At 38.8% G+C, this 57,671-nt stretch carries 55 protein-coding genes (2 of these 55 running past the window's edge); 41 read left to right on the top strand and 14 right to left on the bottom strand.

Annotated elements, in window-relative coordinates; all coding sequences use genetic code 11:
- The 7 genes from SAY88_RS00750 to SAY88_RS00720 form a co-directional block, all read left to right on the top strand.
- Positions 1 to 1,123: the 3' portion of an ATP-binding protein gene (locus SAY88_RS00750; protein ID WP_332628564.1), read on the top strand. The gene continues 137 nt to the left of window position 1, outside the view; 1,123 of the gene's 1,260 nt are visible here — the last part of the coding sequence; its start codon lies beyond the left edge, outside the window; the stop codon is at positions 1,121 to 1,123.
- A gap of 99 nt (positions 1,124 to 1,222) precedes the next feature.
- The gene (locus SAY88_RS00745; RefSeq protein WP_332628563.1) at positions 1,223 to 1,912 is read left to right on the top strand and encodes a peptidylprolyl isomerase; all 690 of its coding nucleotides are present in this window, start codon (positions 1,223 to 1,225) and stop codon (positions 1,910 to 1,912) included.
- Positions 1,913 to 1,955: 43 nt separating this feature from the next.
- Entirely contained in the window at positions 1,956 to 3,107 is a 1,152-nt protein-coding gene (locus SAY88_RS00740) for a sugar diacid recognition domain-containing protein (RefSeq protein WP_332628562.1), read from the top strand.
- 124 nt (positions 3,108 to 3,231) lie between these two features.
- Complete coding sequence (locus SAY88_RS00735) at positions 3,232 to 4,500, top strand: GntP family permease (protein WP_250096859.1); 1,269 nt, start codon at positions 3,232 to 3,234, stop codon at positions 4,498 to 4,500.
- Between the two features lie 18 nt (positions 4,501 to 4,518).
- Positions 4,519 to 5,676, top strand: coding sequence for a glycerate kinase (locus SAY88_RS00730; RefSeq protein ID WP_332628560.1), 1,158 nt, complete (start codon positions 4,519 to 4,521; stop codon positions 5,674 to 5,676).
- A 346-nt stretch (positions 5,677 to 6,022) separates the two neighbouring features.
- Positions 6,023 to 6,457 carry a VOC family protein gene (locus SAY88_RS00725; protein WP_332628558.1) on the top strand — a complete coding sequence of 145 codons (435 nt, stop codon included), beginning with the start codon at positions 6,023 to 6,025 and terminating at the stop codon, positions 6,455 to 6,457.
- Between the two features lie 308 nt (positions 6,458 to 6,765).
- A complete protein-coding gene (locus SAY88_RS00720; protein ID WP_332628556.1) occupies positions 6,766 to 8,601 on the top strand; it encodes a diguanylate cyclase in 1,836 nt (611 codons plus the stop codon).
- A gap of 298 nt (positions 8,602 to 8,899) precedes the next feature.
- On the opposite strand, the gene SAY88_RS00715 is transcribed toward SAY88_RS00720, so the two are convergent.
- Positions 8,900 to 9,898 (bottom strand): LacI family DNA-binding transcriptional regulator, encoded by a 999-nt coding sequence (locus tag SAY88_RS00715; RefSeq protein ID WP_332628555.1) that lies wholly within the window; start codon positions 9,896 to 9,898, stop codon positions 8,900 to 8,902.
- 493 nt (positions 9,899 to 10,391) lie between these two features.
- On the opposite strand from SAY88_RS00715, the gene SAY88_RS00710 reads away from it, so the two are divergent.
- From SAY88_RS00710 to SAY88_RS00660, 11 genes are all read left to right on the top strand, one after another.
- On the top strand, positions 10,392 to 11,702 hold the full coding sequence (locus SAY88_RS00710; protein ID WP_332628554.1) for a sugar ABC transporter substrate-binding protein: 1,311 nt from the start codon (positions 10,392 to 10,394) through the stop codon (positions 11,700 to 11,702).
- 84 nt (positions 11,703 to 11,786) lie between these two features.
- Positions 11,787 to 12,722, top strand: a complete 936-nt coding sequence (locus SAY88_RS00705) for a carbohydrate ABC transporter permease (protein WP_332628551.1) — start codon at positions 11,787 to 11,789, stop codon at positions 12,720 to 12,722.
- Positions 12,723 to 12,727: 5 nt separating this feature from the next.
- Positions 12,728 to 13,576, top strand: a complete 849-nt coding sequence (locus SAY88_RS00700; RefSeq protein ID WP_332628549.1) for a carbohydrate ABC transporter permease — start codon at positions 12,728 to 12,730, stop codon at positions 13,574 to 13,576.
- Between the two features lie 34 nt (positions 13,577 to 13,610).
- Positions 13,611 to 14,573 carry a PfkB family carbohydrate kinase gene (locus SAY88_RS00695; RefSeq protein ID WP_332628547.1) on the top strand — a complete coding sequence of 321 codons (963 nt, stop codon included), beginning with the start codon at positions 13,611 to 13,613 and terminating at the stop codon, positions 14,571 to 14,573.
- Between the two features lie 18 nt (positions 14,574 to 14,591).
- Positions 14,592 to 15,248: a YesL family protein gene (locus SAY88_RS00690; protein ID WP_332628545.1), complete on the top strand. Its 657-nt coding sequence runs from the start codon at positions 14,592 to 14,594 to the stop codon at positions 15,246 to 15,248.
- 21 nt (positions 15,249 to 15,269) lie between these two features.
- A complete protein-coding gene (locus SAY88_RS00685; protein ID WP_332628543.1) occupies positions 15,270 to 16,787 on the top strand; it encodes a glycoside hydrolase family 32 protein in 1,518 nt (505 codons plus the stop codon).
- A 919-nt stretch (positions 16,788 to 17,706) separates the two neighbouring features.
- Complete coding sequence (locus tag SAY88_RS00680; RefSeq protein WP_332628542.1) at positions 17,707 to 18,312, top strand: GGDEF domain-containing protein; 606 nt, start codon at positions 17,707 to 17,709, stop codon at positions 18,310 to 18,312.
- A complete protein-coding gene (locus SAY88_RS00675) occupies positions 18,306 to 18,743 on the top strand; it encodes an HD-GYP domain-containing protein (protein ID WP_332628541.1) in 438 nt (145 codons plus the stop codon). Before SAY88_RS00680 ends, SAY88_RS00675 begins: the two co-directional genes overlap by 7 nt.
- A gap of 527 nt (positions 18,744 to 19,270) precedes the next feature.
- Positions 19,271 to 20,455 carry a ParM/StbA family protein gene (locus SAY88_RS00670; RefSeq protein ID WP_332628540.1) on the top strand — a complete coding sequence of 395 codons (1,185 nt, stop codon included), beginning with the start codon at positions 19,271 to 19,273 and terminating at the stop codon, positions 20,453 to 20,455.
- 12 nt (positions 20,456 to 20,467) lie between these two features.
- The gene (locus tag SAY88_RS00665) at positions 20,468 to 21,085 is read left to right on the top strand and encodes a hypothetical protein (RefSeq protein WP_332628538.1); all 618 of its coding nucleotides are present in this window, start codon (positions 20,468 to 20,470) and stop codon (positions 21,083 to 21,085) included.
- Positions 21,086 to 21,709: 624 nt separating this feature from the next.
- Positions 21,710 to 22,714, top strand: coding sequence for a DUF3231 family protein (locus SAY88_RS00660; protein ID WP_332628536.1), 1,005 nt, complete (start codon positions 21,710 to 21,712; stop codon positions 22,712 to 22,714).
- 177 nt (positions 22,715 to 22,891) lie between these two features.
- Here SAY88_RS00660 and SAY88_RS00655 read toward each other — a convergent pair whose 3' ends face one another.
- Positions 22,892 to 23,515 carry a cell wall hydrolase gene (locus SAY88_RS00655; RefSeq protein WP_332628534.1) on the bottom strand — a complete coding sequence of 208 codons (624 nt, stop codon included), beginning with the start codon at positions 23,513 to 23,515 and terminating at the stop codon, positions 22,892 to 22,894.
- Positions 23,516 to 23,665: 150 nt separating this feature from the next.
- Between SAY88_RS00655 and SAY88_RS00650 the strand changes: the two genes are divergently transcribed.
- Positions 23,666 to 24,517: an oxidoreductase gene (locus SAY88_RS00650; protein WP_332628532.1), complete on the top strand. Its 852-nt coding sequence runs from the start codon at positions 23,666 to 23,668 to the stop codon at positions 24,515 to 24,517.
- A gap of 225 nt (positions 24,518 to 24,742) precedes the next feature.
- Here SAY88_RS00650 and SAY88_RS00645 read toward each other — a convergent pair whose 3' ends face one another.
- Positions 24,743 to 25,468, bottom strand: a complete 726-nt coding sequence (locus SAY88_RS00645; RefSeq protein ID WP_332628530.1) for an N-acetylmuramoyl-L-alanine amidase family protein — start codon at positions 25,466 to 25,468, stop codon at positions 24,743 to 24,745.
- An 895-nt stretch (positions 25,469 to 26,363) separates the two neighbouring features.
- Entirely contained in the window at positions 26,364 to 27,674 is a 1,311-nt protein-coding gene (locus SAY88_RS00640; RefSeq protein WP_332628528.1) for a hypothetical protein, read from the bottom strand.
- Positions 27,675 to 28,130: 456 nt separating this feature from the next.
- Between SAY88_RS00640 and SAY88_RS00635 the strand changes: the two genes are divergently transcribed.
- From SAY88_RS00635 to SAY88_RS00570, 14 genes are all read left to right on the top strand, one after another.
- The gene (locus SAY88_RS00635) at positions 28,131 to 29,141 is read left to right on the top strand and encodes a LacI family DNA-binding transcriptional regulator (RefSeq protein ID WP_332628527.1); all 1,011 of its coding nucleotides are present in this window, start codon (positions 28,131 to 28,133) and stop codon (positions 29,139 to 29,141) included.
- Between the two features lie 412 nt (positions 29,142 to 29,553).
- Positions 29,554 to 30,855 (top strand): ABC transporter substrate-binding protein, encoded by a 1,302-nt coding sequence (locus tag SAY88_RS00630; RefSeq protein ID WP_332628526.1) that lies wholly within the window; start codon positions 29,554 to 29,556, stop codon positions 30,853 to 30,855.
- A 152-nt stretch (positions 30,856 to 31,007) separates the two neighbouring features.
- Positions 31,008 to 31,859, top strand: coding sequence for a carbohydrate ABC transporter permease (locus SAY88_RS00625; protein WP_332628651.1), 852 nt, complete (start codon positions 31,008 to 31,010; stop codon positions 31,857 to 31,859).
- Positions 31,859 to 32,680 carry a carbohydrate ABC transporter permease gene (locus SAY88_RS00620; protein WP_332628525.1) on the top strand — a complete coding sequence of 274 codons (822 nt, stop codon included), beginning with the start codon at positions 31,859 to 31,861 and terminating at the stop codon, positions 32,678 to 32,680. The genes SAY88_RS00625 and SAY88_RS00620 overlap by 1 nt, the downstream gene beginning before the upstream one ends.
- Positions 32,681 to 32,715: 35 nt before the next feature.
- A complete protein-coding gene (locus SAY88_RS00615; RefSeq protein ID WP_332628524.1) occupies positions 32,716 to 34,710 on the top strand; it encodes a beta-galactosidase in 1,995 nt (664 codons plus the stop codon).
- A 218-nt stretch (positions 34,711 to 34,928) separates the two neighbouring features.
- Positions 34,929 to 35,171 carry a hypothetical protein gene (locus SAY88_RS00610; RefSeq protein ID WP_332628523.1) on the top strand — a complete coding sequence of 81 codons (243 nt, stop codon included), beginning with the start codon at positions 34,929 to 34,931 and terminating at the stop codon, positions 35,169 to 35,171.
- A gap of 352 nt (positions 35,172 to 35,523) precedes the next feature.
- Complete coding sequence (locus SAY88_RS00605) at positions 35,524 to 36,207, top strand: ABC transporter substrate-binding protein (protein ID WP_332628522.1); 684 nt, start codon at positions 35,524 to 35,526, stop codon at positions 36,205 to 36,207.
- Positions 36,204 to 36,431, top strand: coding sequence for a PTS sugar transporter subunit IIA (locus SAY88_RS00600; protein WP_332628521.1), 228 nt, complete (start codon positions 36,204 to 36,206; stop codon positions 36,429 to 36,431). Before SAY88_RS00605 ends, SAY88_RS00600 begins: the two co-directional genes overlap by 4 nt.
- The gene (locus tag SAY88_RS00595; RefSeq protein ID WP_332628520.1) at positions 36,424 to 36,690 is read left to right on the top strand and encodes an HPr family phosphocarrier protein; all 267 of its coding nucleotides are present in this window, start codon (positions 36,424 to 36,426) and stop codon (positions 36,688 to 36,690) included. Before SAY88_RS00600 ends, SAY88_RS00595 begins: the two co-directional genes overlap by 8 nt.
- A gap of 331 nt (positions 36,691 to 37,021) precedes the next feature.
- Positions 37,022 to 37,501 (top strand): hypothetical protein, encoded by a 480-nt coding sequence (locus SAY88_RS00590; protein WP_332628519.1) that lies wholly within the window; start codon positions 37,022 to 37,024, stop codon positions 37,499 to 37,501.
- The gene (locus SAY88_RS00585) at positions 37,494 to 38,744 is read left to right on the top strand and encodes a glutathionylspermidine synthase family protein (protein WP_332628518.1); all 1,251 of its coding nucleotides are present in this window, start codon (positions 37,494 to 37,496) and stop codon (positions 38,742 to 38,744) included. Before SAY88_RS00590 ends, SAY88_RS00585 begins: the two co-directional genes overlap by 8 nt.
- Positions 38,735 to 39,151 carry a DUF350 domain-containing protein gene (locus SAY88_RS00580; protein WP_332628517.1) on the top strand — a complete coding sequence of 139 codons (417 nt, stop codon included), beginning with the start codon at positions 38,735 to 38,737 and terminating at the stop codon, positions 39,149 to 39,151. Before SAY88_RS00585 ends, SAY88_RS00580 begins: the two co-directional genes overlap by 10 nt.
- Positions 39,152 to 39,522: 371 nt before the next feature.
- A complete protein-coding gene (locus SAY88_RS00575) occupies positions 39,523 to 40,764 on the top strand; it encodes a glutathionylspermidine synthase family protein (RefSeq protein WP_332628516.1) in 1,242 nt (413 codons plus the stop codon).
- A 259-nt stretch (positions 40,765 to 41,023) separates the two neighbouring features.
- Positions 41,024 to 42,052 carry a potassium channel family protein gene (locus tag SAY88_RS00570; RefSeq protein WP_332628515.1) on the top strand — a complete coding sequence of 343 codons (1,029 nt, stop codon included), beginning with the start codon at positions 41,024 to 41,026 and terminating at the stop codon, positions 42,050 to 42,052.
- Positions 42,053 to 42,107: 55 nt separating this feature from the next.
- On the opposite strand, the gene SAY88_RS00565 is transcribed toward SAY88_RS00570, so the two are convergent.
- Positions 42,108 to 42,833 (bottom strand): DUF421 domain-containing protein, encoded by a 726-nt coding sequence (locus SAY88_RS00565; RefSeq protein ID WP_332628514.1) that lies wholly within the window; start codon positions 42,831 to 42,833, stop codon positions 42,108 to 42,110.
- 270 nt (positions 42,834 to 43,103) lie between these two features.
- Here SAY88_RS00565 and SAY88_RS00560 point away from each other — a divergent pair, with 270 nt between their 5' ends.
- The 3 genes from SAY88_RS00560 to SAY88_RS00550 all read left to right on the top strand — a co-directional run bounded on the left by SAY88_RS00560 (position 43,104) and on the right by SAY88_RS00550 (position 44,863).
- Positions 43,104 to 43,901, top strand: a complete 798-nt coding sequence (locus tag SAY88_RS00560; protein ID WP_332628650.1) for an SDR family oxidoreductase — start codon at positions 43,104 to 43,106, stop codon at positions 43,899 to 43,901.
- Between the two features lie 318 nt (positions 43,902 to 44,219).
- Positions 44,220 to 44,477, top strand: a complete 258-nt coding sequence (locus tag SAY88_RS00555) for a hypothetical protein (protein ID WP_332628513.1) — start codon at positions 44,220 to 44,222, stop codon at positions 44,475 to 44,477.
- Entirely contained in the window at positions 44,477 to 44,863 is a 387-nt protein-coding gene (locus SAY88_RS00550) for a retropepsin-like aspartic protease (RefSeq protein WP_332628512.1), read from the top strand. The genes SAY88_RS00555 and SAY88_RS00550 overlap by 1 nt, the downstream gene beginning before the upstream one ends.
- Positions 44,864 to 45,063: 200 nt before the next feature.
- On the opposite strand, the gene SAY88_RS00545 is transcribed toward SAY88_RS00550, so the two are convergent.
- Both SAY88_RS00545 and SAY88_RS00540 read right to left on the bottom strand, forming a co-directional pair.
- On the bottom strand, positions 45,064 to 45,717 hold the full coding sequence (locus SAY88_RS00545) for a DUF5667 domain-containing protein (protein ID WP_332628511.1): 654 nt from the start codon (positions 45,715 to 45,717) through the stop codon (positions 45,064 to 45,066).
- 18 nt (positions 45,718 to 45,735) lie between these two features.
- Positions 45,736 to 46,269, bottom strand: a complete 534-nt coding sequence (locus SAY88_RS00540; RefSeq protein ID WP_332628510.1) for a hypothetical protein — start codon at positions 46,267 to 46,269, stop codon at positions 45,736 to 45,738.
- A 317-nt stretch (positions 46,270 to 46,586) separates the two neighbouring features.
- On the opposite strand from SAY88_RS00540, the gene SAY88_RS00535 reads away from it, so the two are divergent.
- Positions 46,587 to 48,179, top strand: coding sequence for a S8 family serine peptidase (locus SAY88_RS00535; protein ID WP_332628649.1), 1,593 nt, complete (start codon positions 46,587 to 46,589; stop codon positions 48,177 to 48,179).
- 226 nt (positions 48,180 to 48,405) lie between these two features.
- Here SAY88_RS00535 and SAY88_RS00530 read toward each other — a convergent pair whose 3' ends face one another.
- From SAY88_RS00530 to SAY88_RS00520, 3 genes are all read right to left on the bottom strand, one after another.
- Positions 48,406 to 48,903, bottom strand: coding sequence for a cupredoxin domain-containing protein (locus SAY88_RS00530; RefSeq protein WP_332628509.1), 498 nt, complete (start codon positions 48,901 to 48,903; stop codon positions 48,406 to 48,408).
- A gap of 547 nt (positions 48,904 to 49,450) precedes the next feature.
- Positions 49,451 to 49,915 carry a hypothetical protein gene (locus tag SAY88_RS00525; protein WP_332628508.1) on the bottom strand — a complete coding sequence of 155 codons (465 nt, stop codon included), beginning with the start codon at positions 49,913 to 49,915 and terminating at the stop codon, positions 49,451 to 49,453.
- On the bottom strand, positions 49,899 to 50,069 hold the full coding sequence (locus SAY88_RS00520) for a hypothetical protein (protein WP_332628507.1): 171 nt from the start codon (positions 50,067 to 50,069) through the stop codon (positions 49,899 to 49,901). Before SAY88_RS00520 ends, SAY88_RS00525 begins: the two co-directional genes overlap by 17 nt.
- Positions 50,070 to 50,351: 282 nt before the next feature.
- Here SAY88_RS00520 and SAY88_RS00515 point away from each other — a divergent pair, with 282 nt between their 5' ends.
- Positions 50,352 to 51,362: a DUF3231 family protein gene (locus SAY88_RS00515; protein ID WP_332628506.1), complete on the top strand. Its 1,011-nt coding sequence runs from the start codon at positions 50,352 to 50,354 to the stop codon at positions 51,360 to 51,362.
- Between the two features lie 232 nt (positions 51,363 to 51,594).
- On the opposite strand, the gene SAY88_RS00510 is transcribed toward SAY88_RS00515, so the two are convergent.
- The 3 genes from SAY88_RS00510 to SAY88_RS00500 all read right to left on the bottom strand — a co-directional run bounded on the left by SAY88_RS00510 (position 51,595) and on the right by SAY88_RS00500 (position 53,768).
- Entirely contained in the window at positions 51,595 to 52,227 is a 633-nt protein-coding gene (locus SAY88_RS00510; protein ID WP_332628505.1) for a class D sortase, read from the bottom strand.
- A gap of 5 nt (positions 52,228 to 52,232) precedes the next feature.
- A complete protein-coding gene (locus SAY88_RS00505; RefSeq protein ID WP_332628504.1) occupies positions 52,233 to 53,414 on the bottom strand; it encodes a processed acidic surface protein in 1,182 nt (393 codons plus the stop codon).
- A gap of 231 nt (positions 53,415 to 53,645) precedes the next feature.
- Positions 53,646 to 53,768 (bottom strand): hypothetical protein, encoded by a 123-nt coding sequence (locus tag SAY88_RS00500; protein ID WP_332628503.1) that lies wholly within the window; start codon positions 53,766 to 53,768, stop codon positions 53,646 to 53,648.
- 302 nt (positions 53,769 to 54,070) lie between these two features.
- Between SAY88_RS00500 and SAY88_RS00495 the strand changes: the two genes are divergently transcribed.
- A complete protein-coding gene (locus tag SAY88_RS00495) occupies positions 54,071 to 55,408 on the top strand; it encodes a C40 family peptidase (protein WP_332628502.1) in 1,338 nt (445 codons plus the stop codon).
- Between the two features lie 634 nt (positions 55,409 to 56,042).
- Here the strand turns inward: SAY88_RS00495 and SAY88_RS00490 are convergent.
- On the bottom strand, positions 56,043 to 56,624 hold the full coding sequence (locus SAY88_RS00490; RefSeq protein WP_332628501.1) for a hypothetical protein: 582 nt from the start codon (positions 56,622 to 56,624) through the stop codon (positions 56,043 to 56,045).
- A 321-nt stretch (positions 56,625 to 56,945) separates the two neighbouring features.
- Here SAY88_RS00490 and SAY88_RS00485 point away from each other — a divergent pair, with 321 nt between their 5' ends.
- Positions 56,946 to 57,542 (top strand): 5' nucleotidase, NT5C type, encoded by a 597-nt coding sequence (locus tag SAY88_RS00485; RefSeq protein WP_332628500.1) that lies wholly within the window; start codon positions 56,946 to 56,948, stop codon positions 57,540 to 57,542.
- Positions 57,543 to 57,578: 36 nt separating this feature from the next.
- Positions 57,579 to 57,671, top strand: partial view of a bifunctional 4-hydroxy-2-oxoglutarate aldolase/2-dehydro-3-deoxy-phosphogluconate aldolase gene (locus SAY88_RS00480; RefSeq protein WP_332628499.1) — the 5' end (the start) only. It continues 549 nt past the right edge of the window; only the first 93 of its 642 coding nucleotides appear in the window; it begins with the start codon at positions 57,579 to 57,581; its stop codon lies beyond the right edge, outside the window.

Below are 57,671 nucleotides of genomic sequence, written 5' to 3'. Positions count from 1 at the left end.
ACTTGCAATTATTTCCTGTATGTCTTTTCCGATCCCTTTGATGGAGGGGTATATTTTCGATTTGAGATTAGTTGCTTTAACGATTGGTGGCTTATATGGAGGGATCTCAGTGTCCATTCTGTTAGCTGCGGTTACTGTTTTCTTCCGGTTCTTAATTGGGGGAGCAGGGGCTATCGGCACAGCTATGGTCGTGTCGATTCTCCTAATCTTTTTAATTTATATAAATCAACCTTTCCAAAAGGCTTCACGGAAAAGGAAAGTTGTGCTTGCTAGCTCTCTTTCTGCATTTGGAACAGTAATCATTATGTTAAATTCTACGTTTCTATTCGGTGCGACGTTTTCTACTATATTTCTAATCCTATATATGCTTACTTCTGTATGTGCGACAGCTTCAATCGTGTATGTATACGAAGTGTTTCATGATCATATTTTGGTGCACAAACGAGTCATGAAAGCGGAAAAAATGGAGGTCGTCAGCCATCTAGCCTCATCGATTTCACATGAGGTGCGCAACCCGTTAACAACGGTTAGAGGATTTATGCAAATGATGCTTCAAAGTGAGATCCCTGAAGAAAAGCGCAAGGAATATCTAAAAATATCAATTGGTGAAATTGATCGGGCCAATGACATTATTCGTGACTATTTGACGTTTGCCAAGCCCTCACCAGAAAATGTGAAGACTCTTAATATTAAAGAAGAGCTGAATCGAACGTTTCAAATTGTGACTCCTTTTGCGAACATGAATGGGGTAGAAATTAGAAAAAAAATTGATGATTACTTGTTCAAAGGTGAGGAGCAGCTTTTTCAACAATGCTTAATTAACCTTACAAAAAATTGCATTGAGGCTATGCCGAACAAAGGACTGCTTACGATCGAGACGAAGGAGGAGAATGGGAATCTTCTCCTTATCATATCTGATAATGGGCAAGGGATGACAAAGGAGCAGCTCGCCCGAATTGGGGAGCCGTATTTTACGACGAAGGGGAGAGAAGGTACCGGCCTTGGGATGCTTGTTTCGATTCGTATTATTGAATCGATGAGTGGGAAATTGAGTGTAGAAAGTCAAGTGAATGAGGGCACAAGCTTTTATATTCGGTTGCCGCGTGTTGAAGAAGGAGCATAATTTAGCGCCTCGTTTCGTACCAGTTATAAAGTTTTCACAATCAATGCATGCTATAATAAATACGCATTTTGCACATACATACAGGAGGTAGGTTCATACATGAAAATTAGGACAATACTACTTGCTAGCTTTTTAGCGTTCATCCTGCTACTAACAGGCTGTGGAACGGGACAGGAAGAGGAGCAAGCAGGTGAGATTCAAACGAATGATGAGACAAAGCAAGAAGAGGGAGCAAACGAAGGGCCATATCCATATACGCTTGACGTCGAAGAAAATCCAATTGTGACAATTACAATGGAAGATGGAGAAGAGATTGTTGTTGAATTGTATCCGGACATTTCACCAAATACGGTAGTAAACTTTGTTTCTTTAGTAGAAGAGGGATTTTTTGATGGACTGACTTTCCATCGTGTTATTCCCGGATTTATGATTCAAGGTGGAGACCCTGCTGGTGATGGTTCAGGTGGCCCTGATTATACCATTCCGGGCGAATTTTTGGACAATGGGTTTGAGAATCCGCTCGAACATGAGCGCGGAGTGATATCGATGGCAAGAACGAGTGATCCGAACTCTGCAGGTTCTCAATTTTTTATTATGGTCGATGACTCAGCACAATTAGACGGACAGTATGCGTCTTTTGGAAAGGTACTTGAAGGAATGGATACAGTCGATGCAATCGTTCTCACAGAACGTGACTTTAGAGATAAGCCATTTGAGGAGCAGCGGATACATACAGTAACGATTGATACAAAAGGATATGAATATCCTGAACCTGTAGTGCTGAATTAACGGGTGTGAGAAAAATAGTAGCAAAAGAGGAAGGGTGCCAACGATGACAATCTATTTAACGGAACAACTTGCCCAGGAAATTGTTGATCGAACGATGGCTATCCTTCCTTACAATATTAATGTGATGGACCAAGAAGGAAGAATCATCGGTTCAGGCGATAAGCAGCGCATTTCGACGAAACATGAAGTGGCTAGTGAAGTTTTAAGAAAGAAAGAGACAGTGGAAATTGGAAAGGGAGACACGGAATATTGGAAGGGAGTCAAAGAGGGAATTAATTTACCGATTCTGTTTCAAGGAGAGGTTCTAGGTGTTGTTGGAATAACGGGCGACCTTGAGATAATAAGAGGGTACGGTGAATTAGTTAAAATGACAACTGAAATGATTATTGAACAGGCTTTTCTTCAGAGTCAGTTACAACTCGATGAACGAATCAAAGAAGAGCTTGTTCATCAATGGCTTAACGGCAATCATCTTGATGAGAGTTTATTTTATGAAAAGGCTAAGTCCTTGCAGGTTGATTTACTGATTTCAAGAGTGGTCATCGTTGTGAAAAGTGATGATCATGATTTGGAGCGGAAACGAAAAGTTGAACTGATGATCAATGAACTTATTGAACAGGATGATCTCACTGTTACTACGTATACAGGAGAGATCGTGATTGTAAAAAAGGTGAATGTGAAAGATGACCGGTGGGAAAAGGAACGGACACTAAATACAATTCGAATTTGGATGACACAGCTAACGAAAATCGATTCGACGATAAAAGTAGCAATTGGCAGTTATCATCCAACCTTTAAAAAGCTGTATCAATCTTTTATAGAAGCAAAAGAGACAATGGAGGTTGGCGAAAAGTTAGCTCCTGAGCAAAAGGTGTTAGTGTATGATGATCTTTCTATTTATGTGTTTATGAGTAAATTAGCAAATGAAATCGAAAACAACCCTTTTTTTGATTTGATCAATAGATTAAAAGAAGAAGATGAGTTGGGAGAGCTTCAAAAGACGCTCCAAGTGTATATTAATCACAGTGGAAAAGCGATTAACACGTCAAATGAGTTATTTATCCATCGAAACTCTCTCCAATATCGATTAGAAAAAATAAAAGAAGTTACAGGCAAAGATCCTAGAAACTACAAGGATTTATTTGAATTGTATCTCTCGCTTATCATAGATACATTTGCTGAGGACAAAAAATGAATTGTTCAAATGAACAGAAAAAGGGTAAGTGGATACGGTTTATTCTGTTCATCTGAACAATGAATTGAAAATATAAAACGCTTACAATGGATACTAGATTGTGATTCAACTAGGAGGGACAACAATGGATATTCAAGTAAGCGCTTTAGGCGCAATAGTCGGTTTAGTATTAGCAATTGTTCTTATATTTAGAAAAGTACCGCCGGTCTACGCATTAGTAGGAGGAGCGATGGTCGGTGGTTTAGTCGGTGGAGCATCAGTTACAGAAACGGTTGACTTAATGATGGGGGGAGCGCAAGGGATTATCCCTGCCGTCTTACGAATTTTAGCAGCTGGTGTGCTCGCAGGTGTGTTAATTGAGTCGGGTGCAGCTGCTTCCATCGCAGAAAGCATTGTAAAGAAAATCGGGGAAAGAAAAGCGTTATTTGCCCTAGCAATTGCGACAATGATTTTAACAGCTGTCGGTGTGTTTGTAGACGTAGCTGTCATTACTGTGGCACCAATTGCTTTAGCGATTGCTAGTCGAGCAAATCTATCAAAAACCGCGATATTACTAGCTATGATTGGTGGAGGTAAGGCGGGAAATATTATGTCACCAAACCCAAATACGATTGCGGTTGCTGAGGCATTTGAAGTACCGCTAACATCTGTGATGGCTGCAGGTATTATTCCGGGGTTATGTGGATTATTTGTTACGTATGTCATCGCGAAAAGGTTAGTGAACAAAGGGACGATGGTTTCACTTGATGAAATCACTCAAACAAATGATCAAAAGCTTCCAACTTTTGGTCTTGCCATTATAGCTCCACTAGTAACGATTGTATTACTAGCCCTACGTCCATTATTTGATATTGTGATCGATCCGATGCTAGCGCTTCCTGCTGGTGGACTTGTCGGTGCACTAGTAATGGGAAAGATTACGTCTGTTAATAAGTATATTGTTTCTGGTTTAAATAAGATGTCAGGTGTGGCTGTTTTGCTTCTTGGAACAGGTACATTAGCTGGAATTATTTCGAACTCTGGTCTTCGAACTGTTTTAATTGACGGCATTGATGTGCTTGGACTGCCGTCTTACGTTTTAGCACCTGTATCAGGTATTTTCATGTCAGCAGCAACAGCGTCAACGACTGCTGGTGCGGCTGTAGCAAGTAGTGTCTTTAGTACGACATTAATTGAATTAGGTGTAGCGGGTCTTGCCGGGGCAGCAATGATTCATGCTGGTTCCACTGTTTTAGATCATCTCCCGCACGGAAGCTTCTTCCACGCAACTGCAGGAAGTGTGCTGATGAACTTCCAAGAGCGATTAAAGCTGATTCCGTATGAGTCACTCGTTGGTTTGACGATTGCGATCATTTCAACATTAATCTTTGGCGTATTTAAACTATTTTTATAAAATTAGGGAGGAACCATCATGAAGAAAATTGTCATTGCACCAGACTCGTTTAAAGAGAGTTTAACGGCGTTAGAAGCAGCGAATGCCATTGAAGAGGGCTTAAAAGAAGTTTTGCCAGGCAGCCAATTTGTTAAAGTTCCGATGGCCGATGGCGGAGAAGGCACCGTTCAATCGTTAGTAGATGCAACAGGAGGACAGATTGAGCATGCAACCGTTACGGGTCCATTAGGAGACAAAGTAAAAGGATTTTATGGACTGCTTGGTGATGGAAAGACAGCTGTTATTGAAATGGCTGCAGCATCAGGGCTTGAGTTAGTACCAAGAAAGAAACGTGATCCAATGATTGCCACGACGTTTGGGACGGGTGAATTAATTTCCATTGCTCTAGATAAAGGGGTAGAGCGATTTATTATTGGAATTGGTGGAAGCGCAACAAATGACGGAGGCGCTGGAATGGTTCAAGCACTGGGAGGAAAATTAGTAGATCAAGACGGTTTGGACATTCCATTCGGAGGAGCTGGTCTAGCAAAACTTGAACGAATTGACCTTTCGACGTTCGATATACGCCTTGCTAATGTGAAAGTCGATGTGGCGTGTGATGTTGATAATCCGTTAATAGGTCCAAAAGGGGCATCTGCCATATACGGTCCTCAAAAAGGAGCAACTCCAGAACAAATTGAGCTATTGGACGCGAATCTAGCTCATTATGCAAGCGTGATTAAGCGCGACGTTGGCAAGGACATTCAAGATGTCCCCGGAGCTGGGGCTGCTGGTGGCTTAGGAGCTGGGCTACTTGCGTTTCTACCTGCAGAACTGAAGCGCGGCGGAGATCTAGTTATTGAAGCTACGAAGCTAGAAGAAGCTGTACGCGATGCAGATTTAGTTATTACGGGGGAAGGTGGGGTCAACCATCAAACGATTCATGGAAAAACACCCATTTGCGTGGCAAATACAGCCAAGAAATATGATGTCCCCGTTATAGCGCTTGCAGGCAGTTTAACAAATGATTACACAAATCTATATGATCACGGCATTGATGCTCTCTTTAGTATTGTTCCAGGAGCGGTAACGCTAGAGGAAGCTCTAGAAACGGGTTATGAAAATATGAAAAATACGGCTCGGAATCTCGCAGCAGTGATCCATGTAATGAAAAAACGAAGCGATGTTGTCTCATAATAAATAAAGCATTTAAAATAGTAGTCCAATTCGCACATGAATTGGACTACTATTTATGTTGTTTACTAAAGATTTTTAGGTGTTAAACAGCCTGCTAGTTGAGAGGTGGTTACTGCAAAAATTTAAATAGAGAATGACTTTTTCTTGTTTAACTACCTGGTATTTAACTTAACAAGAAATTGGAAAACGATACCCAAAAGTGATGTGTTTAATGTTAAGTTAGAGGAACAGCTTAATCGGTTAGAGTTAGTTACCGTGCTAGTAAAATTGAATTTGGTATACTTTTACTGATGAACTGGTGAGGTAAAGAATTTTTATTAACTTTTGTATAAGGAGTGTGTTCAATATGGTTGGAGTAGAAATTAATATGGTTTTAAAAGATAGCTTAAAGGCACTGGAATTATACGAAAATATATTTGATATCGAGCGTGTGGAAGTTTCAAACTTTCCTCGTGGTGAAAATGAGGTAGTTTTTACCTTATATGACGTTCGCTTTCATATGTTAGATGAAAACCCAGAATTCCATTTGATCGCACCAAAACCTGACGACCCTAAAACTAGTTGGGTTAATGTTACTGTTCCAGACATTAAGGAGGCCTATGCAAAGGCGATGGATTTAGGTTGTACAGAGGTACAACCGGTTACTGAGATTTCTGATTACGGAGTATCAAACGCCATATTCATGGACCTATTTGGTTATATATGGATGCTTCATCAAGTACATAAGGAGGTTAGTCATGAAGAGCGTATACAGCTTTGGGAGGAAAAAAGGAAGAATTAACTATAGGTGTATGATAGGTTTTAAAGGAAATAGCGGAATGAGGATCCGTCAAAATCAGCAAAGCGGTACTGTAATAACCGCTTGTGATATAAGTCAAAAAGAACCCTGTTTTCAGAATGCCTAGCAAGGAAAATTCAATTAAGTGCTACATTGCAGTCTATCAGAAATATTGCTAAACTATTATTAATTAATTGTTTAACTTTTGAAGAGGTGATTATTTCATCTCTGGTTGTTGCTTTAGTATAAATTATTAGAGGAGAAGCGTATTAGCCTTCTCCTTTTACTATGTATTAGAGAGTTGAAGACGAATGAATAATAAAGGTTTATTTAAGCAAAAAGCAAATATATACGTCATCTTCCTATCTATTCTTGGGATTGCTCTCTTTTCTTTGTATGGGAATATGACGTTTGATGCCTATACGCCTATATTGTGGACCTTGATGGCTTGTTTAGTAACCGTATTAGTTCTATGCAGACATTTTACGATTCTACTACCACCAAAGGGAAATGCACTTTCAATGGATTCAGCTATTTATTTAGCATGTATTTTTGCCTTTAGTCTTGAGTTTACGTTACTGATTCTTTTTGTAAGCAGTATCATCGGTGCGCTTTATCAAGTGAAAATCCTATGGTGGAAGCATATTTTTAACTTTGCGACTTTTTCGATAATGATCGTTTCTGCCTATTCGGTTTTTGTCTTAATGGGTGGTCAAGCTGGGGTCATTAGTCCTGAATTAATCCATAGTTATATTTTCGCATTAGTTGTTTACATGCTATTAAATGTTTTTTGTATTGGGATGTATTTCTATTTGCTTGATGCCGCTAGTTTGTTAGCAAACGTTCTTGGAGTCATCAAAGAATCAATCTCAAGCTATATTAGTATTCTCATTTTGTCTCTGTTACTTGGAATTTTGCTTTTACACCAGCCATTTTATGGACTGTTTCTTTTTTCTTGTTTACTATTAGTCCTATCATATGCATTTAAAATGCACTTTAAATTGTATGAAGAAGCATCACTGAGGGCTAACGTGGACCAGCTTACTGGCCTTTATAATCATGGTTATTTTAAAGAGCTGTTAGAAGGGCTTGTGAAAGAGCAAAAGGCTGAGAAAATGAGTTTGGCAATGATCGATATTGACGACTTTAACAAATACAATGGTTATTTTGGCCATCTACAAGGCGATGAATTGCTTAAGTGCTTTGGCCTTGTATTAAAAGAGGGCTGTAGTGGCACCAATTACACTCTGGCACGGTATGGTGGAGAAGAGTTTACGATTTTGATGCCTAATACAACAGAAAGTGATGCTTTTCAATATCTAGATGAACTACGTAAGAAGATGAATGATACGTATTTCAAAGGAGTGGAAATCCTGCCGCATGGGTGCTTATCGTTTTCTGCAGGGATTATTTATCAGGAAGGAATGATCGATAGTTCTTCTGAGTTATTAGGTCAAGCAGATCGGGCCCTGTATTATGCAAAGGCACAAGGAAAGAATAAAGTTCATTTATATGATGAAAAAGATGTCGTTCAAAAAAATCTCGATGAAGAAAAAGAAATTGAGTTGCTTGAGCAGCAAGTTCGGATTTTTCTCTCAAAAGATATTAATACGTACAAGCACAGTAAACGTGTATTTACCTATGCCATCCATTTTGCTAAAAAATTAGAGTTGAGTGATTATGAGAAAAAAACATTGATTATGGGTGCGCTCATTCATGATATTGGGAAGCTAGAAATTCCAAGGGATATTATGAATAAAGAAGGGAAATTAAATCCGCATGAATGGGAAATGATCAAGAAGCACGTTACTTGGGGCAAGGAGATCATTTCTACAAATAAAGATTTATTACACTTGGTGCCGTTGGTGGAACTCCATCATGAACGCTATGATGGGAAAGGGTATCCACATGGGTTAAAAGGCGATAGCATCCCCAAATTGGCGAGAATTCTCTGTATCATTGATGCGTTTGATGCGATGACAACCGAGCGTCCGTACCAGAAAACAAAAACATTTGAAGAGGCGATTGTTGAACTTGAGCATTGTTCTGGTAAACAATTTGACCCGAAGTATGTACCGTTGTTTATTGAGATGTTACGTGAGGGCGAGATGAGGGTTGATAGGGAGATAGAGGCTGTGAACGTGTAATAATTAAAGGCTGTTTTCGCATACATTGTTGTTTTTTGCTGTACGTGTTCTCCACATGTTCGGTCCATTGCGCTCCAGCCACTCGCACCCGCAAGGAGGTGCCGAGTCTCCTCGGCTGCGCCTGTGGGGTCTCGCCCCTACCTCTTCATCCCGCAGGAGTCGAGTGACTTCCGCACCATTTCACTACGAGAAAAACGTTTCTTCACAGCATCAATCTTTACGTAAACAGCTTAATTAAAAGATAAGAAGCCTAACAGTTGAATTCAACTTTGTTAGGCTTCTTTTAGTTACGCTTATTCTAAGTTGTTTCTCCTCTTATCAGCTCAATATCAACAATGGTGTTGTTTCGCTTTTCTCCATCTTTGTCCTCAATCATGTTTATTAACGTAGAGCATAACTCACGACCGATGCGGTCAACCGGTTGCTTAACTGTGGTGAGCTTTGGTTTTTGTAGCATTCGGGTAAAAGAGTTAAAGTCATATCCGACAATCTTTAGTTGTTCTGGTACTTTAATGCCTCTTTTTTGTGCATGGATATATAAAGCGTAAGCCAATATATCATTACTACAAAAAACACCATCATAGGTAAGAAGTTCTTTGGATACTTTCTCTTCGATAAACTCTTCATGCTGTCCGAAAAATGAAAATGTGTCTCTGCTATATTCTTCTTCAATAATTTTATATGGTATGTCATGCTCCATGCATACAAGTTTAAAAGCATCGGAACGCCTATTTGGTAACATATCTAAATCAAGGGGACCGGACAGGTGCAATAGTTTTTTGCAACCACTTTCTATTAAGTGTTTCGTTGCGACGCGGCCTCCATTAAAGTTATCTGATCCCACATATGGAATATCGTTAGACATGATTCGGTCAAATGAAACAATTGGCAGATCTACTTTTCTATATTCTTCTACATCTAATGTTTGGCTGCACATGATAATGCCATCCACTCGATTTTCACGGAGCATTCCAATATAATTTGTTTCTTTTTCCGCCTCGTCTAGTGAGTTGCATAATAAGAGCTTGTAATTATTCTTATATGCGTATAATTCAATGTTCTTAATAAGTTCAGCGAAGAAAGGGTGTTCGGAGTCAGGAACAATCACACCTAAGAGATAGGATTGACTTTTCTGAAGTGCTCTAGCGATTTGATTAGGAGAATAATTAATGTCAGCCATCGCTTTTTCGACTTTTTTACGGGTTTCTTTGCCGATATATCCTCTGTTATTAATCACTCTTGAAACCGTTGTCACGGAAACTCCAGCTTTTTTTGCAACATCTTTAATATTAACCATTGATTTCTCCTTGTATAGAATTCATAAGAATTATGAAAACGTTCTAATTAAAACATACCAGAAACGAACCGAATGAGGAAGGGAGTTCTTCTGGGAAGTTTCGAATTTTAAATGTATAAAGAGTGTACCATAAATGTGGTAACGTATGTCATATAAATTTTGAGCGGTTTCATTAGATTAAAAGTAAATAAATTATAGTTTTCTATTTATTCACCTCATAAAAAAGAGATTTTAGTCACAAAAACATGTTATCGTTACCTTAAAAATGGGTTTCATAAAGAGATAATCAGTCATTTTGATATATTAAATGTTAAAAACCTAAGAGGGAATTGTGGTTTATTAAAGGTTTTCTCAAAAAATCCGTAAAAAATAAATGTGGTTTATTTTATGAAAACGTTTGACATATTTTTAAACCTTGGCTATGATATGTGTAAGCTCTTACAAAGAGAGCACTAGTTTACTAAAGTTCAAAAAATAAGAGTTTGGGGGATTGATGATGAGTAGAGCAAAGTTATTTTGTGTTTTTATGCTCATGGTAGTGTTGTTAGCTGCATGCGGCAATAACAATCAAGAAACGTCTACTGATGAAGGATCGAGTGTTGATGAGAGTCAAGCGGGTGCAGGAGTCACTGAATTAAGCATGTGGATCCACCAATCAGGCGAAGAAGAGACTGAATTTTACAAAAAGAGAATTGAAGAGTTCAATGAAGCTCATGACGGCGAAATTAAAATCAATGTCGAAGTGGTTATGGATGATGGCGGCAGCTCCTATAATGACAGCTTAAATGCTGCATTAGTTGCTGGGAATCTACCAGATGTGTTAGCGCTTGATGGCCCTTTCGTTGCGAGTTATGCAGATGCAGAAATTATTGCTCCTATTGATGAGTATATCTCGGATGAAGACAAAGAGGATTTTGTAGATTCCATTCTTCAACAAGGTACGTATAACGAGCAGTTGTATTCTTTAGGCGCAATGGAGTCATCAGTCGTTCTTTACTACAATAAAGAAATCTTTGAAGAAGAAGGAATAGAAGCACCAACAACAATTGAAGATGCGTGGACATGGGATGAGTTTATGGCTGTTGCTAAACAACTAACAACGGATGATCGTTATGGCCTCAACTTATTTATGGATTATGGTGTTGGTGAGTGGTATACGTATATGGGCGCACCGTTCATTTGGTCAAACGGAGGAGAGTTGATTTCTGAAGATGGCACAACGGTTGATGGGTATTTAAACGGCCCGGAAAGTGTTAAAGCGTTTGAGTACGTAAAGAGTTTATTTGAAGAAGGTGTCGTTAGTTTAACTCCTTCTGAAACGCAATTTGAGTCAGGGAATGCGGCAATGGCTCTTGGAGGACCTTGGATTGCCGTATCTGCAGAGAATGCTGGATTGGACTATGGAATGATGCCTTATCCATATAGCGAAGTTCCTAAATCACCATCTGGAAGTATGGCTTACGCAATTTCTACACAGGCTGAGCACCCAGAAGCTGCATACAAAGTAATGCAATGGATGACAAATGAAGAATCAGTAATAGGCTTATCTGAAGTTACTGGCATGCCTCCTGCTCGTAAGTCAGCGTTTGAAAGTATGGAAGAGTATAATGAGTTACCGAAAAAGATCATGCGTGATCAAGTTGTGCAAACAGCACATGCACGTCCTACTACACCAGCATATCCGGTATTAACAGATGCGTTTGCTCAAGCATTTCATGCAATGGCACTAGGTGAAGATGCGCAGTCAACGTTAGATCAACAAGTTACACGAGTAGAACGAGAACTACGTCGCTTTAACCAGTAAGAAGGTTGATGCCTTTTTCATGACAGTCAAGGGGCTTTCTGTAAGCCTCTTGTTCTGTTAAATGTCAGATGTGGAGTGATGGTTATGGAAACCAATAAAAAAATCAATTTGAAGCCTATCAGAGCACAGAAACGCTTTAATATGAAAACGCAAAAAACACAAGAATTTATAAATGGTTATCTATTTTTACTACCAGCTTTACTTTTGCTAGGTGTGTTTTTGTTATATCCAATGGGGATGGCTTTTTACTATAGTTTCACTGATTTTTATATATTAAGACCAGATCAAAAGCAATTCATAGGATTAGAAAATTTCACTTATATCTTTCAAGATGCCGAATTTAAACAAGCTTTTAAAAATACAGCATATTTTGCGTTACTAGTTGTCCCAATTCAAATGGCTGTTGCTTTGGGATTAGCATTATTAATCAATCAAAAGCTAAAATGTAAGGTTTTTTTCCGAACTGCCTATTTCAGTCCAGTCGTTATGTCGTTAGTTGTTGTATCGATTCTTTGGACGTTTTTATATAACCCGAATGAGGGCTTAATTAACGAGATGTTAGGTATATTTGGTATTTCTCCACAACCATTTTTGACAAGTCCTAATCAAGCGATGAATTCCATTATTGTTATGTCCGTTTGGCAAGGGGCAGGGTTTCAAATGTTGATTTTCCTTGCAGGCTTACAAAACATTCCTAAGCATCTGTATGAGGCGGCTTCCATAGATGGTGCCAACCCGCTACAACAGTTTTGGAATGTTACTCTTCCGGGGCTAAGAAATGTATCCATCTTTATTTTTGTAACGATTACGATTGCTGCTGTGAAATTATTAGTACAACCAATGATTATGACTCAAGGCGGACCATTAGGGTCGACAAAAACTCTTGTTTATCATATTTATGAGGTTGGCTTTAACTATCGAGATGTTGGTTATGCTTCTGCAATGGCAGTAGTGTTTACGATATTAGTGCTTATCATTACGATCATACAGCGTAAGTTTACGGGCGAGGAGAGGGGTTGAGCGTGATGAAGAAAAGGTTGTTAGTTAAAAATATTATATTGTATATTTTTATGACGTTATTAGCGTTCATCTTCCTATTTCCTCTAATATGGATGCTAGTTTCTTCGTTAAAAAATGAATTTCAAATCTTTGAAGATATTAGTTCGTTTAAGGCGTTTTTGCCACCTGCACCGAATGAAGGTGGGTACTTTGCAAATTATGTTGCTGCGTTTGAGCGTGTTGATTTGTTCCGTTATATGTTAAATAGTTTGATTTATACGTTTGGGATTTTAATATGCGGATTAGTCGTGAACTCAATGGCTGGTTATGCGTTGGCACGCTTTAATTTTCCATTAAGACACTTTTGGTTAGCGGTTATTATTGCAACATTAATTATTCCGCCAGAAAGTATTTTCCTGCCGCTTTATGTTCTTGTCTATAATTTTGGCTGGGTGAACACGTACACTGGGTTAATTGTTCCATTTATTGCAAATGCCTTTAGTATTTTTCTTTTTAGACAGTTCTTTTTAGACTTTCCAAAAGAGATTGAAGAAGCTGCGAAGATTGATGGTTGCTCGCAAATCGGAATCTTTTTTAGAATCATTGTGCCACTTTCAAAGCCGATCTTTGCAACGGTTGCTATCTTTACTTTTATCAATCATTGGAATGACTTCTTATGGCCGTTAGTAGTGGCAACGGAAGACCAGATGAGAACGATTCAAATTGGGTTACAGTACTTTATGAATCAACCTCCTGTTCAATGGGGCCAAGTGATGGCAGCACTGACGGTCACAACGATTCCTATGCTATTAATCTTTATTTTCTTACAAAGATATTACGTTCAAGGGTTAGCGCATACAGGTTCGAAAAACTAAATCGATAATGGATGAGAAAGGAAGGGAAGGGAACATGGGAAAGGTCATAAGCTTAGGTGAATTGCTAATAGATTTTGTACCAAAAGAAAAAGGGAAATCACTAAAGGACATCCTGGAATTTGAAAAAGCTGCTGGTGGTGCCCCTGCTAATGTAGCGGCTGCAATCGCAAAACTTGGTGGAAAAGCTGCTTTTATTGGAAAGGTTGGAAACGATGGGTTCGGTCACTTTCTTGAAGAAACCCTGCAAAAAACGGGTGTAAGTACAAACTTTGTCGTTAAGAGCGACGAGTTTAAGACGGCACTTGCTTTTGTAACGAATCAAGATAATGGCGAAAGAGAGTTTATGTTTTACCGTGATCCATCTGCAGATATGATGTTAACTGCTGAAGAAGTCGATGAACAGTGGTTTGAAGAAGGGGATATCTACCACTTTGGGTCCGTTTCCTTGATTGGGCATCCGGTAAGGGAAGCGACGGTAGAAGCACTGCGAATCGCTCAAGAAAAGGGGCTCACTATAAGTTTTGACCCAAATGTCCGCTTAGCCCTTTGGGATGATGCAGAAACGGCAAAGGAATACATTCTCCGCTATTTCAAGCAAGCTCATATTGTAAAAATTAGCGATGAGGAACTCTACTTTTTAACAGGGATTGAAAATGAAAGGGAAGCTGTTTATCAGCTATTTGGAGGGATGAATGAGCTTGTTGTCGTCACGAAAGGAGCTTTAGGTTCCGTTATTTATACAAGAGATTATTGTCAATCTGTTGGTGCGTTGAAGGTTGAGGCAATTGATACAACAGGGGCTGGTGACGCCTTTGTCGGTGGATTGTTATTCTTTTTGCAAAAAGAAATGAAGAGTAGTAGCCTCATAGATTTTCTTAAGAATGATGAAAAGGCTCGTGAAATGGTTTCATTTGCAGGAAAGTGTGGAGCCATCGCTACAACTCGTCGAGGGGCAATTCCCGCTTTACCAGCTTTAGAGGGTGTAGTGAAATCATAATAATAGGGAGTGTCGGTTATGCAAGTAGGTGGAGTTGCTGGTGGAATATATAAAGTTTGTGACTGGTTAATGAAACTAGCAATTGTCAATTTGCTATGGATCGCTTTCACAGTCCTGGGCCTTGGAATCTTTGGGATGTTCCCAGCAACGGTTGCTTTGTTAACCGTCCTTACTCGCTGGATAAAAAAAGAGGAATGTAAAGTTGTTTCAAGCTTCTTCCTTGCTTATAAAAAAAGTTTTATAAAAGCGAACATGTTGATGGTTTTAACGCTTGTAGTAGGATCTGTTTTAGCAATGAATGTGATCGTTGTTCAGTCTATGAGTGGAATTCTTCATGTATTTTTGAAGTACGGATTGCTTTGTTTGTTCGTTATGTATACTATAGTTGCTCTTTATGTGATTCCAATGGTTACGTACCAATCACATGGAGTGTGGATGACAATTAAAATGGCATTTATAACAGGAGCGTTACACCCAGTTCGAACAGGGATGTTATTAGGTGGATTTGTTCTGTTGTATTTCGTTTTACGATCAATTCCAGGGATGATTCCTTTCTATGGTGTAAGTCTAATGGGGATGTGGACGGTTGTTGTACTAGCTCCTATCTTATCAGGAGAGCAAAATGAGTCAAACAAAGAAAAAATAATAAAGAGTAGAACGGTAGCAAGAGCATAGAAGAAAATTAGGAGGTACGAAATGACACAACATAAACAGGCAGTTGAAAAGGCAATTCAATCTATTAATCAAGCTAAAGAAGAAGTGAGCAAGAATCACTGGAGATTAAACTATCATGTAGCCTCTCCAGCTTATTGGATTAATGATCCAAATGGTTTTAGCTATTATAAAGGGGAATATCATTTATTTTACCAATACCATCCATACACGGCGCAGTGGGGACCGATGCATTGGGGGCATGTGAAAAGCAAAGATTTAACCCATTGGGAACACCTCCCTGTTGCCATTGCTCCAAGTGAAGAATATGACAAAGATGGTTGCTTTTCCGGTAGCGCAATTGAAAAGGATGGAAAGCTCTATCTTATGTATACGGGGAATAAATGGACAGGGGATAATCACGACACAGATTTAGAACAAGTTCAGTGTCTTGCTATTAGTGAGGATGGTATAAATTTTGAAAAACTAGCGAACAATCCAGTCATTGGAGCGGCACCTGAAGGGGATATCCACCCGAATCATATTAGAGATCCGAAAGTGTGGAAGCATGGGGATGAGTATTACTGTGTCATTGGTAATAAAACAAAGAATGAAGTAGGGCAGGTTCTGCTTTATCGCTCAGCTGATTTACTAGATTGGGAATTTTTAAATGTTGCAGCTAAAGGAGAAGGGAACTTTGGCTATATGTGGGAATGCCCTGACATTTTTCATTTAGATGGTCAAGATGTACTGATGATGTCACCTCAAGGAATGAAGCCAGAAGGCTATCTGTATCATAATTTACACCAATCAGGCTATGTAGTAGGGGAGTTAGATTATGAAAGTGGGAAGCTCGACCATGGGGCTTTTCAGCTGCTTGATTATGGGTTTGATTTTTACGCACCTCAAACAACGGTAGATGAAAAAGGAAGAAGAGTCATGGTTGCGTGGATGGCGATGTGGGAAAGTGACATGCCTGAACAAAAGTTTGATTGGGCTGGGGCGATGACATTGCCTCGACAATTATTTATAAAAAATGGCGAAATCATTAGTAAGCCAATGCCAGAAGTTGAAACTTTACGAGAAGGTCTTACGGAATATGAGCATGTATCCTTTGAAGGGAACCACGTGTTCGAAGGTGTTTCTGGAGATTCACTTGAGCTTGATGTCATTATTGAAGCAAAAGACGCTACTAGGTTTGGTTTGAAAATGCGTATGAATGAGGAGCTAGGGGAGGAAACCGTCCTTAGCTATGATTGCAATGAAGAATTCTTAACATTAGATCGTAACAAATCTGGAAAAGGATTAGATGGCATTCGTAAAGCACCTGTTACCCTTTGCGACAACGAGCTTCATTTGCGAATTTTCATAGATTTATCGTCTATTGAAGTCTTTGTTAATGATGGAGAAAAAGTAATGACATCAAGAATTTACCCGGATTCATCTTCAACTGGGATTGAGTTCTTTGCAGATGGGCTCATTTCGATTAAAAAGTTAAAAAAGTGGGCGTTAGGGAAGAGTGTAGGAGTTAGCCCTATTGCTGCTAGTGATTTAACTGAATAATTGGTGGAGGAGTCAGTATTAGAGGGTACTGAAAAGGTATAAATCAACCTTTTCAGTACCTAGATTAAGTAGCAATGGCTCCACATGCTGCGCGCCTTCTATGAGAAACCCGCTCATAGAAGGCTTTTTAAAAAAAGGCAGCGCACATTGCTTAGAGGGCACTGAAAAAGGTAAAAACCGACCTTTTTCAGTGCCCTCTATCCTTCCTTATTTGTATGAAAAACGTGTGTCTGCCCATTGTATGAGACATAAAGAAGGGGAGGGGTTATGTTTTTGGAGTGGAAACAGGTATTAGAGTTCTGGGGAAAAGCTATGGGAGTTTCATGGTGAGATTTTAGAGGGGAGATAGGTGGAATCTTGCTATTCATAAGCTTTAAATTAAGATGTGATTATTGTAGATTGGTGTCTATATTTCTATTTTTTAGTCGTGAATAGTCGAATAATGAAAATCAAGGGTGATGGTAAAAGAGGGGAGGGGAGAGGATTCGGTTATCCATATAATTGGTAGTTTAGCCCTTGTATACAAATACGTGTACAAGTATACAAAAACGTATACGTGTTTACAAAATGTATACTTGATTGTTTACAATAACGTGTACTTGTGTACAAAAGTGTATACATGGCGTACTTTAGGGGTGTGTACGAGATTGTATACATGTAAACGAAAATGTGTACAAGTATACAAAAACGAATACAACTTAAGTATCATTGACGAATCTAGCACTCTACTATACTCTTATATATGTTGGAAAAAGTTATAAAATCCTGAAATGAAAGGAAATTGTCTCTATTACTTGGAATTTTGCTTTTACACCATCCATTTTATGGACTGTTTCTTTTTTTCTTGTTTGCTATTAGTCCTATCATATGCATTTAAAATGCACTTCAAATTATATGAAGAAGCACGCTCGGGGCGAACGTGGACCAGCTTACTGGTCTTTATAATCATGGTTATTTTAAAGAGCTGTTAGAAGGGCTTGTGAAAGAGCAAAAGGGTGAGAAAATGAGTTTGGCAATGATCGATATTGACGACTTTAACAAATACAATGGTTATTTCGGCCATCTACAAGGCGATGAATTGCTTAAGTGCTTTGGCCTTGTATTAAAAGAGGGCTGTAGTGGCTCGAAGTACACTCTTGCACAGTATGGTGGAGAAGAGTTTACGATTTTAATGCCTAATACAACAGAAAATGATGCCTTTCAATTTGTAGATGGACTGCGTAAGAAGATGAATGATACGTATTTCAAAGGAGTCGAAATCTTGCCGCATGGGCGCTTATCGTTTTCTGCAGGAATTATTTATAAGGAAGGAATGATTGATAGTTCTTCTGAGTTATTAGGGCAAGCGGATCGGGCACTGTATTATGCAAAAGCGCAAGGGAAGAATAAAATTCATTTATATGATGAAAAAGATGTCGTTCAAAAAAACTCGATGAAGAAAAAGAAATCGAGTTGCTTGAGCAGCAAGTTAGGATTTTTCTCTCAAAGGATATTAATAATTACAAGAACAGCAAACTTGTGTTAACCTATGCTGTTCATTTTGCTAATAAATTACAGTTGAGTGATTATGGGAAAAAATTAGATCCGCATGAATGGGAAATGATCAAGAAGTACATTACTTGGGGCAAGGAGACCAGTTCTATAAATAAAGATTTATTACATTTGGTGCCGTTGGTGGAACTTCACCATGAACGTTATGATGGGAAAGGGTATCCACATGGGTTAAAAGGCGAGAGCATCCCCAAATTAGCAAGAATTCTTTGTATCATTGATGCATTTGATGTGATGACAACCGAGCGTCCGTACAAGAAAACCCAAACATTTGAAGAGGTGATTGTTGAACTAGAGCAATGTTCTGGTAAACAATTTGACCCGAAGTATGTACCGTTGTTTATTGAGATGATACGAGAGGGAGAGGTAGGGGTGTTTGGGAAGATGGAGACTGTAGAAGTGTAAAGATTAGCTTAATGTGAGTGTATGGAAAAGCTGCTCTATTAATATAGAGTGGCTATTTTTTTTATTGCTTTAATAGGGGAGGGGAGGAGTGAATGTATAGATTGCTAGGAATACATATATGTCTATGCCGTTTATTGTAAAACGTTGTCTATATGTCTGTTTTTATGTCTGAAAGTGATGTTGATCTAAGGGGGGGTGGTAGAAGAGGGGAGGGGAGTTGAATCATTATTATCCAATTAATTACAAAAAAGTCCATGTGTGCAATTATGTGTACAAGTATACAAAAACGTATACACGTTTACAAAATGTATACTAAGGTGTTTACAATAACGTGTACTTGTATACAAACGTGTATACAAGGCGTAATTTAGGGATGTGTACGGAATTGTATACATGTAAACGAAAATGTGTACAAGTATACAAAAACGAATACAACTTAAGTATTATTGACGAATCTAGCTCTCTACTATACTCTTATATATGTTGGAAAAAGTTATAAAATCCTGAAACGAAAGGAAATGATTTGAATGAGTAAAACAAGAATTGCTGCAGTTGATGTAGGTAACGATTCCCTTAAAGCGTTATTTGGAAAAGCAGATTTTGAATTAAATGTCCCGAATGTCATCGCAAGAGATACAGAAGATAGACCAGTTATTGGAATAGAAGATTTAAATGAAAAGGATCCTCTAGATGGAATACATATTCGCGTTCACTCCCCTGCCCTTCTAGAGAACAATGCTATTTACCGTGTTGGTAACTTAGCGACAAAGAGCAACAATCCAAATGAGCTTGATCCTGGCAGCAGCAAGTCGGAAGAAGATCAAACGTTAGTTATGCTTTTGGCTTCATTAGCGTTAGATGCTGTAAGAGAAGAAAATTCTAACCTATTTAAAAAGACAAACAATGTCATAGATGCAAACTATACATTAGGAACAGGTTTGCCGCTACGTGAAGTAAAAGAAGGAAAAGATGTTGGTTATCGTTCGCAGCTATTAAGCTCGGTTCACCAAGTAGAATTCCTTGTTACACCAAAATATCAAGGAATCAAAGTGAATATTAAATTTGATGAAGTGAAAGTATATCCGGAAGGGTTTGCTGCATACATCAACTTAGTTATGGATAATAATTTAAACATTATTAATAGAGACTTAGTAGATAAGAGCATTCTCATTCAAGATATTGGTGGATTATCTACGGATATTGCGGTTATTAAAAATCGTAATGTTGATGATGATAAGGCGCAGGGCTTTAACCTTGGGGTAGCTGAATCACTCGAGCAAATTCGTGAAGAAATTCGCTCGAAGCATGGCGTAGAGCTAGATAGTCGTCGTGATGTTGTTGATATTATTACGAAGAAACACGATCGCAATCATATTATGGTGCGCGGAAGTCGGACAAGCGTTCACGATATTACAGATCGTATTTTAATGGAGCTTGCGAAGAAGCAATATCGTCACTTACGCAATGTATGGTCAAAGAACTCTCAAACAGAGATTTGCTACTTTGTCGGCGGCGGTGCGATGGTATTAAAAGACTACTTAAAAACATTAAATAACAGCTTAGATGGCTTTAATATCGGTTTCTTTGAAGATGAAAAAGAAAGCATCTGGATGATGGCAAATGCGTACTATAAGTTGATTTCAGCTTTTACAAAGGCAAACAACCCAGATCCAAAAGACAAAGAAAAAGATAAAAAAGCTGTGAAAAACTAATAAGGTGATTCTATGAGTACAAAGGGGACGACTGGAATCCAGAGGGGTCAGGCAATTACATTCCGTCTCCCCTCTGATACACCAGATCACTTACTTAAACAGCTACAAAGATTAAAAGAGACAGAGAGACGAAACTTCTCAAGTAAAATTGCCGAATTTGCCTTAGACGGTGTTAGCAACTCGATGGCAAAAGAACGCGAAACGGTCACGATTCCTCTACCAAAAGCATTAAGCAAAGAACAGCGAAACTGGCTGCGCCACTCGCATTCGGAAGCTCTTCTTGGAGCGATTGTGTTTCAGCTTTTAGCTGATCCAGTACGAGCGACTTCTGTTTTGGCTTCTCTTAATAGCAATGCTTTTGATATTGATGAGGCGCTTTATTTACAGGAGAGTGAAGCATTTGCCGAAGTAGATCAAAGAGAGCCTAGTATTCCGTCAGAAACGGTAGCGGAGCCAGAAGTAGACTCACTGCATGATGACGCAGGGTATGACCTTGAAGATGACTTAGGTGACTTTGATTGGAATAAGGCACTGCAAGAGCATGCAGCAGCCAAAGAGGCAGAGGAGCCTGAGAAAGAAGAAACGGTAGAGGATTTGCTAGGCGGGTTTCTTGCAAAGATGAATAAATAAAAGGATTCGGTTGAGAGGGAGAAAAGTTAAATTCACAACTCAATTAACAGTTAATTCGCGGCATAATATCAATTATATTGGTAAAGAAAAAGCAATGGGTTTTATTAAAAACCATTGCTTTTTTTTCTGGTTAAATCGTCTTCTTACGCTAAAAGCCTCGTTCGTTGATAAGCAGCTTCTCTTTTATTGATTACAGACTTCCGAGTTAACAGTAAATCCTTCTTGAAAATAAATTCACTGGATAAATTTTTTTACAAGTTAGATACTAACTCTAGTGTTATTATTTAACACTAAACTCAATGTGGAGGGATATACTTTGAATACTCTTTTTAGTTTATTCTCAGGCTTAATTACTGCGGGAGTTAGAGTAGCATTCTTCTTTAGCAATATCATATTCAGATTAAATACGATGTTAAGGATGCACCCTCTAAATTAAATTATTGGATATTCATCAAGTATTACCTGTTTACATTGTTTACGAAAGAGGTAAGCAAAATACTTTGCTTGCCTTTTTTAATTAATACACCATTCATAATAATTTTTGATTGCTCTAAAGAGATTCAAACTTGACGTTTTTAAAGAAATTTACATTTCTATTCACAATATATTTTATGAGGTGATTTTATGGAAAAAGAGGATTTAAAGCTCACATCTGCTGAGATAGGGACGTTGTGGGAGGAATATGTTAATGGTACAGCTGTTCATATGATAAACAAGTATATGTTATCCATTATTGAAGATGAAAAGATAAAAGCAATTTTTGAAGATGCAGTACATACATTTGAAAAACAAAAGAAACAGATAGCCATGTTTATTGAAAACGAAGGATTTCCTGTTCCTATTGGATTTACTGATTCAGATCTTACTAAAGGGACGAAGAGATTATTTTCCGATATATTCTGTCTGCACTATTTACATATTATGACGCTTCATGGATTACTTGGACACATGACATCACTGAGTTCCTCTGTCAGAAAGGATTTAAGGTATTTTTATGATTCTTGTGATAATGATGGAAAAAGAATGTACCATCAAACCATTGAATTACTACTTGAAAAAGGGCATTTTCAAAAAGACCCTTACTTCTATCCAGAAGCAACTCCTGAGTTTGTTTCAGGTCAACAATTTTTAGATGGTTTTTTTGGGGATAAACGACCTCTAGCCGCAACTGAAATTGTCAGTCTTTCATTTAATTTGAAAAAGAAAATACTGGAGAAAACTCTTTCAATTGCATTTAGCCAAGTTGCTCAATCAAAAGAAGTGAGAAAATTTCTAAAATCATTACAAAGTACTTCAAATAACCAAATTCAATCATTAAGTAATATATTAAAAAAAGATAATTTGCCTGTACCAATGTCTTGGGAATCAGAAGTCACAACATCAACGGATTCACCTTTTTCAGATAAGTTAATGTTGTATCATATTGGATTCCTAATACAAACCGCACAAGCCTATCATGGAACAGGGCTTGCTACTGCCATGCGAACAGACCTTGCAGTAACTTATGAAAAGATTATATTAAAAAACTTGATGGTGACAAAAGAATGGTTCAATATTATGACTAAATATAAATGGTTAGAGGAGCCCCCTCTTGCCCCGAATAGAAAACAACTTGCAAAAGATAAATAATTAACTATATGGCACCTCTCGTTACTAGGAGGTGTTTTATATTTGACGATAAGTTCTTACAAGAAAAATAAAGAGATGAAAATCAGTGTGATTTTCATCCCTATGCTCTGATACTTTTCATTTTCTCTCTGTTTCCGAACGAGTTATTTGAAGAGCTCGCTTTTTTATGTAAAAAACTTATTCAGCAAAAAGGTGTTTTCCAATCGTAAACTTTGGCGTCGTCCAGTTGAAAATCCACTCAGACGTTGCAATTGCAGGGTTGTAATAATAAGTAGCTCCTTCAGATGGATCCCAGCCACTCCAAGCATCTCTTACCGCTTTGTATGAGGCAGGTGTTGGTGTTAGGTTGTATTGACCATCCATAACGGCTGTAAATGCGTTCCTTTGGTAGATAACTCCTTCAACAGAAGATGGAAAGTCAGGGGATTTCAGACGATTTTTTACGACTGCTGCCACTGCGACTTGACCTTTATAAGGTTCCCCGCGAGCTTCCCCATGTACGATTCTAGCGATTTTTTCAACCTCTTTTAGTTGAGTGAGAGTTTGTGGTCCTGCAACGCCATCAGAAAGTAAGTTGAAATCATGTTGAAATTGACGGACGGCAGCTTCTGTTAACTCCCCGTAATACCCAGTTGCATTGCTATGTAAATATTCCAATGCAATTAATTTTTCTTGCAATTCGACGACAGCTTCTCCACGATCTTCTTTTTTCAAAAGGAGCTCATTTGCTTTTAATTCTTTAGGTATGAGAGCGATGAAAACGAAGAATAGTGGAAGAAGTAGCATGATTTTTTTGCTCATGTAAATCCCTCCCTACTTAACAATTTAAACAAAAGTTTAAATTTTTCCTCCCTTTTTTAAGATTTGAGAAAATAGTATGAGTTGAATGAGGTACAAAGGGTAGAGACTTTTTCTGATAGAATAAAAGAAAAAGATAGTAGGTGGAGTGAGTTGAGGCGAACAGCAATCATAACAGGCGCATCTAGCGGCTTTGGATTATTAACTACATTAGAGCTCGCTAAGCGTGGGTTTACCGTACTAGCGACGATGCGGAATGTAGAAAAAGCAGTCGCGTTTAACTCGTTAACAGATGATGGGGACATACTTGAGCGAATTGAGCCGTTTCCACTTGATGTGACAGAGGGAGATTCGGTTGCTCGTTTCTCAAAAAAAGTTCAGTCGATGGAGAAGGTAGATGTCCTGATTAACAATGCAGGATTTGCCATTGGTGGATTTGCTGAGGAGATCGAGATAGAAGATTATCGCAGACAGTTTGAAACGAACGTATTTGGAGTGATGGCGGTTAATCAGGCCGTTCTACCGGTCATGCGTGAGCAAAAATCTGGAACGATTATCAATGTGAGCAGTGTAAGTGGACGGATTGGCTTTCCAGGGCTCTCTCCTTATGTATCATCAAAGCACGCGTTAGAGGGTTACTCAGAAAGTCTTCGATTGGAAGTTGCCCCTTTTGGAATCCAAGTTGCATTAGTAGAGCCTGGGTCATATAGCACCAACATTTGGTCATCTGGGATGGAATTGTCGGAGCGGGCACTGGATAGTGGATCGCCATACTATGATTATATGAATGGTATTACTTGCAGATTGGAAGCTGGTAAGAGGAATCATGGTGATCCTGATGAGGTGGCTCATTTACTATGTGAGTTGGCAGTGGAAGAGAGATTAAAGAAGCTTAGGTATCCAATTGGCAAAGGGTTGAAGTGGACATTAGCGTTTAAGCAGTTGATGCCTTGGTCATGGTGGGAGAAGATTGTGTTGCGGCAGGTATTAAAGAAGAGGAAGTAAGGGAAATGTTGGTTGGATAGTAAAACAGCTTCTTTGGATAGTAAATTGGGCAGTTTGGAAAGTATCCGGACAAGTTTGGACAGTAAACGCGTCAAACCCGACAGAATCTTCACCTTCAATTGAAAAAACAAGCCGGTGCACAGCCAAAAGAGCATGTCACAGAAACGGAGACAAACCCAACAGTTCATCTCCGAAAAAAATCTCGATTTTTAATTTATTTCACTGCTAGTCTTTGATTCTCTGAATCAAAATCTCACTAGCTGAATCGAGATTTCGATCAACTGCATTTAAAACATTTTGTCTCATACGGTAGGCGCCTTCTTGTGTGCCATCCACAATGACACGATACATATCGCCATTGCCGTTGCCTCCGTTAGAGCCACCGCCTCCTGAATTTGACCTACGCTTAAGGTTGAAGGCGCGTGCCAATCCGTTGACATGACCACGAGCTACCGTTTCAAGCCAATCAGGATTCTTGAGCTTTGCAGCATCATCAGCGTTGTCGATAAAGCCATTTTCAGTAAGAACTGCCGACATCCTCGTTTCACGTAGGACGTGGAAGTTCGCTTTCTTTTTTCCGCGATTAACTAGATTATTTACCTTAGTGATTTCCTCGTGCATAATGTCACGGTACCTGGCAGTCTGTGAAGAGTCGGATAAGCTGTTATGAATATAGTCTTCATACCCCTTTGCCGTGCCATTATGAGCATTGACGTGGATCGAAACGAAATAGTCTGCCCCCCACGAGTTTGCATCTCTTGTACGCTCGGCTAACGTGACAGTTCGGTCGGTCGTTCGACTCATCCGGACATCTACACTTTCATACTCATTTCTAAGGATATCACGAATTCGCAAAGCGATATCTAAAACGATATCCTTTTCATGCATACCGTTTGCGCTAGCACCACTGTCAGATCCGCCATGGCCAGGATCTACATATAGTTTGAACATGAAATATCACCCCCTACTTTTGAATGATATTCAAAAGAACGAGGGCTTGTAACGGCTTGTCACACGATAAAAAGCTAGGCAACTTGATTATTTTTGCAATAAGGGGTCAGACCCCTCTGTACCTCTGTACCGCGTTAATGTTATGCCGAGGGGTCTGACCCCGGAAACGTGCGGAAACGCAAAAAAGTCCCTCGAGTAGAAGAGCCAGTAGAGGAACTTTGTGTTCTATTCAGGGTATTTGGTTGTTATTTACACTAAATAAATGGCTGCTGTTAAGCAGTGGCATGAGTTTGAAAAAGAAGAGTTACCCTGAAGGAAAGCGATCCATTTCAGACTTTTGTCGAAAAGATAGCCTTTTTTATCAATACAGCTGAGAAATACAAATGTCATATTGAACAAAATATCCATGGCTGTCACTCCCTTTTTTCGGTAGTATGCTACAGAAAATGGGAATTATGCATAAATAAACTAATTTATATTTTTCAGAAATAAGAACGCATGCAAATAACCTATAAAATAAAATACAGCGGAAAAACAGTAAAGGGTTCAAGCTGATGAAGGCCAAACCAGATCAGAAAAGCATGGGAAAAGGTCTTCATAAAGCGGCTGAAAACCCAAACAGGCAAAAAAGCATGGGAAAAAGTACTTCATACAAACCAATATGAATTATTCTTGTTGGAGATAACAGAATCTTCAAATAAACCGTTATATAGCTTGTGAATTAGCGTTTTCCCGCCCAAAACTGAACCCGTTAGAAAACAGGTAGGCACTAAAAAATGGCAACGGCTCCGCACAATACAAAGAGGGCACGAAAAAAGGTAAAATTAAAGGCCATTGAAAAAGGTCAAAACCGTCCCTTTTTCAATAGCCTCACAAATCAGCTGATTACATATCATTATTGTTTAACAAACGTATGGTTCAAATCAATAGCCATCCCACTCCAGTCCGTTGAAATTTCAGGTGTCTCTGTTTTGCTCACTAAAATCATTTCAATCTCATTTTGGCTTTTTTCGATATAGAGAATATGGGCACCGGTGTTATAAATCATCACCTCTGTATGACTCAACTGTTCACCGGCCACTTTCTCATCAGGTTCTCCGAGCTTATCGTAAATTTGCTCAATATCTCCATCTATCAAGGTCCCTGGAATAAGAAGGGTGTTAACAGTGTTATCACTAGTTGTGGTTACAGCATAGCCGATGTTATTAAACATAAATGTCTCTGCTCCACGTAACCAATCGGTAATTGCATCAGGCTCTCCTTTTTGTTCAAAGATTTCCTGCAAACTTGTGCCAACAGCAAATGAGACGGAAGGAAAACGTCCTTTCTCTACTTCGTCTAGCCAGTCGGAAGTAATCGGAATGTACGGATAAGCGAACGTGCTGGTCGGTTTATGTTTCCAATGTTCATACGTTTCTTGTCCATACGTATAACCATCAATAAACGACTCGTCATTGTAAACGGCCTGGCTCTTTAAGGAGAGAGTGAGTGTCTCTTCATTTAACTCCCATGTGGTAAAAAACCAACCGAACTCTTCTTCTGTATCATTATTTTTATACTCTACGCTTTGATAGTAGAGATCGCCGATGTTACGCAATTCCCCGTTAATTGACTTCAAAGATTGTCCATCAACTCTCACTTCTTGGAGCTCTCCATCATCTAGCGCAAAAACGTTCAAACTCTTTTGATTCAATGCTTCCTTTTGATAAATGACGAGGAGGTCTCGCCCTGTTTTATGAGAACTAATATAGGCCATCTTTTCTCCTTCAATAAAATGCTGCAGGGAACCACCTTCGCTCTCGAAAAGGTTCAGATGTTCTTGCTTGACGCCATAGTCTGCGTCATCTTCAGATAAATAAAGATGGTATTGGCCTGAATAAAATGGTTCTCCTTCAACTCCAAGAAAAGAAGGCGAATCGATCTCGCCTTTTTCCTCGTCCGAGCTATAAATATGTACGTGGTACGTTTGATTGTTGTCATCCGTCATTTGTAAGTGGAAACGACTATCAGCTTGTAAAACCGTTAAAGGGATGTCAGACATGCTATTTTCTGATGATGGTGTTTCCAGTACTTCATTAGTCTCTATCGAGTTTGTGGTATCCTCATGACTCGGTTCATTTGAAGCATTTGAAGGTTGCCCTTTCACACAACCTGCTATAAAGAATAAACAAATAATTAATAGTAATGAATAGAAGAATTGCTTCATTTTATCACCTTCGTGAGATCCTATTGTCAACTAACCTGCTATTTTTGTTCAGATCATACTATTTCGAGAATCATCAATGTATTCCTCTTTTTTTAGAAAATAAATGAATAAAGGGACTTTCGGAGGCCAGTAAAAAAGGTACCGTTTTGACCTTTTTAAATGGCCTATAAGCAATGAGCGGAACCGTTGCTTTGTTTTAAAGCCTGCTATGAGTGGTTTTCGTGGTGCAAACTTGCTTTGCACCGACAGCCGACTTTAGGAGGCTCATGTTTCTCATAGCAGGCGCGCAACGTGTGGAACCATTGCTGCTTCCTCGAATTTGCTATAAAGGACTTTTTCAGTAGCTACATATTTCGAATTTAGAACATAAATAAAAGCAAGTATCTTACTATTTTTAAAACGTTGTAATATAATAAAGTGAAAACGTTTTAATAATCCAAAAGGAATTGATTATTCATGGCAACGAGACAAGATGTAGCAAAATTAGCCGGGGTGTCACCGACAACTGTTTCCCGCGTATTAAACAATAATGGGTATGTATCACAAGACGTACGAAAAAGAGTGGAAGAAGCCATTCGTGAACTGCAGTTTGTCCCAAACCGCGTTGCCAGAAGTCTTCGCACACAAAAATGCGGACAGATTGCTTGTATTACACATGGATTGAAAAATACCTTTTATGCAGAAATCGTCCAAGGGATTGAAGAGGTGGCATTAGAAAATGGGTATACATATTCTATCTACAGCACGAGTGTGGAAAATGAGCAGTATATTAACTTAATTTTAGAAGGCTTTTATGATGGGCTCATTGTGTTAACTTCTTCTGAATTCAATAATTTAGTAGACGCTAAGAAAATTAGAGAAGTGATTCCTACCTGTTTTTATTGGGACCTTGGTTATGAAACATCACTACCAAATGTGGCAGTAAACTTAAAAAAGGCAATGGAAAATACGACAAATTATCTACTTGATTGCGGACATAAAGAAATTATTTATCTTGGTTATCCAAAAGAAGGAATTGAAGGGGTGAAAGAGAACCCGCGTTTCCTAGGATACGTTGATGCGTTAAAAGCAAAAGGAGTAGAAGTATCGTCTGATCATTTTCTATTTGTCTCTAATTGGAATGACACATTAACGGCTGGTTATGAAAAGGTAAAAGAACTTCTAGATAAAGGTGTTTCATTTACAGCTATTGCTGCGTGTAATGATTTAATGGCAATTGGGGCGATTCGTGCTCTATCAGAACGAGGAATACGTGTACCAGAAGATGTCTCGGTTACTGGTTTTGATGATTTAGAGATTGCGAGAATGATTACCCCTGCATTAACAACCGTTTCATTACCTAAAAAGGAAATCGGGCATACGCTTATGAAATCTTTACTTCGTCAAATGAATGGAGAGAAATTAGAGGGGATAATTAAAGAGTATGAATCGGAGCTGATGGAGCGAGAAACCGTACAAAAAATCTGACAATATAACAAAAGTGATTGACTTCCTTACATGAACGTACTAAACTTATTAAAGCGTTTACATATTTGTGAGCGATTTATTTTTTCGTAAAATGTGGTTTCGAGACCACAAAACCTAAAGGTTGGCACTAATCAAAGGTTTGACTCGAAACTAACAAAATGTAAGGGAGTTCAATAGTGAAACAATTAATAAGGAATATGGATTCGAAACCAAACAAAGAAGTACGTGCAAGGTCATTACTTAATTTTTGTGGACTCGAAACCACACTCCAATCAAAGATTATTAGGGTTTGATTCCATTTGTCTTTTGTGGTTTCGAGACCACATTATTATTCGGGTTGTTGGTACCGCTTTCTTTTGGAGAGGAAGAAGGTATTACAATATAAAAAAAACAAAAGCAGGGGGAAATAGTAATGCGAAAATTATTGTCTTTTCTTCTAGTATTATCGATTCTAGTATTTGCAGCAGCTTGTAGCGGTAATAACGAAACAAGCGGTGGCAGTGGTGCAGAGGGAGAAACGGTTAAATTAACAGCATGGGCATGGAATGTAAATGTAGGAGCGTTAGATGCTGCAGCTGAAAAATTTAAGGAAGAAAACCCGAATGTAGAATTGAAAGTAGAAGACATGGGGCGTTTAGACGTATATGATCGATTATCAACGGGTCTTGCTGCGGGTGGAGCTGGTCTTCCGGATATTGTTTTAGTAGAAGATGATCGGATTCAAGGCTATGTGGAAGCATTTCCTAATGGATTTTTAAATCTTTCAGAACAAGGCTTTGATAGCCATGCTGAATCATTTCCTCCTTTTAAAAACGAGTTAGCTAGTCTAAATGGTGACTTTTACGCAATGCCTTTTGATGCAGGTCCAGGCGGAATGTTCTATCGCCGTGATATTTTTGAAAAAGCCGGTGTAGATCCTGAAGAAATTGAAACTTGGGATCAATTTTTAGAGGCTGGTAAAACAATTAAAGAAGCAACAGGAGTAGCAGCAATGCCACTTGATATGTTTAGTGATGATCCAACATTCCGTATGATGTTAAACCAATTAGGTGTGTACTATTTTGATGAAGTAGGCAATATTGATCTGACAAATCCAAAAGCGGTTCAAGCGATGGAAACTTTGAAAGCGTTCGCAGATGCGGACCTTATCCGAAATGTAGATGGATGGAACGGAATTGTTTCTTCAACCATCGATGGATCTGTAGCTACGATTCCATTCGGTGCTTGGTACTTTGGAACAATTATTGATCAAGCGAGCGATTCTGCTGGCGATTGGGGTGTATTTGAGCTACCTGCATTTGAAGAGGGCGGCAACAGAGCATCTAACCTTGGTGGGAGCAGCTGGATGATTCCGCAAGCATCCGACCATGCAGAGGTGGCTTACGAGTTTATGGAATTCTTCTCAACAAGCGACGATGTTCAACTGATTGCGATGGAAGAGTACGGGTTATTCCCGTCATTATCAACCGTATATGACTCTGATGCATTTACAGCAGAAGTAGAGTTCTTTGGCGGACAACAAATTTGGCAAGTATTTGCAGACCAAATGAGTGATGTTCCAACAGCTTATTACACTAATGATTATTCTATTGGTTTAGATGAAGCCATTAAAGCACAAGCCGATGTATTTAACGGCAAAGACATCAAAGAAGCCCTAGAGGAATCTGCGAAACGTTTAAGTGACCGTACGGGCCGTGACGTGAACACATATTAAGAATATTTAAACTAGGAACAAAGGTATCCCAATAGGTTCAAAGCTTATGGGATACCTCCCTTACACTACCATTCCTATAAGGGAGAAGATTAACTATGAAATCAAATGCAGTGATTGGTCAGCAAGAAAAAGTGGTCGTTAACCGAAAAAAAATGAAGAAACAGGACATTGTCCCATATTTATTTATTGCTCCAGCAGTCATTTTGTTTGCGATCTTTATGGCCTACCCGATTATTGCTTCCTTCATTTTAAGCTTTCAAACGAGTCAAGGTGGGGAAATGGTCTTTAATGGCATTGCAAACTATCAAAGACTAATCTCAGATCAAATTTTCCTTAAAGCATTAGGCAATACGTTTTTGTTTCTCGCTATTCAAGTACCAATTATGTTGTCATTAGCAATTATTCTATCAACATGCTTAAACTCAGCGCTAGTTAAGTTAAAAGGGATTTTCCGAGTTTCCTTCTTCCTTCCAGCTGTTACGTCCTTAGTGGCATATTCGATCATTTTTTCCGTCATGTTAATGGAAGAAGGTGTTATCAACCAAGTGATCACGAGTTTAGGAGCTGATCGTATTCCTTGGTTGTCACATCCAACATGGGCAAAAGTTGCACTCATTACCGCGATTACATGGAGATGGGTTGGGTATAACATGGTCATTTATTTAGCGGCATTGCAAAACATACCTGAGGAATTATATGAAGCTGCAAGTATGGACGGAGCTTCAAAGATTCGTCAATTCTTCTCTATTACGGTTCCACAACTTAAGCCGGTTATTTTGTTCACTGCTGTTCTTTCAACAATTGGTACACTTCAGTTATTTGATGAGCCATTTACACTTACAGGCGGTGGGCCGAGTGATTCTACATTAACAATTGGCATGTATTTGTATCAAACAGGTTTCCGTTATTTTGACTTTGGTTATGCTTCAGCCGTTGCCTACGTCATTGTTGTTTTAATTGGGATTATGACATTTATACAATTTAAAGTAACAGGTGATAAATAATGAGGAAAAAACCATTACAAAAAGTCTTTTTATATATTGCATTAGTTATTGGGGCAATTATTTCTCTATTCCCATTCTACTGGGCACTGATGGGAGCGACGAATGAGAGTGGGAAAATGTTTTCATCGTCGCTCATCATGCTTCCAGGAAGCAAGTTAGTCGAAAATATTGTGAACTTAAACGAACAAATTGGCATCGGTCGAGTGATGTTTAATTCTTTATTTGTCTCGATTACGTATACGATTTTAGCCTTATTGATTTCAACTATGGCTGCTTATGCCTTTGCCAAGTTTCAGTTTAAAGGTCGAAACGTGATTTTTGCCATCTTCCTGCTATCGATGATGATCCCTTATCATGCAACGGTGATTCCGCTCTTTAAGATGATGGCTGCACTAGGATGGTTAAACACATACCAAGCATTGATATTACCGAACTTAGCTTATCCGTTTGCTATTTTCTTGATGAGACAAAACATGTTAGCCTTTCCTACAGCATTAATGGAAGCAGCACGAATTGATGGGGCAGGAGAATGGAAAATCTTCTGGAAAATCGTTCTTCCTTCCATGAAACCGGCCCTTGCTGCAACAGCAATTTTCTTATTTATGTTTCAATGGAACAATTTCTTATGGCCGTTAGTGGCTGTGAATACAACCGATATGTACACATTCCCAGTTGCGTTAAGTAGTTTATTTGGTCTATCAAGAATTGATTATGGTCAAGTGATGGCAGGTGTATCGCTTGCAACTGTACCGATTATTATTTTCTTCTTAATGTTGCAACGTCATTTCATCTCGGGAATGTTAGGAAGTGCCGTGAAGTAAACAAAAAATGGATTTTCAGATGAGGGGGAGAAAGGATGTATCTAGGTGTAGATTATTATCCGGAGCATTGGCCAAAAGAAATGATGGAACAAGACATACAAGGAATCAAAGGGCTTGGTGCCAATATTGTTCGAATTGGTGAGTTTGCGTGGCACTTAATGGAGAAGGAAGAAGAGAAGTTTGACTTCTCCTTCTTCGATGAAGTGATTGAAAAAGTGAAAAAACAAGGCTTTAAAGTAATGTTCGGGACACCAACAGCGACGTTCCCTGCGTGGTTAGCGAAGAAACATCCAACCATTTTATCCGAAGATGAGAACGGTCAAACACGAGTATTTGGTGGACGACGTCAATATTGCTTTAACTCAAGCGTCTACCGTGAGTATAGTGCACGAATTACTCGTAAGCTCATCGAACATTACAAAAGCGAAGAAGCGATTATCGCATGGCAAATTGACAATGAGTTTGGTCATGAAGGCAGTGATATGTGTTATTGCGAGCAATGTCATAGCGAGTTTCAAGTTTTCTTAAAGAACAAATACGACACTATTGATCAATTAAATGAGACGTACGGGACGATTTTCTGGGGGCAAACGTACAACGATTTCTCAGAGATTCCGATTCCAAAAAAGACGATCACAACACACAATCCGTCGTTTCAGTTAGATTGGGCGAGATTCCGCTCCTTTTCTGTAAACCGCTATGCACATGAGCAGACAATGATTGTCAAAGAATTGAAAGGGAGTCACCAATTAGTGACAACAAATGTATCAGGTGGATTTTTTGGGAAGTGGTTTGACCACGCGGAAAATGTAAAACTAATGGACTTTGTTTCTTATGATAATTACCCAGTTTGGGGCGGATTGACGGAGCCGATAACGCCTGCAGCGATTGCGATGAGTCATGATTTTAACCGCGGGTTGCTTGGTAAAAATTACTGGATAGTTGAAGAGTTAATGGGAGCTCAAGGCCATGATGTAATAGGATACTTGCCTCGGCCAAACCAAGCAAAAATGTGGTCCTATCAAGCATTTGCACACGGCTGTACAGATCTATTATATTTCCGCTGGAGAGGGATGACCAAAGGGACAGAGCAATTTTGCTACGGAGTTGTCGACCACGATAATAACTACGGTCGGAAGTATAAAGAGGTTCAATCGGTATTTTCTGATATTCCTCAATATGACGAGATACTGCAATCGGACATCCAATCAGAAGTGGCAGTGTTATATGATTACGACAATATTTGGTCATGGCGTTTTCAAACACAAAGTTCAGGCTTTGATTTTTCCGATGAACTGCTAAGACTTTATACACCTTTTTATAAGAAGAATACGAATATTGATGTCATCCCGGTGGATCGAGACTTCTCGCAATACAAAGTGTTACTTGTTCCGGCCCTGCAACTCATTGATGAAGAATTAGCAGAGCGCTTTAAAACGTTTGCTGAAAATGGCGGAACCGTTGTATTCACATTTAGAACAGGTATAAAAGACAAAAACAACAACATCCATTTTAAAGAAACGTTACCTGGTCATGTACGTGAAATGGCAGGGATTACGATCCATGAAATTGAGTCGCTTTCCTCAACAGAGGGAGCTTCGATTGTCGGTGTAGGAGAGAATGAAGAGAAACGTTCTAGCTGCTCAGTATGGCGTGATATCATCACACCAGTAACAGCAGAGGTCCTTTATCGCTATGATGACCCATTTTACCCAGAGGCTGCTATTACCTGCAACCGCTATGGAAAAGGAATTGTCTATTATATCGGTTGTGGAGCAGAGGAGCATATTATCACAGACATTGCTAGTGAGATTATTGAGAATCAAGGGATTTGGCATATCGATAGTGAAGAAGGAGTAGAAGTGTATAAACGTCAAATGAGAGATAAACGATTCTACTTTGTTATGAATCATACGGCGGAAGAGAAGACGTTTCGTAATGTGAAGCTACAACCTTATGAAAGTAAAGTGATTGAAGCTGGAGAAGAATTGAAAGAAGACCAAAGTCAAGAAACGACATCTCTAGTTTAAAGGTAGAAGGCTTGAGGAACGATCTATCCTCAAGCCTTCATTTTACATTAAAAAAAAACAAACATAATGTAATGTGTTACCGTCGAAAAAAGCTCTATAATGAGAAGTTTTGTCGAATGGCTCTTTTTTCGATAGATAATCTAACAAACCCCTTCCATTCTATACTTTTTCAGACTATTATAATAAATGAGAAAACAACTTAAAGGAGCGAATGACTTATGATGAAAAATTTTAAAGTAAAAAACCATTACTTAGCAGAAATCGAGCATACTGGTGAAAAAAGCTATAAAAATCGTTGGAGCTGGGATATTTACATTGCTGCTGATGAAAATGATGAATATAGAGGAAAAGCACTAGCACCAGGCAAAGGAATTGAGATCCCATGGACGAAGCTAACAGGACAAGACTTACTAGCTGAAATGATGGGGCTTTGTGAATCACAAATGCCAAAGTGTTCATAATGGATATAAGTGATAAACCAGGACAAGCCTATAAGGAAAAATATGAGAACCCCTAATGCTCTCCGTCAGTTGGAGGAGTGATAGGGGTTTTTTTGTGTTTTCTTTTCAGGCTAGGGGTGTAATAGCAAAATTTAGTGACAATAGCTGAAAAAAATTATAAAAATAATTTTTTTTCGGCACTCTGAATGTTTCAAAGATGTTGTTAAATCTAGATTTAGTAAAACTCTTAAAAAATGTCACATTTACTTGTGACAAAGTTGTGACATCTTCAACTATAACAAAAACAAACTGCTTGCTATACTTCAAGTGTAAGAAAAATTAATTTTCAGAAACTTAACAAGGGGGATGAACGATGGGGAAAATGTTTAGCGTGTTAGTTGTACTTCTATTATCAGCACTTTTGCTAGTAGGATGTGGTGGCTCACAATCAACAAGTGAAGAAATACTAAATGAAGATGCAACTAGTATGGATTTAACTGAAAGCGCTTCACCGGAAGCTGTTGCAGGTGGAAGTGGGGATGGTTTAACAATTGCAACAGTGAACAATCCTGATATGCAAATCATGCAAAAAATGGCTAAAGATTATGAGGCTGAAACTGGGACTTCCGTAAACTTTGTTGTTTTACCAGAAAATGAGCTACGTAAGAAGGTAACGGAAGATGTTGCACTTGGCGCAGGTCAATTTGATATTGTCACAATTGGTACATATGACACTCCGATTTGGGCTCAAAACGGTTGGATTGAACCATTGAATCCCTTCTTTGATCAATTAAGTGAAGAAGAAAGAAATGAATATGATGTGGAAGATATTTTTGAAGCTTTAAGAAATGCACTTTCTTATGAGGAAGAATTGTATGCGTTACCATTCTACGGTGAGAGCAGCATGTTGTATTACAACATTGAAATGTTTGAGAATGCAGGATTAGAAATGCCGGAAAACCCGACTTGGGATGAAGTGGCTGAACTGGCTGTGAAAGTGCAAGAAGCAAACAATGTACCAGGAATTATTATTCGATCATTACCCCTGGTGTTGTGATTGCTCAGTTCAAAGATGGCATTAAATTCGATAATGAAACAGCCTATATATTAATTGGTATTGCTGGAGCAGGAGATCAGCAAGTAAGAATTCTTTCGACCATTGCTTATTTAGTTGATAATGAAGAGGAAATACAATTATTAATAAGATCAACTGAAAAAAGTAGATTTCTTTCGTTTCTTAGTAAAGTGGATGTTTCTTTAAAAGGTGATAAAGGTGATTAAAGAAGAAGTAGTAATAAATAATAACTTAGGAATTCATTTGCGCCCAGCTTCTGAATTGATAAATAGCGTAAAACAAGGCAACTCTACTGTTAGCTTTATTCATAATGGTCAAACTTCCCAAGTAGTAAGCCTATTGAGCATTTTAAAACTTGGAATAGAAAAGGGGAGTCCTATTACATTAATCGTAGATGGGCCTGATGAGGAAATGGTGTTTGCGAAGATAAAAACGTGTATCGGTGCCTGTTCCCACTTGAAATAATATGAAATTTGTCAAAAAGCTATCAAAGGTTCATAAAAAAGAGTAACCTCCATTATAAAAGTTAATGGTTTGGTTACTCTTTTTTCATGACAGCAGCGATTATTTCTCTGATATAAGTAAGAAAAAAGTGTTCACTGAGTCAAAATTCCCTGTTTTAATAGTTGTTATAAGCATTATTTTACAATATGCGATATGGCAACAAAGCGTTTATAAAATTAAACCATCTCAATTTGCATCAGTTCTTTTAATAATATCCAAAATACTGGTAGAATTAATTAAGTAATATGAAACCATTGTAATTTGGATTCGTAGAGATACAGGGGGTGTTAACATGAACAAACCAAAAACGGATAAATTGCTTAAAGGACTTGTTGGCTCGAGTGTGGCTCTCTTCGGATTAACAGGATGTGCGCCGGGCCTTCAAGATGAACTCATGTCCGTGCCTGCTGAACCAGAAGCCAATGTTCAACCAGATACTGGTCCGCCATCTCCAGAGGAAGCGGATTGTGATATGTGGCAGTGGGACGAGGAAGCAGAGGGCTACCAATGCGTGGAGCCAGGAAACGAGAATCACGGACACTATTATTATGGCGGAATGTGGTTCCCAACAATTGCCGCATTCATGGCAGGTAGAGCAACAGCTGGAGGCGCTCGTGGCGGTGGTGGTGGTCAGGTGAGACAACCTGCTACAGGAACTCAGCCAGATCAAAATGTAAGCCAGCCGCGGCAGGACCAAAATCAAACAAGAACACCAGACCGAGCAACAAATCCACGCTCTGGCATGGGTGGCGGGGGTTCTTTTGGTGGATAAGCACAAGGAGAAGCGAGACCAATTTTACGCTGGTCTACCATCGTTTTGGGATCGATTGTATGGGATGGAGTACGCTCTTTATGATTGCCTCGAAATAACGTCTGAGGAAAGAGATGAAATTCGGACTGCAACAGAAGAGTCATACGCCATTTATAAAAAAATGAATCAGATGGTTCGGCAAGCTCCTGATGAGACGCTACTTGATCTTGGGTTTCCTCAAAAAGCACTGCCATTCTTGAGGATGATGATAATTCCATATGAAACTGTAATTGGTCGCTTTGATTTTGTTCAGACCGAGAGTGGGCTGAAGTTACTTGAGTTTAACTCAGATACGCCAACTTTTATTAGAGAACTCTTTGATGTTAATGACCTTGTCTGCAGGGAGTTTGGATTGATGGACCCAAACGTTGAAGAAGCAGAGCATTTAGGGAAATCGATTCGAAATAGTATTTTTCATTGTGCGAGGCAAATCGGTGTGATGGAGCACCCATATGTCGTTTTTACGGCGCATGCCGACGACATCGAAGACAGTGAAACAATGAAATACTTGATGAAGGTCGCCCAAATTAAAGGGGTCAAGTTTGTACCGCTTAATCAGCTGCAAGTTGTTGATGGAAGCGGAGTGTACGATGTTGATGGGAAGAAAATTGATGTCGTTTACCGGCATACATATCCATTAGAAGCATTGCTTGAGGATGTAACAGATGACCAGTTTCCTATTGGGATGGAATTTATGAAGCTAGTTGGCGAGCGAAAAGTTGGGATGTTAAACCCTGCCTCAGCCTTTTTAATGCAGAGCAAGGCAGTGATGGCAGCCATTTGGGGGATGCATGAACAGCGTCATCCATTGTTTTCAGAGCATGAGCATGAAATGATTAGTCGTTATTTCTTACCGACGTATCTAGACGAAGAGCCGTTTCTTGAAACGGGCGATACATATGTGTCTAAGCCGGCTTTTGGTCGGGAGGGAGATACGGTTGAAGTGCGAAAGAATGGGGCAACCCTCTTTGAACAAAAAGCAAAATCGTACGATCAGTATGTGAAAGTGTTTCAAAAGTATGTGGACCTGCCAACAGCGTCGATCAAAACGGAGCTAGGGGTAGTGGAGGCTCACTTGCTAATCGGAAGTTTTGTTGTAAATGAGAAATCAAGTGCCTTTGGCGTACGCGCCGGAGCGCAGATAACCGATAATTTATCGTACTTTTTACCTTGTGGAATGAAAGGAGCAAATGAATGGACTTAACGTTTTATTTACAAACCTTTGATCATTTTATTATTTATTTAGCTGTCTCTTTAGTGTTGTTTTTAATTGGGACCTATATTTTCAAACTGGTTACACCATATTCTGAGCGTGAGCAAATTAAAAACGGAAACACAGCTGTATCCTTGAAGTTACTAGGAAAAATGGCAGGTCTAGTTGTAGTATTGCAATCAGCCATCCGCCACTCAATCAACCTAGTTGACCTAGCGATTTGGGCATTTATCGCTATTATCATACAAATCGTCCTACACCTAGTCATTGAATATGTCCTCACACGCAATACAAATTTAGCAAAAGAAGTAGAAAAAGGAAATATAGCTGTTGGATTACTTCTTGGTGGGGTATCAGTTTTAGTTGGGATGATTGTAGCGGCGACGATTAGCTATTAAGCTAAAACAAAAAGACGGTTTTCCTTTTTGATTTAGCTTAATGCATTGAGCGTAGCCGCCGTTATGTCTTAAGCCTAAAGGAGTGGGTTTCTCCTTTAGGCGCACGGCGAGTGAAGCCAATGCCGTCTATGAGAAGCTTTCAAGGTTTTTTACACTTTGATCTGACGCACGGCGAGCGCAGCCAATGCCGTCTTGAGAAGCCTTCAAGGTTTTTTTTCTTGAGCGCAGCCAATGCCGTCATTGAGAAGCTTTCAAGATGTTTTCCTGTCTGAAACCTTTTTAAGCAAAGCGATCTTCTCAAAAAAACTCACGCCAATTACAACCAACACCAACAAAAACAAAATCACGACCCAAGAAAGGAGACTCCTACCATGCTTCCATACTACTCACTAACCGACCCATTCGAACCAAATCAATATGTAAAGCGCTGGCAAGAGGTCGAACGAAAGGCCTCAGCAAAAGGCTTCACATGGGCCACCTTGTACGAAAACTACGAAGACAATCAATATATGAGTGATTCTCTTCTTGTCGTTCCATCGTCTCTTGCTCGTGAAGTGGAGAATGCATCCCGTGCGGCGAACGATGTATTCAAAAAAACGTATGAGCAGATTATGAAGGACCGTTCGATTATACATAGACTTGGAATTTCTGTGTTCATGTGGGATTTGCTTCTAGCAGAAGGGAAGGGTGCTTTTTCTTATTTTACTAGATATGATTTTATTGCTTCAGCCAATGGCTTAAAGGTGATTGAAGCCAACACTGATACACCAGTAGGTATAGTGGAGTCGGCTGTTGCCCAGGAAATTCTTTGTCAGGAACACGGACAGCTTAACCCGAATGCACAGTTGGCTGCAAACGTTCGAAATGCGTGGAATCAGATCATAAGAGATTATCGAATTGGCAGCGCAGATACGCTGTACTTTACGTGCGCAGACTGGCATGACGAAGACAAACAGACAGTAAAATATTTAATGGATTTGTATCCACAGCAGGCAAAGTATGTTCCGCTTGAAGAGATCGTCGTTGGAAAAGAGGATGTCCAAACACCTGAAGGAGAAAAGATTGAGTTTTTGTATCGGCTGTACCCACTTGAGTACTTTTTGGAGGAGAAGAGTGGAACGGGCGAACGGATTGGTGAACAGTTTCTTGTTCATTTAATGAATGATAAATTGAAGATCATCAACCCTCCATCAGCACTTCTGATGCAGTCAAAAGCCATTCTTACGCTGATTTGGGAGAAAAAAGATGAATGGTATACGCGGATGGAGCGAGATGCCATTGAGAAGTACTTCTTGCCGACCTACGATTCGCTTGGTGATATGAATTCCTATGTAAAGAAACCTGTGCTAGGGCGTGAAGGTGGCGGAGTTCAGGTCGTATCAGGTGGTGCGGTGATCGATGAGGATGTTGATTACTATCAGGAGCAAGCAACTATTTATCAAGAGTACTTTCCGATGCCGGATCAGACAATTGATACATGGGACGGTCCGTATACAGGGAAGTTGTTGATCGGTTCGCATGTGATTAATGGCGAGCCGAGTGGACTGTTCTTTCGTGTAGGCGGACCGATTACAGGGAATTTATCGATGTTTGTAGCGTATACGACACGATAGTGCAAATAGGGGTCAGACCCCTCTGCACTTCTGCACGAAGCCACTGAAAAAGTCCTTTTTAGCGGATTCGGGGAAGTAGCAATGGCTCCACACGTTGCGCGCCTGCTATGAGAAAACCACTCATAGCAGGCTTTAAGACAAAGCAACGGTTCCGCTCATTGCTTAAAGGCCACTGAAAAAGGTCAAAACCGTACCTTTTTCAGTGGCCTGCTTCTGCACAGTACTAAAGAGGGGTCTGACCCCTAGAAAGGAGGTTCCGATGCATTTTTTTCTGAAGCTTAGCCTAGGCCTTATTCGAATGAAAAACGTCACATTATTTATTACTACAGCGGTCTTTATTTTACTTAGTACGGTCATCATGTATGCTCTTGAACCTGACAATTTCGAGAGTCTGTTAAACACGTTTTATTTCGTTATGACGACGTTCACAACAGTTGGCTACGGCGATTATTCACCGATAACGATACCAGCCAAGATCTATTCTGTGTTCATGTTCCTTATTGGAATTGGGTTGCTTGGGGTTGTCATTGGTAAGATTGTTGATGCATTTACGATATTTAGAAGGATGAGAGAGGAAGGGAGGCTGACGTATATGAACGAGAACCATGTTGTGATCATCGGATGGGGGAAAAAGTCTGAGTCGGCGGTGAAAGAAATACTCGATTCTGATGCAGAAGTAGAGGTGATCGTCATTGATGCCCTGCCAAAGGCACCGGAACTATTAATGAGTGACAATCGCCTTCATTACATACAAGGAGATCCAGCGTTAGAAGAGCCTTACGCAAAAGCAAACCTAACAAGTGCGAGTGCTGTGATCATTTTTGCCGATGATAACATACAAGAGCCTTCGCTCAAAGATGCGAAGTCACTGCTCGTTTCTATTACAGTGAGCCGTTTGGCACCAGATGTCCATACAACCGTCGAAGTCATGACAGAAAAAAACATTTCAAATTTCTCTCATGTTCAAGTCGATGAATTCATCCTCTCACAAGAGACGATTTCCCGATTAGCTGTCCGCTCAGCCCTTTACAAAGGCGTCAGCCAAGTGTACTCTCAGCTCATTAGTAGAGCACACGGGGAAGATCTTTATCAGATTCCTAAAAGGAAAGAGTGGGAGACGTATAACGATGCTTTTCAGGATCTACTAGCACAAGGAGCGACGTTGATTGCAGACCGGAACCACTTAGATATTAATCGACGGTTGGATGAACAGATCCCTGATGAGGCCGTGCTTTATATCATTTGTAATCGTGAGACGTATGAGAAGGTGAATGCCTCTGCGTTATAACACTAAAAAGGTATCGCCAATCCAAAAGAGCAGCGATACCTTTTCTATGTAAAAATCAATGCTTTATATGCGGAACAACTACACCGCGTTCATCCTTTAAAGAAACATGTAAATCTAGATCACCGTTGATGGAGGCAAAAAAGACATCCTTTCTATCTTTGACTCCTTGTTTCAATAATTGCTCTTGTAACCAGGTTTGATTTAACTTGAAATCCCTTAAGATATCAGAGTATATCGTTCCTTCAACGATGACCGGAAAAGCAATTGCAGAAGTCGGCGTTACAATTTTCATGTCTTCTATTGTAACGGGATATTTTTCAGGTCTTTTTAATACGCTCAACGCACCGTTTGGTTCAATCACTGCCGTTTCCACTTCACTGATGTCAAAGACGTCTTTTTCTCTCAGCATCTGAAGGATATTATCAATCGAATAACGTATGTTTTTGAGATTTTGATCGAGGAATTTTCCATGTTGAATGACAACCGTTGGCTCAAACGTAAGCAACCTCCCAACTTTACGATTGGTAACTTTCCAGTTGGTAATCACCCTTTGAAACAGAGCAATCGCAATGATTGCAATAGCCGTGGGGAGGTGTTTAATGCTAGGGTCAGCAATATCAGCACCAACGACAGCCCCTAACGTAATAATAATCAAATAATCAAATATAGGTAGCTCCCCGATGGCGCGTTTTCCCATATAAAGAGTAAGAAACAACAAAAGCGGTAAAATCGTAACGATTCTCCCTACCACCAAAAGGGAGTCTGACAGAAATTCAAACATTGCTTGCACCACTTTTCTTTATAAACGAGTCTGGTTTTTGAAAGTCTTCTCAAATTACTTTTTATGAACTAGTATTTTCATCAATGGAAATAATTATTTATTGCTTGGTTTGCAAATCAACGAACAAAACCCTCTCAAAAAACATATGGTAAACAAACGCCTAGATAGAGAGGAGAGCCATAAGTGCAACAACAATATGTAACGAGAACAGAACGGATCCCTGTTCAATTTCCCGCTCAGCATCAACCGTTTCACCCCGGATTTGAATGGATGATGGTGCCAAGGCCCATTGCAGAAGATCCGACCTACCGACCAACTGGCAAGTTACAAGGAAAAGTCGCAATCATTTCTGGAGGAGACAGTGGCATTGGAAGAGCGGTTGCGTACGCCTTTGCAAAAGAAGGCGCCAATATCGTGATCGTCTATTTAAACGAGCATGCTGACGCACTTGAAACAAAATCTCGAATCGAGCAAATAGGGAGAAGATGTCTCGCCATTGCTAGCGACCTTGGAGAGGAACAGACAAGTCAAGATGTTGTCGAGCAAACAATACGTCAGTTCGGCCGGATCGATATCGTCGTAAACAACTGTGCAGAGTCATATCCGCAAGAGCGAATCACAGACATTACATCGGAACAGCTTCTTAGAGTGTTTCAATCCAACATCTTTTCTTATTTTTATTTAACGAAAGCAGCTCTGCCTTACTTAACAAAAGGGAGTACGATTATTAATACGGCATCAGGTGTGGCCTATAACGGGCAGCAAGGCAATCTTGACTACTCAACAACAAAAGGGGCGGTTGTCACATTGACGAGATCTCTTGCTCTTGATTTAGTTAGAGAAGGCATTCGTGTAAACGGCGTTTCACCAGGACCTGTTTGGACACCGATTATCCCATCAAGCTTTCCAGCTGAACAAATGCTGAGCTTTGGATACGGGACACCGATGAAAAGAGCGGGCCAGCCTTTCGAATTAGCACCAGCTTATGTGTACTTAGCAAGTGATGAGTCTAGTTATGTCACAGGACAGATGATTCATGTCAATGGCGGGATGATGACGGGGAGTTGAAGAGCTTAATAAGTGCTTCGGACAGTAAATGGGGGAGTTCGGCCAGAATAGCGCCCCCTTCCGACAGAAAGCAGAAATCTCACACGTATTCAGCGCGTCATGTACCATGAAATCCACTCCAAAACGACAAGAAAGAGAGAATGATTTCATTAACGAGGTCCGTTTTGTCTATAAGCAGGTAAACTTCATTAATAATATAGATAAAGAATTATGTTATTCAATGGAGTGCTGCCGTACCTTCAATAAGCAATGATTGGTGTTATTACATCTTTTCTCTATCATGATACAATATAAGTAAATATTCTGGAGGTGACTAAAATGAAGTGGGAAGATGTGTGCCAAGCGTTTCCAGAACAGTGGGTTTTGATAGAAGCTATTCAAGCACATACAAATGAGAAAAGTGTGCGTATTTTGGATGAGATTGCCCCTTTGAAAAAGTTTTCTAATTCACCAGAGGCGATGAAAGCATATCAAGAACTTCATCGTAAAAATCCTAATCGAGAATTATATGTCCTTCATACTAGCCGTAAGGAGCCTAATATTATTGAGAAAAAATGGGTAGGTGTTAGGCGATAGTGAAAAAATTAGTTATTGAAGATGGTTTATTACTAACGAATATGGAACTAACATTTAAAGGACAATCACTTAATTTACAACGTGTATTGGTTGATACTGGGTCAGGAAGTACAGTTGTATCAACCGATTTGGCTGAGTCAATTGGTATTGTAGCTGAAGAAAATGATATGATATATCGCATAAGTGGTGTGGGAGGCTCAGAGTTTGTGTATTCTAAGATTGTTGATTCTGTCAAAATTGGAGATATGAAAACAGAAGATTTTGCATTAGAAATTGGTGCAATGAATTATGGGTTTGACTTAGATGGAATAATTGGACTGGATTTATTACAGAAAATGAAAGCAGTTATAAATATAGACAAGTTAACATTAGAAACTGATTTTTAAATGGGCAAGTGTAAAATACAATCTATACTTGCCTATTTTTTAAATACTGGCTATTACACCCCCTTCCGACAGAAAGCAAAAGTCACACACGCATTCAGCGCATCATGTACCATGAAATCCACTCCAAAACGACAAAAAAGAGAGTATGAGACACTCCTCACGCTCTCTTTTAACCGAAACACTTGCATTTTCCTAATCAATTACGGTCTCCCTGCATTTTCGGGCTTATTCCCGTTCCCGTTCCCGTTTCCTTTGCCTTGCTCCGCCCGCTCTTGTCCCTTCTGTTTCGCCTGCTCAGCTTTGCCTTGAGCATTTCCATTTCCTTTTGCACCATTACTGTTGTCTCTACCAGCACTCGCTCGGTTCCTAGCTTCCTCAGCGCGTTGCTTCGCTTTTTCCTTATTGTCTAACGCCTTTGTAATACCAGCTTTCGCTTGCTCTGGAAGGTCATCTCTATCAAGTAACGCGAGTAAATTTTCGCTGCGTTTCTCCATATTTTCATAAACGATTGATTCTACTTCAGAAACATCCTTACCGTTACCCTTCGCTACGGCTATGTTTTTTTCAATTTTCTCGATATGTTCGCTATAATCTTCTAATGACTTTTCGCCGGCATCTTCATTTCCAACTGCAAACATTTCTTCCGCTTCAAGCAATCGTTGCTCGGCATATTGATCTTCAAGAAGAGTTTTTTCACTAGTATCCTTGGTAAGTTCTATCGCTGTTTCTTCAATAATGCGAACCGTCTCATAAAGCTCAGATTCTGGACTAACGATTTCCCTTTCTTCATTTGCGTAAACAACTCCTGCTACCAATATGAAACTAACAGTTATTGCAATGACTATTTTTTTCATCCCGGATTCTCCTTTATTTTAATAGAACTCAATATGTCGCTTGAACTCTTTGATGTATTCTATATTTTCTTCATAGTCATCTACTGGTGTCATGAAGGTAAGAATGTTTACCCTTTGACCTTGCTGATCGATGTAAACATCGGTGCGTATGCTTTCCTTTCGTTCAGACTGAAAAGTAAAATAATTGTCTGTTTCTTCAATAATGTTTGATTTACCAACGCCAATCATAAGTTCTTGTTTAATTTCATCTAAGTCCTTATTTGACGTTAATACAGTGATAATGGCTTTTCCTTTCTCACTATGAAAAGTAACATTAATTTGCTCACCTTCTGATTGTTCCCCAAACTCCCAATTTGGCGTCTCGTAAACTCTTATGCCTCTATCCGTATGTTCATACATGATTACTTGTTCTTTTTCTATTTCTTCTATGTCTCCCTCAGGACCTGCAACTTCCTGATTATCTGAGCTGTTAGGAGTACTGCAGCCAGCTATCAGGAAAAGAGAACAGATCAAATATGAGAGGAGCGCTGTTAATTTAATTCTTTCTTTCATACAAAACTCCTTAATGGGCAGTAATTTCTATACATAGATTCTCGCCCTTGTATATGCAGTCCTGCCAGTTTATCTAAATCATAACTTTTTACATAATAGGGTCTATTAAAACTTTAAATCAAACATGGACATGTTGCACCTGCTTTTTGTTGGAAAGGAAAAATCTCTTCCTTACGATAGTCTATCATATTGTTCTTCTTGCTACATAAGCAACTATCGGACATTTTGACCAATTTATGATTTTTTAGCTTAAAGACCTATACTACTTAATATTAGATTCATAGGATACGAGTGAAAAGGAGGGATGCTTTTTGAATATGAAACGTATTCCAGATGAAGGGAAAGTACCATCATTAAAAGCCTCAAGTAAGATGAAAGAAGAAAAGAACACAGTAGCGCCCGAACAAACACAAAACACACGTAAACAAAATCCTAGTAAAATTCAAAACCAACTAGGAGAAAAGTGTGAAAAAATGGACGAGTCTGAGAGCTTTGAGGTCATTATTCACTTAAACTGTGATGCCAACAAGAATATGAAAAAATTAAGCAAAACTCTCGGAAAATCATTTCAACCGAACAAAGTGTTCAAGTATATTCATGCATTCTCTGCCAACTTAACAGCTAAACAAATCAAACAATTAGAACAGTATCAAGAAGTAGAGTTTATCGAAGAAAACACCAATCTTCATATAAACCTTGATACGGCTAACCAATGGTTTAGCACACAAAAGGCAAGAGAGGACTTTGACTTAACGGGTTCAGGAGTCACGATTGCCATTGTTGATACGGGAGTCGACAATGAACATGTAGACCTAAGTGGGAATAAGGTGACCGGTTGGCGAGATTTCGTCAACGGGAACGAGGATCCTTATGATGATCAAGGACACGGAACACATGTCGCAAGTATTGCTGCTGGAACAGGGGAGGCTAACAACCGCTATACCGGCGTAGCTCCAGAGGCATCCATTGTTGGGGTTAAGGTACTAGATCGAAACGGATCAGGCTCGATGACACAGATTATGGAAGGAATAGAATGGCTGATCGATCAAAGAGATAATCTGAACATACAAGTTGCCAACCTTAGCTTGGGCTCAACAGGAAGCTCAGATGGAAGAGATGCTTTATCACAAGTGGTCAATGCAGCTGTCGAACATGGAATTACAGTCGTCGTTGCATCTGGAAACTCTGGACCGAATCGATATACGATTGGAACGCCGGCCGCAGCGGCAAGAGCAATCACAGTCGGTTCGATGGCTGATGTTGGAGAAAGAGGGTTTTTTCTAAATGACTATTCTTCTAGAGGTCCAACAGCCGATGGGCGAACGAAACCAGATATCGTTGCACCAGGATACGAAATGACGGCTGCGAGAGCTAATTCAAGAACAGGCTATGCTACGTTCAGTGGTACAAGTATGGCTGCACCATATGTAGCAGGAACAGTGGCTCTCATGCTAGAAGCGCAGGGGGACTTAACGCCAGAACAAATCAAAAGCACGTTAGAAGAAACCTCGGAGGATTGGGGACAAGAAGGCAAAAACATTGATTATGGTTCTGGACGTTTACAAGGCTACCAAGCAGTCATGACGGCAGCGAATGAAAGAGGCGATCTGCCGGAAACCCCTAATCATGTTTCGGTCAGTGGCTCATTACAAAACCGTTCGCGAGACGTGTGGCAAAACGAAGTAAATGACCTGTCTTATCCTGTTTCGATTACAATGATCCAAGAAACAGAAAGAACGGACTTTGATCTATATGTCTATGATCAAAATGGATCATTGCTTGATTACTCGAATTCAACCACTAGGCAGGAACTTGTTTCATTTGTCCCGAGAAGGACAGGAACGTATTATATCGAAGTCTACAGTTATCGAGGCAGAGGCAATTACCATTTAGACGTTAGCGGCGGATAAAAAAGAAGCGATTGTAGTTATAACGGGTTCGGAACAGAAGGGGGAAACTTTAAATACCATGGCAATTGGAGACGGAAATCGCCCAGATTTCCGTCTGTTTTACTTTTCTTGATGTATCAGATGTTTTGATGGTTTTAACATGTAAAATAGCATGTAAGAGGTTTTCACAGCTTTATTCTTAGTGTTTAAAGAAATTACAGTGTGAAAAATAGTAAATGACGAGTAATTACGGTTTTGGTAATACTAAAAGTTGCGTTTGCATAGATGGAAGGTGGTCATGACAAACAATTTCAAAAATACCTGGTTTGTCGGCTGTGAAATCAACTACTGTAACCTCACCACGTTCCACTACAAAATCAATATCATAACCTGTAATCGTGGAATGATGCTGATTGCCATTCACACCTAAAATATGGAGTTCTACTTGTTCACCTTCATAAGCAACAACCAATCCTGGTTCCCAGCGATATGTTGCTACTTCCCAGCGACCATCTTCATCTGGCTCATTTAAAATATAGCCTCCGCCTTCAGGTAATGGTTCTTCAGGAAACGGTATGCTGTTTGTACCACCCTTTGGCTCAACAGCTGTCATGTGAATAATCCTTTTGTCTTTTTCCCCTTCCATTTTCGAAGTTGAATCACTACATGCCATCAAAGCTAGAGATAATACAAAAAGAACTGATACGAAACATACCTTTTTGAAACAAACGAAACGTGACATCATTGTTCACTCTCCCTTTTTCCTCAATTTAATAATCTTTCCTTTGTGCAAACTTATTGTACGAGGTAAACAAGTTATGTGTCAACTATCTCTTTTGGAAAAAATTAATAATATACAAACATGATTCTTTATAGGTGGTGGAAATTATAATAATCAAGGTGTGATTTGAAAGGGTTTTAGTAATGACTTTTATCTCTATTCGAGGGGTATATGGAAAAGGATAATTATTGTGGAGATCTTATTTGGGACTCACCGTCGTCTGGAAGAAGCTGAAAGTTTATTTAACAAAATAGTAGACAGTATTGCTCAATACTCTGATCATTTAGAAGTATGGAATTATTATGATGGTTATTTTGATATCAAAGTTATGACATTGGTGCGATAAACGAAGCTACCAACTTATCGGTGAGGATGTACGTATATTATCTAAATATGAAAAAAATGACAGATCCTATTTTTTCAATTGTGAAGATTGCACTTAAAGTAACGAGGATAGTTGAAAAAACGGGGAAATAAAATAACAATCAAAAAAAAGCAAACCCAATCTATATTACTGTTTGAGTTTGCTTATACTAAGTACGCATATTTTAATTATCCAGCCGATTATAACACCAATGAGGAGAAGGATTATAGGAGAAAAAATTGGTCCCAACAAGAATCCAAATATTTTCAAGGTGGGAGAATAAATAACGCCTATGGTTGATAGAAAAGCTGCAAACACAAAAGGTAAAAAGGAGAAGGGGTTCCTACCTCCTCCTGCATCACGGTAGGCATCCCATATAGCAAATATATAGATACATGGGTAAAACATTAACCATTGGTAATCAGTTAAATCAATAGCCTTTAACATATTGCCATGAAAGCTTTCAATAATAATTAAATTTAAATTAGCTTGTACGTTAATTAACAGCTCTAGAGATATGAAGACAATTCCTTTCATGAATTTCCCATTAAGAAATTGAGCAAACCCTGGTAGTGCTATACTCCATAACAATTTTTCAATTTTGGTTTCCATCTGATTTATACCAATATTGATTAGAAAAAATTCTTTTATTTATTGTTTGAGGTGGTTCTTCTAACCAACTATTATCAATCATAATGTTTACACCATCATTAGCGAAGCTGTATAAATTTGTTGATGATAATCTGGTTTGATGCTCTTCTATCATATACTCTCTCTCCTTATAACATCATTACTGTTATAATTTGTAATTTTTTATAATTTATTCCTAGCCTTAGAAACAGTTAGTTAGCAGAGCATTATGCTCTTGAGAGAATTAACGATAGTTCTTAATATAAGTTACTATTTGAAAAGAGAATCGTTTTTCTTATTAAAGTAACGCTTCTTTAGCTGAACAGGAACAGATGGAATAATATACCTTTAAAATAGTGGATTATCATGTCATTTTATGTTCAACCTAAAATAAGAACGTTTTAGGGAGGAATGCTCTATGCCAGAAAAACCTGCAATTACGTCATCAGAACTAGGTACGTTATGGCTTACATATCAACAAAAAACAATGACTTTACGAATCTTAGAGTATTTTATTGAGAAGGCTGACGACGAAAAAGCCAAGGAAATTATGACAAATTTATATGGAGGAATTGACCTTTATGTTGGTAAAATAAAAGAAATTTTTCAAAATGAAGGTGCTGTCATACCAGTCGGTTTTTCAGCTCAAGATGTTAACAAAGATGTGCCAAAATTATATGATAATGGTTTCGATATAATGTTTGTTCGTCTACTAAAAGAAATTAGTATGGCATTGCATTCATTAAATATAACGATGGCATATCGAGAAGATATTGTAATGATTTTTGATGAACTTACTGCCATTACTCAAAAGTATTACAATCTTTGCACACAATATTTGCTTGAAAAAGGGATGCTTGCTCGTCCTCCTTATGTTACTATGCCAACTTCAGTTGAATTTGTTAATGACATAAACTATTTAGGTGGACTCGCTATAAATCCATTTAGCGAAAAACGGACATTAAATACGGTAGAAGTTGCTCATCTTCATCATACAATTGAAACAAATTTGACCGGGATGCAGATGATTACAGGTTTTGCTCAATGTGCAAATGAACGAGAAGTAAAAAACTTCTTTAATGAAGGCGCAGAGCTTGCTAAAAGTATTATAAAAGAATTAAGAGAAACCTTACTACAAAATAATATACAAACGCCTGAACCGTCGGGTGGCAATCCAACCCGTTCAACGACGGCTCCATTTTCTGATAAATTGATGATGTATTGCACAAGTCTTTTTTGTAGTTTTGCGTTAGGTGGTAGCTCATTAGGAACTGCTTTTAGTTTACGAAATGATTTACCAGCAAAAATGGCTATTTTTATGAAAGATACCTTTGAATTTGCTCATAAAGGTGCAAAAATAATGATTAACAATGGTTGGATGGAAGAGCCGCCTCAGATGGAAGAACGAAAGCAAATAATTAATAAATAGTGTGAGGGATCAGACCCCTCGGTAGGACTTCACAGCATTAAAGTAAAGCTCTACTTGTTCGCTTCGGACAGTAAATTGCCTAGTTTTGAAAGAAAAGCTGTGTACTTGGATAGTAAATCTCATGTTTCCGACAGAATAACAGCCAGTTCCGACAGAAAGAGAAAAACCAACAAAAAAAAGAGAGCATGAGATAATCCTCATACTCTCTTCCAAAAAACTCATTATGAATCATTCACCGTACCTTTTCTTGCCCCCTAAGCTCCGCCACCAACACATACCGCTCTGGTGCCGCCCCAACGAAGTTAAATGGGTAACAAGTAGACACCGTCAACGTCGCACGCGGTCTCGGTACAATTACCGTCCGGTCATCCTCATCGACAATCCGTACTCTCCGCACTTTAAACTCAAACTCTCCTGCAGCCGTCCGAACGATCAACAGATCATTCTCACCAACTTCACCTAAGCGGCGGAAAACAGTATCGCGGTGCCCAGATAAGACGGAATTGTCATTCTCGCCGGGAAGGACGCTGCCGGCAAAATGACCGACGCCTTTTTCAAGCTCATCTTCATTAGTCCCGTGATAAATTGGCAAAGTCGCATCAAGTTTCGGGATGTACAGCTCGCCCATTAAGTCGCCAATTTGCGGGATGGCAGGGAATTCAGAAAAATCTTCCTCCAGGTCATCTTCCTCATCCATCACAGGCTCTAGTGGAGGTTCGGCCGACACAACCGTCTCACTCGCCGGACCATTTCCTGTCTTAAACAAAAAATATCCTTTTAAAAACGAATAAGCATTCGTACTCGAAAACCACAATCCTCCAACAATGAGAGCACTGCATAAGGAAAGAAGAATGAATCGCTTCATTCTTCTTACACACCCTTCACACGGAAACGACGATAAATAGCGAATCCAGCTAATGCAACTGCCAGTCCGCTAGCAGCATTCACTAAATAATTGGATGCTGTTTTCGGAAGTTTCGCGCCTTTTTCTGTTTTCGTTATCGGCTTCTTTTCAGCAGGAGCAGGCTTTTTCTCTGTTTGTTTCACAATGACTTTTTCTGTTTTCTTTAAATCTTTCCCAGTCTCAACAATAATGTCAGACCCTAGCATATCTGCAGTAAATAGAAGGTCAGCTAAGAACTCGCCTTGCTTGTTATATAGTTCAATTAGTAGCCCATATCCATCCGTACTCGTCATTGTCATAAGGGTAGACAAGGAAACAGGTTTTTTCTCATTTCCCTTAACAAGGTAGAACTTCACATCTATTTCAAACAAATCTAGTAATTGAGTAAAAATATCTAGTAGTTCAGCAATTTGAGCTGGAGTCAGATCTGATACCTCATCAAAATTTTCAAACGCCATCATGCGATCCGCCAATTTTTCTAAGCGATCCAAAAATGCTGGATTCTCGAAATCAAGTGTTAGGAAATGCTCAAATAATCGATCTAACTCTTCATATGTTAAACCAAGCTGATCGAACAGGTCATCAATTTCTGAGAAATCAATGTCTTCATCATAATAGAAAAGATAGTACTCAACTGTCCAATCTAAGTCCTCAATGTATTCATAACGCTCTAGCGAATCACCATGCTCCTCTAACAAAGAAATCAATTCTTCCATTGTTAGATCATAAAAATCAAGTAACTCTTGTAAATTCTCATCTGTAATCGGAGTTAGATTGTAATAATATAAATCGATATCAAGGTCGTCTACAAACGTATAGACATCCAAAATAGCTTGTCCTTCTTCTAATTCGCCGTTCAAAATTAACAGTGCGGTTGCTTCTTCTAATGTTAAGCCATGCTCAGCTAGTAAGTCTGCTAAGTTTTCTTCTGTTAACACAGGCCCTAAAAAGGAAGTTAAATCTTCTAAATCATAAAATTCATCCAATGTAAATCCGTAAAAGTCTAAATACTCTTCTAGCTCTACTTTTGTCAAACCAACTTCATTTAGATAGTCTTGCAATTCAGTTTCATCAACCGCTGCAAATGAGTAGAGTGGAGATACAACAAGACCTAACACAACCAATAACGACATGAACAAGCCTTTCACATAACATTCCTCCATATAATAAAATGTAAATTTCTAGATAATTATACTCCCGTAATCTGAAAAAAGGTAGATTATTTTTTTGGAAGATTTTATATTTTTTTGCGCCTGTCGTTTAGCTATTATTTGTTTTCTGCGAAACTGCCATAATAGTACAATAACCTAACAAAGGAGCCCTCAAAAAGGCCCCTTTATTAACACTTCACCGTATGAAAGAGGGGTCTGACCCCTAACCTATATAAAGAACAAACGAAGCCATTTCATCCACCCAATGAAAGAAAGCCACAACGGAATACTTAAAACTGTTCCCCACATCAAACCAGTAAAGATGGTACCATTGTTGTTTGTATTCTCCATAGAAAGGCCTCATTTCTTCTAAAGGATATCTCTAATTATAACCGCTTACATATGTAATAACGATCATAATCGTTCAACAAAATCAGCGATTATTCCTCTCCACTCGATTCCATGTCGACGATAAAAAAACTCCCCACAACAAAACTAATTACCTAAAGTTCAATAAATTGTCACACTTTACATAGGTCATAAATACTGAAACTACTAAATTAAGAAAAATAGTATCTAGTCAGAATCACTCAATAAAGGTAAAATTAACTAAAAATAAGATATTTTTTGGCGAATGAGGAGGTCTTATGTAGATGAAGGAAGCTTCAACACTTAGAAAAGTGGTCATCACTTCTACATTTGCGACAGGATTGTTTCTAGCAACCCCGCAAATGGTAGATGCTGCTCTTGGTGATCAAACCTTAAGAAATGGAATGAATCACTCCGATGTAAAAGAACTACAAAATGCCTTAAAACAAAAAGGGCATTTTAATTTTGACCGCGCAACCGGGTATTATGGAACAATTACAGAAGATGCGGTTCGAAGTTTTCAAAGAAAGCACAACTTAAAAGTTGATGGAATTGCAGGCCCTCAAACATTAGGAAGACTACTACAGGAAATGGGCGGACAAGCTCCAACCAAAACACCTTCTACATCTACGACCCAACCAACAAATAGCACATTAACCAACACAGGACTGCTGCGCTTCGGCTCAAACGGAACGCAAGTAGAACAACTTCAACAAAAGCTAAAAGAAAAAGGCTACTATAGTCATACCATTACAGGTCAATTTGGACGTATAACCGAAAACGCTGTACGTGACTTTCAGCGTGCAAATAACCTTGTCGTTGATGGAATCGTGGGACCGCAGACGCTTTCTCGTCTACTAAATCAACCGGTACCAGCACAAACAACAAATTACAACCCGCAATTACCAAAAACACAAGAACGCAACCAACAAACGAAAAGTGAACCGACAAAATCAGTACAAACATCAACATCATTGCGTGTAGGCAGCAGAGGAACAGCTGTAACGAACCTTCAATCAGCTCTTCGTTCCGTCGGTATATTCAACCAAGAGCCAACTGGCTATTACGGTGATGTCACAGCAACAGCAGTACGAAACTTCCAAAGAGTACATAACTTAACGGTTGATGGAATTGCTGGACCTAACACATTACGAAAATTAAATGAAGTAGCAACAAATAAACCATCACAGTCAACAGCTAAAGCTCCTTCAACGACACAAACAAAGCAAGTATCAAATACAAAAAGCAGCACCAGCTCGGCAGCCCTAGTGACAAATCTTGTTGCTGAAGCCGCAAACCAAATCGGAGTTCCATATCTTTGGGGAGGAACAACGACAAGAGGTTTTGACTGCAGCGGATTTACGCAATTTGTCTTTAAACAACAAGGCATTTCCATCCCAAGAACCGTTGCACAGCAATGGAATTCGGGTAGATCTGTCTCTAAGCCTGCTGTAGGTGATATGGTTTTCTTTGAAACATATCAAAAAGGTCCATCACATAACGGAATCTATATTGGAAACAATCAGTTCGTACATAGTGGATCATCAACAGGTGTTGCAATTGCTAGCATGGATAATCCTTATTGGAAACAACGTTACTTAGGAGCGAAGCGACTTCATTAAACGAAAAGACTTGATTTCTGTCAGTAAAACAGAAACCAAGTCTTTTTTCGTTGTTAAATAGTTCTATATATAATAGAAGAAACAGATCTAATCATAAGCCTTAGACACTTTGATCTCTTAAATAGTAGCTGAATAGAACCAATTAAAAAGAAGAATAAGAATTCATATCATCTTACTAGTAATCATCAAGCAAACAGTGACTTTATCTTCTTAGTCCCACGAACCATATAGACAATGGATTTAATATGTATAGGGTAGCCTTTTGTATTGGTGATGGCATCCTCCACATCAATCAAAGCAGGGACGCATACTTTCTTCTTTAACTTAACCTCGTCTCCAATTTGCTCTAGTCTAAACTTAAACTTTTTAGTTAATCTCTCAAAATGCCTTTTTTCTAAGTAACTAATAATTTGAAAACAACGTTACTTAGGAGCAAAGCGACTTCATTAAACGAAAAGACTTGGTTTCTGTTAGTGAAAACAGAAACCAAGTCTTTTTTCGTTGTTAAATAGTTCTATATAATAGAAGAAACAGGTCAAATCATAAGCCTTAGACACTTTGATCTCTTAAATAGTAGCTGAATAGAACCAATTAAAAAGAAGTATAAGAATTCATATCATCTTACTAGTAATCATCAAGCAAACAGTGACTTTACCTTCTTAGTCCCGCGAACCATATAGACAATGGATTTAATATGTATAGGGTAGCCTTTTGTATTGGTGATGGCATCCTCCACATCAATCAAAGCAGGGACGCATACTTTCTTCTTTAACTTAACCTCGTCTCCAATTTGCTCTAGTCTAAACTTAAACTTCTTAGTCAAACTCTCAAAATGCCTTTTTTCTAAGTAACTTACATAGTACTGAACATTATTGTTTTTAGCGTGTAGAGCTGCGATTTTTAGTAAGTCTAGTAGAGCGAATTTGGAAACAAGTTCTTTTTTTACTCCCATCTTTCTTACCTGATATGTTTGACCTATATTATCTAAAATACGTTTGTCTGATGAGATATCAATAAGGTCGCCACTAAACTCAGAAATACTATTACACGGAATAAATTCAATCGTACCAACACTTTTGCCATCCTTGTTCTGAAGGATAAATGCCTCTGACCTTTCTTCTAAATCTGTAACAGGAAGTTGTCTACCTTTGGCGATTTCTTTCCACAAATTCATAAATTTCACTTTATTTTCTTTGCTTTTCACACGTAAATACATAGTTTTTTAACCTCACATACTTTGAATTTATGATACTTTAAATTATGTTGATAATAACATGATTTTGCAATGCTGTTAGATAACTTACTAGTAAATATTACGTAATTTTGGAAAAGTATTCATAGCAGAGAAGAAACTATGTTATTATTGTCTCGTTATTAATTTTGTCGATAATTGTTTGAGGATTATTTCAAGCTAATGACATTTCCATTTTTCTGCATGTTCCAAGATACATACTAGTGTGGTAGAGTGTATTTGTGAATTTTGTTGTTCAAAAAATACACATTTACTATAAAATAAAAAAATATAAGAGGTGGATTTATGTTACGAGTTGGTATCGATCTTGATGGTGTAGTAGTAGATACGTATGGTTGTGTTATGGAACATTATAATGATTTATATGAAAAAGTTGATGCGCCTACTGTGTTCCCAGCACATACGAATGTAGCAAAGTATCTTGTTGAACATTTTGGTTTAACAAAGGAAGAAGCTGCAGAGCGTTGGGGTGGCGATATGAACATGGTGTTCAGCGTTTCAAATGAAGTCACAGAAAGCATCAAATATTTAAATGAAATTGCTAAGTTTGCTGAAATATACTATGTAAGTGCTAGACCTGCAAATGAAGGTGTAAAGCAAGTAACTAGCGACTGGTTAAAAGCAAACAATGCTCCTTACTCTGAAAATCTAGTAATCAACCAAGCTAAAAAAGACCAAGTAGTAAAAGAATTAGAAATTGATTTCTTTATTGAAGATGCTCCTCATCATATTTTAAATTTAAATCAACATGATATTGATGTTTTAATTCTAAATACAGGTTATAATCATTTGCCAGAACTTGAAGGTATATCTCGCTTTGAGGATTGGAAGTCTATCCATGAATTCCTACAAAAGCAAAGCAGTCCAGTTGTGAGCAAGTAATAATATAAAAAATAAATTTTAGTAAGGAGTTTTCGTATGAAGTTAAGCTTAGACACAGTTAAAGACCATGGTTTAATTGCAGTAGTAAGAGGAACAACAGTAGATAATGCTGTACAGTTAAGTCAAACA

The sequence above is a fragment of the Halalkalibacter flavus genome, from assembly GCF_036663575.1.
GTDB lineage: Bacteria > Bacillota > Bacilli > Bacillales > Bacillaceae_D > Halalkalibacter > Halalkalibacter flavus.
Note: the sequence above shows the minus strand (reverse complement) of the source record. Positions and strands in the feature narration are given on the sequence as shown.

Excerpts from the sequence above, each read along its gene's own strand:
- SAY88_RS00745 (WP_332628563.1), top strand. The coding sequence starts at position 1,223 with ATGAAAATTAGGACAATACTACTTGCTAGCTTTTTAGCGTTCATCCTG.
- SAY88_RS00740 (WP_332628562.1), top strand. The coding sequence starts at position 1,956 with ATGACAATCTATTTAACGGAACAACTTGCCCAGGAAATTGTTGATCGA.
- SAY88_RS00735 (WP_250096859.1), top strand. The coding sequence starts at position 3,232 with ATGGATATTCAAGTAAGCGCTTTAGGCGCAATAGTCGGTTTAGTATTA.
- SAY88_RS00730 (WP_332628560.1), top strand. The coding sequence starts at position 4,519 with ATGAAGAAAATTGTCATTGCACCAGACTCGTTTAAAGAGAGTTTAACG.
- SAY88_RS00725 (WP_332628558.1), top strand. The coding sequence starts at position 6,023 with ATGGTTGGAGTAGAAATTAATATGGTTTTAAAAGATAGCTTAAAGGCA.
- SAY88_RS00720 (WP_332628556.1), top strand. The coding sequence starts at position 6,766 with ATGAATAATAAAGGTTTATTTAAGCAAAAAGCAAATATATACGTCATC.
- SAY88_RS00715 (WP_332628555.1), bottom strand. The coding sequence starts at position 9,898 with ATGGTTAATATTAAAGATGTTGCAAAAAAAGCTGGAGTTTCCGTGACA.
- SAY88_RS00710 (WP_332628554.1), top strand. The coding sequence starts at position 10,392 with ATGATGAGTAGAGCAAAGTTATTTTGTGTTTTTATGCTCATGGTAGTG.
- SAY88_RS00705 (WP_332628551.1), top strand. The coding sequence starts at position 11,787 with ATGGAAACCAATAAAAAAATCAATTTGAAGCCTATCAGAGCACAGAAA.
- SAY88_RS00700 (WP_332628549.1), top strand. The coding sequence starts at position 12,728 with ATGAAGAAAAGGTTGTTAGTTAAAAATATTATATTGTATATTTTTATG.
- SAY88_RS00695 (WP_332628547.1), top strand. The coding sequence starts at position 13,611 with ATGGGAAAGGTCATAAGCTTAGGTGAATTGCTAATAGATTTTGTACCA.
- SAY88_RS00690 (WP_332628545.1), top strand. The coding sequence starts at position 14,592 with ATGCAAGTAGGTGGAGTTGCTGGTGGAATATATAAAGTTTGTGACTGG.
- SAY88_RS00685 (WP_332628543.1), top strand. The coding sequence starts at position 15,270 with ATGACACAACATAAACAGGCAGTTGAAAAGGCAATTCAATCTATTAAT.
- SAY88_RS00670 (WP_332628540.1), top strand. The coding sequence starts at position 19,271 with ATGAGTAAAACAAGAATTGCTGCAGTTGATGTAGGTAACGATTCCCTT.
- SAY88_RS00665 (WP_332628538.1), top strand. The coding sequence starts at position 20,468 with ATGAGTACAAAGGGGACGACTGGAATCCAGAGGGGTCAGGCAATTACA.
- SAY88_RS00660 (WP_332628536.1), top strand. The coding sequence starts at position 21,710 with ATGGAAAAAGAGGATTTAAAGCTCACATCTGCTGAGATAGGGACGTTG.
- SAY88_RS00655 (WP_332628534.1), bottom strand. The coding sequence starts at position 23,515 with ATGAGCAAAAAAATCATGCTACTTCTTCCACTATTCTTCGTTTTCATC.
- SAY88_RS00645 (WP_332628530.1), bottom strand. The coding sequence starts at position 25,468 with ATGTTCAAACTATATGTAGATCCTGGCCATGGCGGATCTGACAGTGGT.
- SAY88_RS00640 (WP_332628528.1), bottom strand. The coding sequence starts at position 27,674 with ATGAAGCAATTCTTCTATTCATTACTATTAATTATTTGTTTATTCTTT.
- SAY88_RS00635 (WP_332628527.1), top strand. The coding sequence starts at position 28,131 with ATGGCAACGAGACAAGATGTAGCAAAATTAGCCGGGGTGTCACCGACA.
- SAY88_RS00630 (WP_332628526.1), top strand. The coding sequence starts at position 29,554 with ATGCGAAAATTATTGTCTTTTCTTCTAGTATTATCGATTCTAGTATTT.
- SAY88_RS00625 (WP_332628651.1), top strand. The coding sequence starts at position 31,008 with ATGAAGAAACAGGACATTGTCCCATATTTATTTATTGCTCCAGCAGTC.
- SAY88_RS00620 (WP_332628525.1), top strand. The coding sequence starts at position 31,859 with ATGAGGAAAAAACCATTACAAAAAGTCTTTTTATATATTGCATTAGTT.
- SAY88_RS00615 (WP_332628524.1), top strand. The coding sequence starts at position 32,716 with ATGTATCTAGGTGTAGATTATTATCCGGAGCATTGGCCAAAAGAAATG.
- SAY88_RS00610 (WP_332628523.1), top strand. The coding sequence starts at position 34,929 with ATGATGAAAAATTTTAAAGTAAAAAACCATTACTTAGCAGAAATCGAG.
- SAY88_RS00605 (WP_332628522.1), top strand. The coding sequence starts at position 35,524 with ATGGGGAAAATGTTTAGCGTGTTAGTTGTACTTCTATTATCAGCACTT.
- SAY88_RS00590 (WP_332628519.1), top strand. The coding sequence starts at position 37,022 with ATGAACAAACCAAAAACGGATAAATTGCTTAAAGGACTTGTTGGCTCG.
- SAY88_RS00580 (WP_332628517.1), top strand. The coding sequence starts at position 38,735 with ATGGACTTAACGTTTTATTTACAAACCTTTGATCATTTTATTATTTAT.
- SAY88_RS00575 (WP_332628516.1), top strand. The coding sequence starts at position 39,523 with ATGCTTCCATACTACTCACTAACCGACCCATTCGAACCAAATCAATAT.
- SAY88_RS00570 (WP_332628515.1), top strand. The coding sequence starts at position 41,024 with ATGCATTTTTTTCTGAAGCTTAGCCTAGGCCTTATTCGAATGAAAAAC.
- SAY88_RS00565 (WP_332628514.1), bottom strand. The coding sequence starts at position 42,833 with ATGTTTGAATTTCTGTCAGACTCCCTTTTGGTGGTAGGGAGAATCGTT.
- SAY88_RS00560 (WP_332628650.1), top strand. The coding sequence starts at position 43,104 with ATGATGGTGCCAAGGCCCATTGCAGAAGATCCGACCTACCGACCAACT.
- SAY88_RS00555 (WP_332628513.1), top strand. The coding sequence starts at position 44,220 with ATGAAGTGGGAAGATGTGTGCCAAGCGTTTCCAGAACAGTGGGTTTTG.
- SAY88_RS00545 (WP_332628511.1), bottom strand. The coding sequence starts at position 45,717 with ATGAAAAAAATAGTCATTGCAATAACTGTTAGTTTCATATTGGTAGCA.
- SAY88_RS00540 (WP_332628510.1), bottom strand. The coding sequence starts at position 46,269 with ATGAAAGAAAGAATTAAATTAACAGCGCTCCTCTCATATTTGATCTGT.
- SAY88_RS00535 (WP_332628649.1), top strand. The coding sequence starts at position 46,587 with ATGAAACGTATTCCAGATGAAGGGAAAGTACCATCATTAAAAGCCTCA.
- SAY88_RS00530 (WP_332628509.1), bottom strand. The coding sequence starts at position 48,903 with ATGATGTCACGTTTCGTTTGTTTCAAAAAGGTATGTTTCGTATCAGTT.
- SAY88_RS00525 (WP_332628508.1), bottom strand. The coding sequence starts at position 49,915 with ATGGAAACCAAAATTGAAAAATTGTTATGGAGTATAGCACTACCAGGG.
- SAY88_RS00520 (WP_332628507.1), bottom strand. The coding sequence starts at position 50,069 with ATGATAGAAGAGCATCAAACCAGATTATCATCAACAAATTTATACAGC.
- SAY88_RS00515 (WP_332628506.1), top strand. The coding sequence starts at position 50,352 with ATGCCAGAAAAACCTGCAATTACGTCATCAGAACTAGGTACGTTATGG.
- SAY88_RS00510 (WP_332628505.1), bottom strand. The coding sequence starts at position 52,227 with ATGAAGCGATTCATTCTTCTTTCCTTATGCAGTGCTCTCATTGTTGGA.
- SAY88_RS00500 (WP_332628503.1), bottom strand. The coding sequence starts at position 53,768 with ATGGAGAATACAAACAACAATGGTACCATCTTTACTGGTTTGATGTGG.
- SAY88_RS00495 (WP_332628502.1), top strand. The coding sequence starts at position 54,071 with ATGAAGGAAGCTTCAACACTTAGAAAAGTGGTCATCACTTCTACATTT.
- SAY88_RS00490 (WP_332628501.1), bottom strand. The coding sequence starts at position 56,624 with ATGTATTTACGTGTGAAAAGCAAAGAAAATAAAGTGAAATTTATGAAT.
- SAY88_RS00485 (WP_332628500.1), top strand. The coding sequence starts at position 56,946 with ATGTTACGAGTTGGTATCGATCTTGATGGTGTAGTAGTAGATACGTAT.